The organism is Streptomyces sp. NPDC003032 (assembly GCF_053591415.1).
This window is the reverse complement of record NZ_JBSFTT010000039.1, coordinates 1-56,533: the sequence shown is the minus strand read 5'-3', so window position 1 is coordinate 56,533 and position 56,533 is coordinate 1. Positions and strand designations below refer to the sequence as shown.

48 protein-coding genes and 14 pseudogenes (1 of these 62 cut by a window edge) are annotated in these 56,533 nt (G+C 68.4%); 32 read left to right on the top strand and 30 right to left on the bottom strand.

The window, feature by feature from the left end; all coding sequences use genetic code 11:
* Positions 1-148, top strand: the final stretch of a protein-coding gene (locus tag ACWDZ7_RS35805) for a 2OG-Fe dioxygenase family protein (RefSeq protein WP_451802917.1). The gene continues 644 nt to the left of window position 1, outside the view; the window shows 148 of its 792 coding nt (coding positions 645-792); its start codon lies off the left edge, out of view; the stop codon is at positions 146-148.
* 91 nt (positions 149-239) lie between these two features.
* Here the strand turns inward: ACWDZ7_RS35805 and ACWDZ7_RS35800 are convergent, their stop codons facing one another.
* Complete coding sequence (locus tag ACWDZ7_RS35800; protein ID WP_451802915.1) at positions 240-1,412, bottom strand: carboxylate-amine ligase; 1,173 nt, start codon at positions 1,410-1,412, stop codon at positions 240-242.
* A gap of 536 nt (positions 1,413-1,948) precedes the next feature.
* Between ACWDZ7_RS35800 and ACWDZ7_RS35795 the strand changes: the two genes are divergently transcribed.
* From ACWDZ7_RS35795 to ACWDZ7_RS35780, 4 genes and pseudogenes are all read left to right on the top strand, one after another.
* Positions 1,949-2,356: a hypothetical protein gene (locus ACWDZ7_RS35795; RefSeq protein WP_451802913.1), complete on the top strand. Its 408-nt coding sequence runs from the start codon at positions 1,949-1,951 to the stop codon at positions 2,354-2,356.
* A gap of 8 nt (positions 2,357-2,364) precedes the next feature.
* A complete protein-coding gene (locus tag ACWDZ7_RS35790) occupies positions 2,365-3,876 on the top strand; it encodes an FAD-dependent monooxygenase (RefSeq protein ID WP_451802912.1) in 1,512 nt (503 codons plus the stop codon).
* A 46-nt stretch (positions 3,877-3,922) separates the two neighbouring features.
* A pseudogene (locus tag ACWDZ7_RS35785) lies at positions 3,923-4,036 on the top strand (IS5/IS1182 family transposase); the annotation flags it as partial.
* A 561-nt stretch (positions 4,037-4,597) separates the two neighbouring features.
* A complete protein-coding gene (locus ACWDZ7_RS35780) occupies positions 4,598-5,374 on the top strand; it encodes a Rid family hydrolase (RefSeq protein WP_451802911.1) in 777 nt (258 codons plus the stop codon).
* 161 nt (positions 5,375-5,535) lie between these two features.
* Here ACWDZ7_RS35780 and ACWDZ7_RS35775 read toward each other — a convergent pair whose 3' ends face one another.
* Complete coding sequence (locus ACWDZ7_RS35775; RefSeq protein ID WP_451802909.1) at positions 5,536-6,264, bottom strand: cysteine hydrolase family protein; 729 nt, start codon at positions 6,262-6,264, stop codon at positions 5,536-5,538.
* Positions 6,264-6,848, bottom strand: coding sequence for an isochorismatase family protein (locus ACWDZ7_RS35770; RefSeq protein ID WP_451802907.1), 585 nt, complete (start codon positions 6,846-6,848; stop codon positions 6,264-6,266). Before ACWDZ7_RS35770 ends, ACWDZ7_RS35775 begins: the two co-directional genes overlap by 1 nt.
* Positions 6,849-7,023: 175 nt before the next feature.
* On the opposite strand from ACWDZ7_RS35770, the gene ACWDZ7_RS35765 reads away from it, so the two are divergent.
* From ACWDZ7_RS35765 to ACWDZ7_RS35735, 7 genes and pseudogenes are all read left to right on the top strand, one after another.
* Positions 7,024-8,022 carry a GlxA family transcriptional regulator gene (locus ACWDZ7_RS35765; protein WP_451802905.1) on the top strand — a complete coding sequence of 333 codons (999 nt, stop codon included), beginning with the start codon at positions 7,024-7,026 and terminating at the stop codon, positions 8,020-8,022.
* Positions 8,023-8,890: 868 nt separating this feature from the next.
* A pseudogene (locus tag ACWDZ7_RS35760) lies at positions 8,891-9,191 on the top strand (IS630 family transposase); the annotation flags it as partial.
* Between the two features lie 744 nt (positions 9,192-9,935).
* Positions 9,936-10,973, top strand: a complete 1,038-nt coding sequence (locus tag ACWDZ7_RS35755; RefSeq protein ID WP_451802923.1) for a cupin-like domain-containing protein — start codon at positions 9,936-9,938, stop codon at positions 10,971-10,973.
* 12 nt (positions 10,974-10,985) lie between these two features.
* On the top strand, positions 10,986-11,579 hold the full coding sequence (locus tag ACWDZ7_RS35750) for a hypothetical protein (protein ID WP_451802903.1): 594 nt from the start codon (positions 10,986-10,988) through the stop codon (positions 11,577-11,579).
* 29 nt (positions 11,580-11,608) lie between these two features.
* Positions 11,609-12,340, top strand: a complete 732-nt coding sequence (locus ACWDZ7_RS35745) for an SDR family NAD(P)-dependent oxidoreductase (RefSeq protein WP_451802901.1) — start codon at positions 11,609-11,611, stop codon at positions 12,338-12,340.
* Between the two features lie 60 nt (positions 12,341-12,400).
* Complete coding sequence (locus ACWDZ7_RS35740; protein ID WP_451802899.1) at positions 12,401-13,522, top strand: amidinotransferase; 1,122 nt, start codon at positions 12,401-12,403, stop codon at positions 13,520-13,522.
* Positions 13,515-14,561, top strand: a complete 1,047-nt coding sequence (locus ACWDZ7_RS35735; protein WP_451802898.1) for a zinc-dependent alcohol dehydrogenase — start codon at positions 13,515-13,517, stop codon at positions 14,559-14,561. Before ACWDZ7_RS35740 ends, ACWDZ7_RS35735 begins: the two co-directional genes overlap by 8 nt.
* A gap of 202 nt (positions 14,562-14,763) precedes the next feature.
* On the opposite strand, the gene ACWDZ7_RS35730 is transcribed toward ACWDZ7_RS35735, so the two are convergent.
* Complete coding sequence (locus ACWDZ7_RS35730; protein WP_451802896.1) at positions 14,764-14,922, bottom strand: hypothetical protein; 159 nt, start codon at positions 14,920-14,922, stop codon at positions 14,764-14,766.
* Positions 14,922-15,059, bottom strand: coding sequence for a hypothetical protein (locus tag ACWDZ7_RS35725; RefSeq protein WP_451802894.1), 138 nt, complete (start codon positions 15,057-15,059; stop codon positions 14,922-14,924). The genes ACWDZ7_RS35730 and ACWDZ7_RS35725 overlap by 1 nt, the downstream gene beginning before the upstream one ends.
* A gap of 164 nt (positions 15,060-15,223) precedes the next feature.
* On the opposite strand from ACWDZ7_RS35725, the pseudogene ACWDZ7_RS35720 reads away from it, so the two are divergent.
* The 4 genes and pseudogenes from ACWDZ7_RS35720 to ACWDZ7_RS35705 form a co-directional block, all read left to right on the top strand.
* A pseudogene (locus ACWDZ7_RS35720) lies at positions 15,224-15,379 on the top strand (IS5/IS1182 family transposase); the annotation flags it as partial.
* A gap of 667 nt (positions 15,380-16,046) precedes the next feature.
* A complete protein-coding gene (locus ACWDZ7_RS35715; protein WP_451802892.1) occupies positions 16,047-17,378 on the top strand; it encodes a cytochrome P450 in 1,332 nt (443 codons plus the stop codon).
* 648 nt (positions 17,379-18,026) lie between these two features.
* Positions 18,027-18,410 (top strand): annotated as a pseudogene (locus ACWDZ7_RS35710) (FAD-dependent monooxygenase); the annotation flags it as partial.
* Positions 18,411-18,678: 268 nt separating this feature from the next.
* Positions 18,679-19,101 (top strand): hypothetical protein, encoded by a 423-nt coding sequence (locus ACWDZ7_RS35705; RefSeq protein WP_451802927.1) that lies wholly within the window; start codon positions 18,679-18,681, stop codon positions 19,099-19,101.
* Here ACWDZ7_RS35705 and ACWDZ7_RS35700 read toward each other — a convergent pair.
* Complete coding sequence (locus ACWDZ7_RS35700) at positions 19,058-20,047, bottom strand: alpha/beta fold hydrolase (RefSeq protein ID WP_451802890.1); 990 nt, start codon at positions 20,045-20,047, stop codon at positions 19,058-19,060. The two genes, ACWDZ7_RS35705 and ACWDZ7_RS35700, sit on opposite strands and share 44 nt — an antisense overlap.
* Before the next feature lie 141 nt (positions 20,048-20,188).
* Between ACWDZ7_RS35700 and ACWDZ7_RS35695 the strand changes: the two genes are divergently transcribed.
* On the top strand, positions 20,189-20,839 hold the full coding sequence (locus ACWDZ7_RS35695; protein WP_451802888.1) for a helix-turn-helix domain-containing protein: 651 nt from the start codon (positions 20,189-20,191) through the stop codon (positions 20,837-20,839).
* A gap of 417 nt (positions 20,840-21,256) precedes the next feature.
* Here ACWDZ7_RS35695 and ACWDZ7_RS35690 read toward each other — a convergent pair whose 3' ends face one another.
* The 4 genes from ACWDZ7_RS35690 to ACWDZ7_RS35675 form a co-directional block, all read right to left on the bottom strand.
* On the bottom strand, positions 21,257-22,171 hold the full coding sequence (locus tag ACWDZ7_RS35690) for a DUF6734 family protein (protein ID WP_451802886.1): 915 nt from the start codon (positions 22,169-22,171) through the stop codon (positions 21,257-21,259).
* 70 nt (positions 22,172-22,241) lie between these two features.
* Positions 22,242-23,144 (bottom strand): hypothetical protein, encoded by a 903-nt coding sequence (locus ACWDZ7_RS35685; protein WP_451802885.1) that lies wholly within the window; start codon positions 23,142-23,144, stop codon positions 22,242-22,244.
* A gap of 6 nt (positions 23,145-23,150) precedes the next feature.
* The gene (locus ACWDZ7_RS35680) at positions 23,151-23,681 is read right to left on the bottom strand and encodes a hypothetical protein (RefSeq protein ID WP_451802884.1); all 531 of its coding nucleotides are present in this window, start codon (positions 23,679-23,681) and stop codon (positions 23,151-23,153) included.
* Positions 23,682-23,759: 78 nt separating this feature from the next.
* Positions 23,760-25,649: a twitch domain-containing radical SAM protein gene (locus ACWDZ7_RS35675; protein WP_451802882.1), complete on the bottom strand. Its 1,890-nt coding sequence runs from the start codon at positions 25,647-25,649 to the stop codon at positions 23,760-23,762.
* Between the two features lie 563 nt (positions 25,650-26,212).
* On the opposite strand from ACWDZ7_RS35675, the pseudogene ACWDZ7_RS35670 reads away from it, so the two are divergent.
* A pseudogene (locus tag ACWDZ7_RS35670) lies at positions 26,213-26,396 on the top strand (transposase); the annotation flags it as partial.
* Between the two features lie 63 nt (positions 26,397-26,459).
* Here ACWDZ7_RS35670 and ACWDZ7_RS35665 read toward each other — a convergent pair.
* Entirely contained in the window at positions 26,460-26,906 is a 447-nt protein-coding gene (locus tag ACWDZ7_RS35665) for a thiamine pyrophosphate-dependent enzyme (protein WP_451802880.1), read from the bottom strand.
* 569 nt (positions 26,907-27,475) lie between these two features.
* Here ACWDZ7_RS35665 and ACWDZ7_RS35660 point away from each other — a divergent pair.
* The 3 genes from ACWDZ7_RS35660 (at position 27,476) to ACWDZ7_RS35650 (ending at position 29,120) form a co-directional block, all read left to right on the top strand.
* The gene (locus ACWDZ7_RS35660) at positions 27,476-27,829 is read left to right on the top strand and encodes a hypothetical protein (protein ID WP_451802878.1); all 354 of its coding nucleotides are present in this window, start codon (positions 27,476-27,478) and stop codon (positions 27,827-27,829) included.
* Entirely contained in the window at positions 27,826-27,951 is a 126-nt protein-coding gene (locus tag ACWDZ7_RS35655) for a hypothetical protein (protein WP_451802876.1), read from the top strand. The genes ACWDZ7_RS35660 and ACWDZ7_RS35655 overlap by 4 nt, the downstream gene beginning before the upstream one ends.
* 218 nt (positions 27,952-28,169) lie before the next feature.
* Positions 28,170-29,120, top strand: a complete 951-nt coding sequence (locus ACWDZ7_RS35650) for a hypothetical protein (RefSeq protein ID WP_451802874.1) — start codon at positions 28,170-28,172, stop codon at positions 29,118-29,120.
* 258 nt (positions 29,121-29,378) lie between these two features.
* Here ACWDZ7_RS35650 and ACWDZ7_RS35645 read toward each other — a convergent pair whose 3' ends face one another.
* Complete coding sequence (locus tag ACWDZ7_RS35645; RefSeq protein WP_451802873.1) at positions 29,379-30,254, bottom strand: NAD(P)-dependent oxidoreductase; 876 nt, start codon at positions 30,252-30,254, stop codon at positions 29,379-29,381.
* A gap of 120 nt (positions 30,255-30,374) precedes the next feature.
* Between ACWDZ7_RS35645 and ACWDZ7_RS35640 the strand changes: the two are divergent.
* Positions 30,375-30,795 (top strand): annotated as a pseudogene (locus ACWDZ7_RS35640) (winged helix-turn-helix transcriptional regulator).
* Here ACWDZ7_RS35640 and ACWDZ7_RS35635 read toward each other — a convergent pair.
* The gene (locus ACWDZ7_RS35635) at positions 30,786-31,430 is read right to left on the bottom strand and encodes a gamma carbonic anhydrase family protein (RefSeq protein ID WP_451802871.1); all 645 of its coding nucleotides are present in this window, start codon (positions 31,428-31,430) and stop codon (positions 30,786-30,788) included. The pseudogene ACWDZ7_RS35640 and the gene ACWDZ7_RS35635 sit on opposite strands and share 10 nt — an antisense overlap.
* A 592-nt stretch (positions 31,431-32,022) precedes the next feature.
* The gene (locus ACWDZ7_RS35630; RefSeq protein WP_451802869.1) at positions 32,023-32,250 is read right to left on the bottom strand and encodes a hypothetical protein; all 228 of its coding nucleotides are present in this window, start codon (positions 32,248-32,250) and stop codon (positions 32,023-32,025) included.
* A 909-nt stretch (positions 32,251-33,159) separates the two neighbouring features.
* Between ACWDZ7_RS35630 and ACWDZ7_RS35625 the strand changes: the two genes are divergently transcribed.
* The 4 genes and pseudogenes from ACWDZ7_RS35625 (at position 33,160) to ACWDZ7_RS35610 (ending at position 36,844) form a co-directional block, all read left to right on the top strand.
* Complete coding sequence (locus tag ACWDZ7_RS35625) at positions 33,160-33,957, top strand: GAF and ANTAR domain-containing protein (protein ID WP_451802867.1); 798 nt, start codon at positions 33,160-33,162, stop codon at positions 33,955-33,957.
* A 6-nt stretch (positions 33,958-33,963) separates the two neighbouring features.
* Positions 33,964-34,293: pseudogene (locus tag ACWDZ7_RS35620) on the top strand (recombinase family protein); the annotation flags it as partial.
* Positions 34,294-35,132: 839 nt separating this feature from the next.
* Positions 35,133-35,699: a hypothetical protein gene (locus ACWDZ7_RS35615; protein WP_451802865.1), complete on the top strand. Its 567-nt coding sequence runs from the start codon at positions 35,133-35,135 to the stop codon at positions 35,697-35,699.
* A 287-nt stretch (positions 35,700-35,986) separates the two neighbouring features.
* A complete protein-coding gene (locus ACWDZ7_RS35610) occupies positions 35,987-36,844 on the top strand; it encodes a choice-of-anchor K domain-containing protein (protein ID WP_451802863.1) in 858 nt (285 codons plus the stop codon).
* Here the strand turns inward: ACWDZ7_RS35610 and ACWDZ7_RS35605 are convergent.
* The 3 genes and pseudogenes from ACWDZ7_RS35605 to ACWDZ7_RS35595 all read right to left on the bottom strand — a co-directional run bounded on the left by ACWDZ7_RS35605 (position 36,820) and on the right by ACWDZ7_RS35595 (position 39,306).
* A pseudogene (locus ACWDZ7_RS35605) lies at positions 36,820-37,208 on the bottom strand (endo-1,4-beta-xylanase). The gene ACWDZ7_RS35610 and the pseudogene ACWDZ7_RS35605 sit on opposite strands and share 25 nt — an antisense overlap.
* 43 nt (positions 37,209-37,251) lie before the next feature.
* Positions 37,252-37,431: pseudogene (locus ACWDZ7_RS35600) on the bottom strand (endo-1,4-beta-xylanase); the annotation flags it as partial.
* A 972-nt stretch (positions 37,432-38,403) separates the two neighbouring features.
* Positions 38,404-39,306 carry a LysR family transcriptional regulator gene (locus tag ACWDZ7_RS35595; protein WP_451802861.1) on the bottom strand — a complete coding sequence of 301 codons (903 nt, stop codon included), beginning with the start codon at positions 39,304-39,306 and terminating at the stop codon, positions 38,404-38,406.
* A gap of 197 nt (positions 39,307-39,503) precedes the next feature.
* Between ACWDZ7_RS35595 and ACWDZ7_RS35590 the strand changes: the two genes are divergently transcribed.
* Positions 39,504-39,809 (top strand): DUF1330 domain-containing protein, encoded by a 306-nt coding sequence (locus ACWDZ7_RS35590; protein ID WP_451802859.1) that lies wholly within the window; start codon positions 39,504-39,506, stop codon positions 39,807-39,809.
* A 232-nt stretch (positions 39,810-40,041) separates the two neighbouring features.
* Here ACWDZ7_RS35590 and ACWDZ7_RS35585 read toward each other — a convergent pair.
* From ACWDZ7_RS35585 to ACWDZ7_RS35575, 3 genes and pseudogenes are all read right to left on the bottom strand, one after another.
* A pseudogene (locus ACWDZ7_RS35585) lies at positions 40,042-40,565 on the bottom strand (ATP-binding protein); the annotation flags it as partial.
* Between the two features lie 152 nt (positions 40,566-40,717).
* Positions 40,718-40,885: pseudogene (locus tag ACWDZ7_RS35580) on the bottom strand (helix-turn-helix domain-containing protein); the annotation flags it as partial.
* Between the two features lie 74 nt (positions 40,886-40,959).
* The gene (locus ACWDZ7_RS35575) at positions 40,960-41,790 is read right to left on the bottom strand and encodes a phytanoyl-CoA dioxygenase family protein (RefSeq protein WP_451802857.1); all 831 of its coding nucleotides are present in this window, start codon (positions 41,788-41,790) and stop codon (positions 40,960-40,962) included.
* A gap of 119 nt (positions 41,791-41,909) precedes the next feature.
* Between ACWDZ7_RS35575 and ACWDZ7_RS35570 the strand changes: the two genes are divergently transcribed.
* Both ACWDZ7_RS35570 and ACWDZ7_RS35565 read left to right on the top strand, forming a co-directional pair.
* The gene (locus tag ACWDZ7_RS35570; protein WP_451802921.1) at positions 41,910-42,776 is read left to right on the top strand and encodes an AraC family transcriptional regulator; all 867 of its coding nucleotides are present in this window, start codon (positions 41,910-41,912) and stop codon (positions 42,774-42,776) included.
* Positions 42,777-42,938: 162 nt separating this feature from the next.
* Positions 42,939-43,086, top strand: a pseudogene (locus ACWDZ7_RS35565) (IS110 family transposase); the annotation flags it as partial.
* Between the two features lie 452 nt (positions 43,087-43,538).
* Here the strand turns inward: ACWDZ7_RS35565 and ACWDZ7_RS35560 are convergent.
* Together ACWDZ7_RS35560 and ACWDZ7_RS35555 are read right to left on the bottom strand one after the other, a co-directional pair.
* On the bottom strand, positions 43,539-44,636 hold the full coding sequence (locus tag ACWDZ7_RS35560; RefSeq protein ID WP_451802856.1) for a glycosyltransferase: 1,098 nt from the start codon (positions 44,634-44,636) through the stop codon (positions 43,539-43,541).
* A gap of 7 nt (positions 44,637-44,643) precedes the next feature.
* Positions 44,644-45,759, bottom strand: coding sequence for a hypothetical protein (locus ACWDZ7_RS35555; protein WP_451802854.1), 1,116 nt, complete (start codon positions 45,757-45,759; stop codon positions 44,644-44,646).
* 629 nt (positions 45,760-46,388) lie between these two features.
* Between ACWDZ7_RS35555 and ACWDZ7_RS35550 the strand changes: the two genes are divergently transcribed.
* Positions 46,389-48,692 carry a hypothetical protein gene (locus ACWDZ7_RS35550; RefSeq protein ID WP_451802853.1) on the top strand — a complete coding sequence of 768 codons (2,304 nt, stop codon included), beginning with the start codon at positions 46,389-46,391 and terminating at the stop codon, positions 48,690-48,692.
* Positions 48,693-49,196: 504 nt separating this feature from the next.
* Here ACWDZ7_RS35550 and ACWDZ7_RS35545 read toward each other — a convergent pair.
* Together ACWDZ7_RS35545 and ACWDZ7_RS35540 are read right to left on the bottom strand one after the other, a co-directional pair.
* Positions 49,197-49,844 (bottom strand): response regulator transcription factor, encoded by a 648-nt coding sequence (locus ACWDZ7_RS35545; RefSeq protein ID WP_451802851.1) that lies wholly within the window; start codon positions 49,842-49,844, stop codon positions 49,197-49,199.
* The gene (locus tag ACWDZ7_RS35540; protein ID WP_451802849.1) at positions 49,832-51,088 is read right to left on the bottom strand and encodes a sensor histidine kinase; all 1,257 of its coding nucleotides are present in this window, start codon (positions 51,086-51,088) and stop codon (positions 49,832-49,834) included. Before ACWDZ7_RS35540 ends, ACWDZ7_RS35545 begins: the two co-directional genes overlap by 13 nt.
* 151 nt (positions 51,089-51,239) lie before the next feature.
* On the opposite strand from ACWDZ7_RS35540, the gene ACWDZ7_RS35535 reads away from it, so the two are divergent.
* Positions 51,240-51,776 (top strand): hypothetical protein, encoded by a 537-nt coding sequence (locus tag ACWDZ7_RS35535; protein ID WP_451802847.1) that lies wholly within the window; start codon positions 51,240-51,242, stop codon positions 51,774-51,776.
* A 16-nt stretch (positions 51,777-51,792) separates the two neighbouring features.
* Here ACWDZ7_RS35535 and ACWDZ7_RS35530 read toward each other — a convergent pair.
* The 6 genes and pseudogenes from ACWDZ7_RS35530 to ACWDZ7_RS35505 form a co-directional block, all read right to left on the bottom strand.
* Positions 51,793-51,972, bottom strand: a pseudogene (locus ACWDZ7_RS35530) (hypothetical protein); the annotation flags it as partial.
* Positions 51,973-52,530: 558 nt separating this feature from the next.
* Complete coding sequence (locus tag ACWDZ7_RS35525) at positions 52,531-53,283, bottom strand: phosphotransferase family protein (RefSeq protein WP_451802846.1); 753 nt, start codon at positions 53,281-53,283, stop codon at positions 52,531-52,533.
* Between the two features lie 269 nt (positions 53,284-53,552).
* Positions 53,553-54,290, bottom strand: a complete 738-nt coding sequence (locus ACWDZ7_RS35520; RefSeq protein WP_451802845.1) for a VOC family protein — start codon at positions 54,288-54,290, stop codon at positions 53,553-53,555.
* A 281-nt stretch (positions 54,291-54,571) separates the two neighbouring features.
* Positions 54,572-54,780: pseudogene (locus ACWDZ7_RS35515) on the bottom strand (IS5/IS1182 family transposase); the annotation flags it as partial.
* A 298-nt stretch (positions 54,781-55,078) separates the two neighbouring features.
* Positions 55,079-55,576, bottom strand: a complete 498-nt coding sequence (locus tag ACWDZ7_RS35510) for a peptidylprolyl isomerase (RefSeq protein WP_451802843.1) — start codon at positions 55,574-55,576, stop codon at positions 55,079-55,081.
* A 5-nt stretch (positions 55,577-55,581) separates the two neighbouring features.
* Positions 55,582-55,971: a hypothetical protein gene (locus ACWDZ7_RS35505; protein ID WP_451802841.1), complete on the bottom strand. Its 390-nt coding sequence runs from the start codon at positions 55,969-55,971 to the stop codon at positions 55,582-55,584.
* Between the two features lie 147 nt (positions 55,972-56,118).
* Between ACWDZ7_RS35505 and ACWDZ7_RS35500 the strand changes: the two genes are divergently transcribed.
* On the top strand, positions 56,119-56,394 hold the full coding sequence (locus ACWDZ7_RS35500) for a DUF7713 domain-containing protein (protein WP_451802839.1): 276 nt from the start codon (positions 56,119-56,121) through the stop codon (positions 56,392-56,394).
* Positions 56,395-56,533: the final 139 nt, after the last annotated feature.

Below are 56,533 nucleotides of genomic sequence, written 5' to 3'. Positions count from 1 at the left end.
GATCGCGGCCACCACGCTCAGCCAACCCGGCACCCTGCTGCTGAGCGACGACCGGGCGACCTGGCACGCCGTCTCGCCGGTCCGCCCGCAGGACACCGGCCGGCCCGGCCACCGCGACGTCCTGGTGACAACGCTCACCGCCCGCTGACCCGTGCCTCGGGCACCACGCTCACCGCCCGCTGACCCGTGCCTCGGGCACCACGCTCACCGCCCGCTGACCCGCGCCTCGGGCACCACGCTCACCGCCCGCTGACCGCACCCCGGGCACCACGCCCGCGGGCGGTGGCCAGCACGAGCCGGTCCACCACCGCCTGCGGCCCGGCCCCGTCCGCCGCCCAGGCCCGCTGCCGGGCGGCTCCGTCACCGAGGCTGGAGAGCCGATCGAACAGAGCCACGACCTCGTCCAGATCCCCGGCGTCCTCCAACGCCGGCCGCAGGAAAGCCAACAACTCCTCGGCCAGGGCTGCCACGGGCCGGTAACCGCCGGTGACCGGATCGAAGCCCTTGTCGCTCCACCCGTCGCGGGCGGCCCGCCAGCACGCGGCCCGCAGCACCTCCCCCTCCCAGACAGGTCCCGGGTCACCGCACTGCGCCCGGGCGGCGGCGGTGACGGTGAGCGCGCGCAGCAGAACGGCAACTGCGACGGTGTCGTCGAGATCCTGCAGTACGTCCATGGCGCGGATCTCCAGAGTGGGCAACCGCGGGTTGGGCCGCAGGTCCCAGAACGGCGTGCCCGCATCCAGCATCGCCTCGGTATCCGCGATGGTCACGGCCAGCCGCTCGTGCTCCTGCAACGACGCCGCATAGGGCGGGGGACCCAGGCAGGGGAAACGGCTGCGGATGACCGACCGCCAGCTGGCGTAGCCGGTATCACGGCCGCGGTCGAACGGCGAGTTGGCGCTCAGCGCGATGAGCAGCGGCAGCCAGGGCCGCAGGTGGTTGGCTGTCAGGACCGCGAGCTCGCGGTCGGGCAGGTGGACGTGGACATGGAGGGCGCTGATGGCGAAGTCGTCCATCATGCTCCGGTACTGCGTCTGTCCCGCCTGGTAGCGCGGATGGTCGGCCACCAGCACCGGCCCCGCCTCCTGGATCACCGCCGTACCCGACGCACACAGACCAGCCCCCTCGGCACGGGCCGCCGCGACCAGCGCTCCGCGCACCCGCTCCAGATCCCCGCGCAGCTCACCCGCAGACCGGCACGGCGACGTGCGCCCTTCGACCTGGCACAGGGCGAATTCCTTCGTCACCAGATCACCCACTTCTTCGGCGGCGCGCTCGGCGACCGCCGGCCCGGCCGGGACGAGTAAGCGGGTGTGCGGGTCGACGAGGAAGAACTCCTCTTCCACCCCAATCGTCGGTACGCCAACGGACGGATCACAAGGCGGTGGGGATGCGTTCACGTCGTCCAGCATCGCGACAAAACGGTGCTGCGGGGCCCGCCACGCGCAAATAGGCAGCCATGCAGGCTCATCCGCACCTCTCGCCGGATGATCAGTCGGGGGCTGTCCGCATCCCGAGTCCGTTTTCCCTACTGACCGTGGGCAGGGCAGCTTCTCTTACACGATGCGCCAGGTCTTCCCCGAGGAGATCTGCCAGGCCTGACCGGACCACGGATCCGAGGACCTCGCCGGACGCGGGGTTCGACCTCCGTGGAGCGGAGTTGCTGTTCCGGGTGCCGACCGAACGACAGGAGAAGAACAGCGTCGCGATCACGTCCTATATCGGGCTGTCATCGGCCTGCCGAACCGAACCTGGACCAAGACTGCGATGTACGGTCCGTGACGATGCTGCCGGGGTATAGCTGGGTACCGAAGCGGTGGCGCACCCCGGACAGGGGATACCTCCTCGCGAGGCGGGCGCGCGCAAGGCGGAACGGGCGGCATCCGGCGCGGCGCCGGCCAGGACGGCGGAGGGCACGTCACATCCGGCACGGAGGGACAGGGCAGTGATGACGAGGACGGTACGTGAGCGGATCGGAACAGTAGTGACTCTCGCCGGCGTGGCCGCCGCGGGGGTGTCGGTGCGGCACACTGCCGAACACGTGTGGGACGACACCTACCAGGTGCCGCAGGCCCGGCTGGGTGCGGGCCATGTCCAGTACCACATGGCCCGCGAGGCGCTCATCACCACGGCGGCCCTGGGCGCGCTGGTCACCGGGGTGCTGGCAGGACCGGACAGAGACCCGGCCCTGTGGCGGGCCATGGCGGTGGTCTGCGCCGGCCACTGCCTGGCCATGTGGAGTGCTGGAGTGGTCACCGGCCGGCAGGTACCCAACCGGCGGGCGGTGCGGACGCACATGGTGTCCACGGCGGGTCTGATCACCGGCGTGGCCCTGCTGCGTCCCCGCGAGCGGTGAGCTGACCGGTGCCGCAGGTGATCGTCGCCGGGGCTGGTCCGGTCGGACTGCTGACGGCCGCGCTGCTGGACGCGGCCGGCGTGCCGGTGGAGGTGTTCGAGCGCGGCGCCGGACCGAGCCGCGATGCGAAAGCGATCACCGTGCATCCGCGCACCCTGGAGGTGCTCACCGTGCTGCGCGCCACCGGCGGACAGCGGATCGCCGACATCCTGCGGTCCTACGGAACGCCCCTGCCGCATGCGCACTTCGCCGCGCTGCCGCAGACGCTCGACTACTCCCACCTCGACACCCCTTACCCGTTCGTGCTGATGGTGCCGCAGACCCGCACGGAACAGGTGCTCGCCGACCACCTCGACCACCGCGGCGTGCGCGTCCACCACAGCACGCCGGTGACCGCTCTCGAGCAGGACACCACGGCGGTACGGGTGAACGCGGGCGGCACGGCGCATGAAGCCCGGTACCTGATCGGCGCGGACGGCGCCCATAGCCTCGTGCGCCGCCAGGCGGGCATCACCTTCCCGGGCTCCGCGCCCAGTGCGGTCCCGTTCGTCGCCGACGTGGTCCTGGCCGAACCCCAGGCCACCGCAACCCACTACTGGAACCGGCAGACCGGCCTGCTCAGCGTGCTGCCGATACCGGACGGCCTCAACCGCGTCTTCGGCGTCGAGGCCACCGACACACAGCTGACACCCCAGCAAGCCCGTGACCGGCACAGACAACCGCTCACCCTCCCTGCCCTGCGGGACACCATCCGCCGGATCACCGGCCATTGGCCCGACATCCGTCACGCGCACTGGCTGTCGCGCACCACCGACGACAACCGGCACGCCGACCGATACCGGACCGGCCGGATCCTGCTGGCCGGTGACGCAGCCCACGTCCATTTGCCGGCCGGTGGACAGGGCCTCAACGTCGGCCTCCAGGACGCCGCCAACCTGGCCTGGAAACTGGCCGCCGAACTCCAGGGCTGGGCCCGCCCCTCACTGGTCGACGGCGCCCACAGCTACACCGGCGAACGCCGGCCCGTGGCCGAACGGCTCGCCACCGACACCCTCGCCCAGGGCGCCCTGATGCACACCTTCACCCACGGCGGCGAAGCACTGCGCGCGATGTTCTGCGGCCTCCTGGCACAGGACACGCCCGCCCGTGAGCACCTGGCGGGCTGGCTCTCGGGTCTGGCCGTGGCCTACGGCACCGCTGAGCACGCCGAAGCCACCAGTCACCCGCTGACCGGCACCAGAGCACCCGATCTGGCTGTGCGGGAGGGCTCACTGCTGCGCACGCTGCGCCCCGACCGGTATCTGCTGGCCGACTTCACCTCGGCTGCGGAGTTTTCCACGCTTGCCGGACCACGCGTCCACGTGACTTCCGCCCGGCCCCGGCCGGGGGCCTGGTCCGGTCTTGCCGCGGCACTGATCCGTCCCGACGGATACGTCGCTCATGCTGCTGACGCGGACACAGAACCGGAAGTCACGGCCTCGGCCGTCACCACATGGACCAGCCCTCACCACACCGCTTGAGCAACAAGACCATGTGCCATGTGGTGAGGCGGTCGTTGCCCCCGGTATGGGGCGGGGAACATGGAGTTGGATCGTTCCGGACGGGTAGTGGGAGATCGCGGAGCCGCTGATCCCGCCGTCGAGGGCGCGGCCTCAGGGCGACGGGACGCAGGGCACGCCTCCAGGCGCCGCCAGCAGGTCATACCCGAGCCGACGCCCAACTTCGGGGGTGGTTACCCCTGTTGGATACCGGTGTGCAAGACGAACAAGATCGCACACAACGCTTGCCGGTCGTTGTGGCCATGGCGACCACGGACGGTATGACCAACCACACCGCGCCCCACTTGGCGCAGACCTCCGGGGGCGCGCATGGGCACCTTCGCCCGGTAGGCAGTCGGGTGCGGATCTTCTGACATGGATCAGTGCGGACCGTCCCTGCTCCGTCGTTCCCCGCTCGTCACCGCTCACAACGTCCATGCCGCTCACCCTGCCAGAAATAGCGGACTCATCCTGTCCTCCATAGGTGCCAGGGTGACATCCATGGAAAGAACCGAACTCGACCTGAACCGGACGCTGCGCGAGCAGCTTGAGTTCCACTGGAACCACCAGCTCCGAGCCCGACTGGCGGGTCTCACCGACAACGAGTACTTCTGGTCACTGGTACCCAACGCCTGGAGCGTGCGGCCGCGCGGCAGCTCCACGGCACCGATCGAGCTGGGTGCCGGGGACTTCACGATGGACTATGCCTCCCCCCCCGCCGGTCCCCGCGGCCTTCACCACGATCGCCTGGCGGCTCGGTCACGTCATCACCGGCGTGCTCGCCGCGCGCAACGCGGCCCACTTCGGCGCGCCGGCGGCGTCGTACGAGACCTGGGAGTACGCCGACAGCGCGGCCACCGCACTCGACCAGCTGGAGGCCCAGCTCGACGTCTGGCTGGCCGGGGTGCGCGGCCTCGGCGACGCCGGGCTCCGGGTCCCGGTCGGCGAGAAGGAGCCCTTCCCCGAGATGCCCATGGCCGACCTGGTCCTGCACATCCACCGCGAGCTGATCCACCACCTGTCCGAGGTCTGCCTGCTGCGCGACCTCTACCTGCACACAAAACCGGGCACCTCCCGGGAGGGACTGATGACCGCGAGGACGACACACCTCGACCCTGACGGACTCCACCACAACCCTGCCTTCACCCAGGGCGTGATCACCCCAGCCGCTCGCACGCTCCACGTCGGTGGCCAACTCGGCACCGACCGCACGGGAAACCTGCTCGACGGCATGGAGGCACAGACCACTCAGGCGATGCGTAACGTGCTGACTGTCCTTGCTGCGGCGGGCACCGGTCCCGAGCACGTTGCCAAACTCAACATCTACCTCGTCAACGGGGCCGACGCACAGGTGGGCTACGCAGCGGCACGGTCAGCGTGGGGCGACCAACGCACAGCCATCACGGTCGTTTCCACCGCAGGGCACGCCCGCCCGGGCGCGCTCGTCGAGATCGACGCAGTAGCGATCATTCCCGAATAGGGCGTGCCCAGGAGGACCGTCCGATCGGCGTCGGGCAGGTTCGGCACCTTGTTCGCCAGGTAGGGGGCGATCACGGAGGGTGTGGGGGCGCGGTTGTCGCGCCCATCGGCGGGGGAAGGAGCTCCAGTTCCTTCCCCCGCCGAAGCCAGGCGGCGGGAGCGCTACTTGATATCGCGCTGCTGGGGGACCACGACGCCGAAGCGGTCCTGGATCGTGGCAAGCGCGGACTCGTGGACCTGCTTGGCGGGGATACCGTTGGGGTTGCCCTTGACCGGCAGCGGCCGGGTCGCGGAGGCGTCGCCCACCACGGTCGGGTGGTAACCGTTGTAGACGGCTCCCTCGGTGGTGAACAGGGTGCACATGTGGGTCATGAAACCGGCGATGATGACGTTCTCGCGGCCGGTCTTCTTGAGCTCCGCGTTGAGGTTCGTGTCGTGGAAGCCGTTGGGGACGGCCTTTTCGACAACGCTTTCACCCTTGGCCGGCTTGAGTTCCGGAATGATCTGTCCGGCCTTCGACTTGAGGTCGTAGCCCTTCTCGACGATGTGGATGACCGGCGTGTGAGCCTTGCGGGCCCGTTCCAGCAGGTTCTTGGTGTTGTCCACCGACTCACGCCAGCCGTCGAGTTCCATCGGGCCGCCGGTGTAGACGTTCTGGTAGTCGACGAGGACCAGCGTGGCGTTGGACAGCTTCGCCGGCGTCTCGTCGAGCTTCATGATCTGGCGCAGCGTCGTGGTGTCCTTCGCGACGTTCTGCTCGGAGGACGGTGACGGCTTCTTGTCGTTCTGGTCGGTGCGGGCGGCGGCGTCGGTGTCTCCGCCACAGGCCGTCACGGTGGCCGCGAGAAGGGCGGCGGCACCCAGGGCGACAAGCGAACGCGGCGGCTTCATCAGACGATCTCTTTCTGGGAGGCGGTGACGACCCCGTACAGGTCGGCGATGGTGGCGAGAGCGCCCTGGTGCACCTGGTCGGCGGGGACGTCGGTGCCCGCGACGGGCAGTGAGCGGGTGGCGGTGGCGTCGGCGGCGACCGTGGGGCGGTTGCCGTTCAGGAACGCGCCCTGCGCCGTGAACGCGACACACATGTGGGTCATCCACCCCGCGATGACGACGTCCTGGCCCTCCTTGATGTGACTCGCCAGGTCGGTGCCGACGAACGCGTTCGGGACCTGCTTGACGACGACCGGCTCCCCCTCGAGAGGGGCGACCTCCGGGTGGATCTGGCCGATCTCCGCCCGGATGTCGTACGGAGTTCCCTCCCCGCCGTCGTTGATGACATGCACGATCTTCGTGCCGGCAGCGCGGGCCCGGGCAAGCAGCTGCGCGGCGGCGTCGAGGGACTGTTCCCAGCCGTCGAGCTCCATCACGCCCTGGGTGTAGGTGTTCTGGAAGTCGATCAGGATGAGCGTCGACTCGGCCAGCTTCGCGGGCGCCTGGACGAAGCCGTTCAGCTCGCGCAGCGTGGTCCTGGACATGGGTGTACCGCCTTTGCATCGCGTAGAAGAGATCACAGCCCGACGTCGGACCTTGTCGGTCCGGGAGGCCGTGTCCACAACGCTATGAGTCCGCAGCGGTGTCAACAATGACGTCTAACATGCAGAAACCGACCTACGGTCGGGTGGCCCAGCGGCAGCGACACCAGGGGGAAGCGTGACGGAAACCGCGAAACGGCTCGTCGTGATTGTGATCTTCGAGGGCGTGGACCTGCTCGACATCACCGGGCCGCCGGAGGTGTTCGCGCTGGCCCGCCGGGAAACGGCGGACGCGGCCGGCTACCACGTGGTCCTCGCCGCCGGGACCATGGACCCGGTCACCACCGGCGCCGGTGTTCGTGTCCTGCCCGACCTCACCTTCGATGAGGCTGCCGAGCGCAGCATCAACACCCTCATCGTGCCGGGGGCCGTGGAGATCGACGACGACGGGCGCGTCCACCCCCTCGTCGATCCCGCACTGGTCGATTGGGTGAAGGTGCTCGCGGCGCGGACGCGCCGGATCACCTCGGTGTGCGTCGGGGCGCATCTGCTCGCCGCCGCCGGGCTGCTCGACGGCAAGCGGGCCACCACGCACTGGTCGACCGCACCCCAACTGGCCTCCGACCACCCGGAGGTGGAGGTCGACGCCGACCCGATCTTCATCCGCGAGGGCAATGTGTGGACCGGCGCCGGGATCAGCGCCTGTCTCGACCTCTCCCTCGCCCTGATCGCCGACGACCTCGGCGAGGCCGTCGCGCTGCGCGTGGCCCGCCAACTGGTGATGTACCTCAAACGCTCCAGCGGCCAGAGCCAGTTCAGCGTCCCGCTGGAGCAAGTCTCCACCACCCGGCGCATCGAGGAGCTGCGCCACCACATCCTGCGGCACATCTCCGAGCCGCTCACCATCGAGGACCTCGCCGCGTACGCCCATGTCAGTGACCGACATCTGACCCGCCTGTTCAAGAACGAACTGGGCACGACCCCGCACGCGTACGTCGAATCGGTGCGCGTCGAGAAGGCCCGCCACGAGCTGGAGTCCTCCGACGCCACGCTCGACCGCATCGCATCCCTCTGCGGCTTCGGAACGACCGACACCCTCGTACGGGCCTTCCGCCGCCGTCTGAACACGACGCCGACGGAGTACCGGCGCAGGTTCCGGGTGCCTCACGTGCCCTGACGAACGTTGCCCTCTGTGAGGCGTGTTCGATCCCGGGTCAGGTCCGCGCAAGTTGAGGGCGGCCTCGATGGCGGCGGTCCGGTAGCCGGCGTCCACCCACGTCTTGCGTATCTGCGGCTGGGCATCTGCGGTTGGGCATCGGCGATGCGGGTGAGCAGGTGGTGGCCGTCGGCCGCGGCACCGGACACGCTCGCGGCGGTGATCAGCACGGTCAGCAGCAGGCCCAGGGTGTCGCAGTCGAGGTGGCGCTTGCGGCCGTCATCCTGAGCCGGCGCGGCTTGCGGCCTGCGGTCCTGGGGGCGATGTGTAGTGGGCGGTGCCCTCAACGCAGTCGTCACCAGGGCCCGATGACGGCGGAAATTTCTTCTTCGGTGCGTCGCCAGTGGAGAGGCGTCGGATACCGGTTGCCGGTCGGGAACCAGTCGCACCGTGGGGCGGTGGCCCCCCGGGAGGCATCCGCGTCAGCTCGGCGTCGGCTTCCCTCTTGTCCCAGCACCACCATCAGCGCGAGCGTCCCCAGCGTCCCCGGCTCTCCGCGGTAGCTCTCGGACGCGCGGTGAACGGCCCGACCGGTGGACCGGAGATGCAGTGCACTGGCTGGTCGCGGTTGAGGAGGATCGCGATGGCCAGGGCGGCTCGGCCGTCGGCCACTCTCGTTGATCGCGACGCGGTGATGGTGGGTCTTGCCTGCGTCGATGCCGGCCCAGATCGCGGCCATATGGTGCCCCCGTGCGGTGGGTGCTGGTGCCTCCCGACGGACGACCTCGCTGTCGATCTCCTACGTGGCGATCATTCGCAGTTCTACTAATTTCCTCGGAGTGTTGTCGGGGAGGGTGACGGGTGGTGATCCCTGCGGTAGGCCGGTGGTATGCGGTCTGCGCAGGGTGGCGGGCTGACCGCCGAAAGGCAGCAAGCGCGTGAACGGATCCCGTGAACGGATCCTGTTCGAGGTCGGCGAGCAGTTCGCGCGGGGTGGGAAGAACGCGGCGATCGCGAAGGGACTGTGGGTGAGCGAGCGGTCGGGGGAACGCTGGCGGCGGGCCTGGTGCCGGGGTGGGACGGCGGCGCTGGCGTCCGCCGGGCTGCCGAAGCTGCCCAGGCTGACCGATGACCGGTTCGCCGACTTGGAGAAGGACAGAGCCCGGTCAGAGTTCGCTCGCTGGGCCCTCGGCGACTATTTCGCAATCGGGGGATCGGACAATGTCCTCTTCCTGGCTCCGACATCCGAAGAAGACGTCTTCACCTTCCGGATATTCGAGCACGTCGGCAGCGAGGCACTCTCCTGCGGCAACGGGTTGCTGAGGGCCGGGCACTCCCTCTTTCTCCGTACCGGGAATCCATGGAGCCTCCTCACGGAATTGCCTTCCGGGCATTCGCGCCGCGTCCGATTGAGCGCCGGAGAGGAACCAGGGCGGATACGCGTCGGCATGGGGCCCCGCGCGCCGTCCCCGCAGAACCGCACCGCCGCACCGGACGTGCACCGATACGGCCGGCCGGAAAGCGTCAAGCTGGACATTCCGCCGCCTTCTCACGCCCCGTGGCCGGCGGGCGACCCCGCCAAGAGATGTGGACCGGCCACCTCGTCTTCACCGGCGAGCCCCACCTCGTATTCATCTGCGGCCGCGGCTCACCCGCCTGGGAAGAACTCCTTTTCCCACCCGAGCGCACCGACGAAAGCGTGGCGCTGCTCGATTACCTCGGCCGCGTCATCAACCTCCGCCACAAGGGCCGTTTCCCCCACGGAGTCCACGTCAACGTCGTCAGCATTGATGGCCCATCACTGCGATACCGCACCCCGGAACGTGCCATCGACAAGACCGGGGCGGCCTCGAACTCGAAGACAGACCCGCCCTGGTCTGCTCCGGCACCGTGCCAGAACGGCAGTCACCAGAGTACTGGCAGGAGAACGCACTGTGACGAGAACCACTACCAACTTCACCACACCGGCAGTAAGCACCGAGATCGGACAGACCGAATTGACCGGCGACGGATACACCGATCCCGCGCAGACCCTGCGCCAGGCCGGGCTGGACGTCCGGTCCCTGCCTCTGGCGGCCGACGACAGCGCTCAGGGCCTGCGGCGAGCCGTCGGACAACGCGAGGTCCCGCTCCTGTTTCACCATCTGACCGACAGCTGGCCCGCGCGGCGAACCTGGCAGCCCGAAGCCCTACGCCGCTCTCACGGTGAGCGGGAGGTGACGGCACTGATGGATCTGCCTGGGGACGGAGTGCTGTACCCCCGGGACCAGCATGCTTACGAGCGCACGCTGCCTCTGCACCGGTTCATCGACGCGATGACGTCGGCCGACGGGACATCCCCGTGCTACCTGGCGTACCAGCGGGCGGCGGAGTTCTTCGACACACGCGACTGTGACTTCGCCGGCCTGCTCGGATCCCGCCAGGAGCAAGGCAGTGACACCCGGGTGTGGATCGGCTCCCGGGGGACCCGGTCCATGCTGCACTCCGACTTGAAGGACAACCTCTTCTGCCAGGTGTCGGGCCACAAGACGGTGACCTTGCTGTCATGGAAGGACAGCAAGGCCGCCTACCCCTTCTACGACAACCTGGTCAACAGTCAGGTGGACGTGGTCCATCCGGATGTGGCGCGTTTCCCCCTGCTGTCCCACGTCTCCTTCTACAGCGGCACCGTCGGTCCCGGCGACATCGTGTACATACCACGCGGCTGGTGGCACGACATCCGGGCACGCACCGCCTCCGTCTCGGTCAACCACTGGTTCGGCCCCGCGCAGAGCCTGAGCGAATACCTGGCGCTCCTCGTACGCCTCGGTCCCCCCTACTGGCGGCGCACCGCCTCGGACTTTGTCCGGCACGGCCTGCTCGGGCGCCGGGAGGAGACCCGGTTCTTCTTCTCCCCGCCCTCCACGGGCCGTCGGCTCTATCAGGCGCTGCGCACCAGGAATTTCAACCACGACAACGACCCCTCCACCTGAGGAGCGCCATCGATGACCACCAACGTCCCGGGCTTCTCCCTGCCTCCCGCACGGTTGCCCGACGTGGAGCGGAAGTTTGCGCAACGTCTCACCGGCTTCCTGCTATATCTGGCCAACGAGGGCGTGATGACGGTCGACGGCGAGCACGTCACCCTCTGTTCCAAGGCGCGTGCGTACGCCGAGTTCCGCAGTTGGTACACGTTCCTGGTCGGCGGCTGCGCCACCACTGCCGGGCAGGCGGGCCAAGCCCTCCGCCGCGGCTCGGCTCTCAGTACGCGTAACGGACGTGATGTCGGCGTGGGTAGCTGCGAGACAGCCCGCTACGACGGCATGCCGATGACCGAGACGCTGCTGGCCGACGCCGGCGTGGAACCACGCACCATCCTGGACCCGGGCTGCGGCGATGCCCTGTACCTGATCGACAGGTGCCGGCGGATACCCGGCGCCACGGCCTGGGGCGCCGAGCCCGACCCGGCGGCGTCCAAGCAGGCACAGGCCCGCGTGGAGGCCGAGGGACTGGCGGACCGTGAGGGCGTGCGCCAAACCCAGGCGCTGCCGCTGCCATCGGAACGGGACCAGCTCGCGGCCACCAACTGGTTCGACTGATGACGACGACATGTGAAGAGCCCAGAAGGGTGCTCGTCACGGGCGGGGCATCCGGTATCGGCGAGGCGATCGCGGCCGCGTTCCTCCGGCAGGGCGCTCGCGTCGCCGTCCTCGACCGGGACCCCGAGGCCCTGGAGCGTTCACCCGCAGGACGCGACGGTGCCGGTGGCCTGTTGCTCGCAGCGGATGTCGCGGACCCCGCGGCTGTGGAGGATGCCTTCTCCCGGATCGACAAGGACTGGGGTGGGCTCGACGTGCTGTGCAACAACGCCGGCATCAGCATCCGTCAGCGCTTCCTCGATACCACGCTCGACAACTGGAACCGGACACTGGCCGTCAACCTCACCGGCGCCTTCCTGGTCGCCCAGCACGCGGCACGCCTCATGAGCCGAACCGGCGGCGTCATCGTCCACACCGCGTCGGTCAGCGGCATGGTCGGCATGCCCCATTACGCCGCCTACAACGTGACCAAGGCCGGCCTGATCGAACTGACCAAGACCATGGCACTGGAACTCGCCCCGCGCATCCGGGTCAACGCGGTCTGCCCGGGCTACGTCCTGACCCCCATGCAACACGCCGAGTACACCGAGGCCATGCTCAGCGAGTGCGCGTCGGACATCCCCCTGCGCCGTCTCGGGGCCCCGCAGGAAATCGCCGCGCTCGTCTCCTATCTGGCCTCCCCGGAAGCCGCGTTCGTCACAGGGCAGAGCTTCGTCATCGACGGCGGCGAAAGCGCGGGCGGCCTGGCCAGCGGGGTCTGACCCGTCGACCGCGAGACCGGCCATCCATCCCAGTTCACCCGACCTCCACAAGGTGGATACATGCTTCATAACGTTGCGACCGGCCGTTCCGCTGACTCCCGCCGCCCCGAAACCAATCCGGTGCACTCCTTCACCGAGTGGGACCCACTCGAAGAGGTGGTCGTGGGCCGTCTGGATGGTGCCGTTTTTCCCACCTGGCAGTCCTCCATGACGGACACGATGCCCCAGAGCACATGGGACGCCTTCAGTACACAGGGCGGTTCTGCCTTCCCGCACGAACACCTGAAAGCGGCCCAGGAGGAACTGGACAACCTGTGCGAGGTCCTCGCCCGTGAGGGTATCCGCGTACGCCGCCCGGAGGACGCCCCACACGGGCAGCCGTTCGCGACGCCCAACTGGTCCACGTCGGGCGGCCTGTACGCGGGCATGCCGCGGGACTGCCTCATGGTGGTCGGCGACGCCATCATCGAGGCACCGATGTCATGGCGGTGCCGGTACTTCGAAACGGATGCCTTCCGCGGGCTGATCAAGGACTACTTCCAGCGTGGCGCCCAGTGGCTCCCCGGCCCCCGGCCGCAGTTGACCGACGAGCTGTACCGTGACCAGCCCACCGACGGTCCCGGCGGCTGGGCAGTCACCGAGTTCGAGCCGGTCTTCGACGCCGCCGACTTCATGCGCTTCGGCCGAGACCTGGTCGTCCAGCGCAGCCACGTCACGAATGCGTTCGGCATCGAATGGGTACGCCGCGCCCTCGGCAACCGGTTCCGGGTCCACGAGATCGAGGTCAACGACCCGCACGCGATGCACATCGATGCCACCCTCGCACCGCTCGCCCCCGGCAAGCTCCTGGTCAACCCCGACCGCTACGTGCACAACCCGCTGTTCGAGGGATGGGACATCCTGCCCGCGCCCGGCCCCACCCTGCCCTCCGACTGGCCCATGTACTTCTGCAGCCCCTGGGTGAGCATGAACGTGCTCTCCATCAGCCCGGACACCGTGGTGGTCGAAAGCCACGAGGAACCACTCATCAAGGCCCTCACCCAGTGGGGCTTCCGCTGCCTGCCTGTCGACTTCCGCCATGTCTACAGCTTCGGCGGCTCCTTCCACTGCGTCACACTCGACGTGGCCCGCTCAGGAGCCAACGGCACCTACCTCGCAGCAGGGGACGGCGCCGATGCCTGACCTGATGAACACCGTACGGATCACCGGCCCACGCCAGGCCACCCTCACCGTCAAACCCATGCCGCGCATCGACCGGGACTACGTGCTGCTCCGTGTCATGGCAGCCCCCATGTGCAACGAGTACGTCGCCTACACCGAAGGGATCTACCTGGAGCGCAACCGGCCCGACTCCCTCGGACACGAGATGGCCGGCGAAGTGGTGCAGGCACCGCCCGGGGCCCCGGTACAGGCGGGGGACCGGGTAGTGGCCCTGTGCGGCTACCCCTGCGGACGCTGCGAGCCGTGCCACCGTGGCTACTACTCGCACTGCGCTCGGACGGAGGACCCGCTGGAGGTGTGCGGCAGCGAGTCCGGGGAGTGCGGCTTCGCGCAGTACGCCGTGAAGCCCGCCTGGATGCTGGAGCCCATCCCCGACGGCCTGTCCTACGAACACGCCGCCATGGCCTGCTGTGGCCTCGGCCCCACCTTCGGTGCCATGGAGCGTCTGGGCGTCACGGCCGGCAGCACCGTCCTGATCACTGGCCTAGGGGCGGTCGGTCTCGGCGGTGTCATCAACGCCAAGGCACGCGGAGCGCGCGTGATCGCCGCCGTCCGTAGCCCCTACCGGGCCGGACTCGCCCCGAAACTTGGATGCGACCGCGTGGTCGGCGCCTCCGTGGACGAGGTGATGGAGGCCACGGAGGGCCGCGGAGCGGACCACGTCATCGAGTGTTCGGGTCAGAGCGTCTACCACCGGCTCGCCGTGGACTCGGTGGCCCGCCTCGGCAAGGTGGCCTTCCTCGCCGAGCCCGGCCGCCTGGACCTCAGCGTGGACGAAGACCTGGTCCAGCGTGGAGTGACCCTGCTGGGCACCCTGGACATCAACCGCAACGACGCCCGCCGGCTGCTGACCCTCATCGAATCCGTCCGCGCCCAACTGGACTGCTACATCACGCATCGGCTGCCGCTGGAACGCGTTGCCGAGGCGTTTCAGGCACAGGCGGCGTTCGAGACCGGCAAGGTGATCCTGTTCCCGCACGGTATGAAGGAGGCCAGATGACCGGCACACCGCGCCCCGCCTTGCTGCTGGGCGGCGCCGCCGGACCGGCCCCCTCCCGGGAGATCCGGAACCACCTGCGCAGACGGATGCGGCCCGGACGGCACGGTGGCAGACCGCCTGCTTTCGGCCGGGAGGCGTACAATCAGCCCTGGCCGGGCTCCACGTCGCAGGTACCTTTCTCTGAAGTCCACCGGGTGATCCGCTAGCTCAGGTGATGCTGGGCCCAATCGGAGACGCCACTCAGCCGGACGGCGGCTTTGACGGGGTCACCGGTTCGGGTGGGCTGCCCCACCTCGAAGTCATGGCCGGTCAAGCCGCTCTCGTCCTCGACGATGCGAGCGATGCGATAGGCCAGCTCCATCATTCGCTCCGTTGCGCGTCGGTAAGTCGGAGCAGCGGCAGGTCGGCATCGGGATCGAAGCCAGCGTTGAGGCGGTCAAGCGTTTCCTGAAGTGTCAGGCCCGGCTGCACCCGAACGAGCATGATGTCGTAGGTCACCGGGAGAATCTATGCAACTTTCCGCTGCTGGGCGACAGCATTAACCCTGCCTCCAGAACTGACCCGCTCGTGATAAACCAAACGAAGTTCGCAGTGTTGTTCCCGCACCTGGACGAACGACAGCGGCGGCTGTTGAGGGCCGCGGAGGCCCGAGGGAGGGCGCCATCGAAGCCGACACCCGCCTGATCGTCGTGGCCGGCCGGCCCTTGCCGGGCAATCGGCATGACTCCCGCGGCGGGAAGGAGTCCGGGGCCAAGGCCGCCGTCGGTAACACCATGAACATCGCCGACATCGGCTACCAAGGCACCGGACTGGTTATCAGGCCGGAAACTCTTCTCCCTTGCGGAGGCGGCGCGGGTCAAGGAACTGCGACGCAGTGTCGACCTGTCGCTCCGTATTGGCCCATGAGCATGATCCTCATGGAACGCCCAGGGGCCGACGAGCCACCCCAACCACGACGACCATGATGCACCCACCTCACCCCTGCGTCGGTGGGGTGTAGTGAGCGAGCCATGCGGCCTGCCAGCGTGGTTCGGCCGGAACCTGGACGCATGGTCGAAACACGATCGAGACCGGGGTATCTCGGAGGTAATCGATCGCTACGAAAAATCCTGATCATGCACGTCGGCCAGCATGGCCTCTTCGACGGGCACCAGCAGGAGTTCAACATCTTGGTCCGCGCCTTTGACGGGGAGCAGAACCGGCTCGTGGTCCACGGACGGGTCTGACGCGGGCGGCAGTGGCTGTGTCCCTCTCCAGGGGTGTCGTTTCGATGTTCGTGTGCGTGAATGTCACAGGGCGCCTACGGAACCCGTGACATCAGGTGTTCAGACCGTGCCACCAGCCTGTAGGGCGTGGCTCAGCCTCCGGCCCTCGCAGCTGTCTCCATCGCTGGTAGGGGTGAACCACGTCGGCCGGCAGCTTCGTTCGTTTGCTGGCGGGCATCGCCGTGTTGACAGCGTTGCCCTGATGCGGGGAGGGATACAGATGAAGGCAGAAGCTGGCCGTGACAATGCCAATGGCTGGGAAACGGCGGGGGACCGCACCGGTGGAGCCGGCGCGGCGCGGCCCGCGGTGGACGACGGTGCCGAGGAGGCGGGCTCGTCACGGTTGTGCCCCCTTGCGGAGCCTCAGGCCCCTGGCGAGGCGGTGCAGGAGCTGCCGTTGCCGCCGCCGGGTTCGGTGGGACCGCCCGCGGAGTACCGGCGTCTGCGTGCCGAGTGCCCGGCGGTACGGGTACGGCTCCCGGTCGATGCACCCGGCTGGTTCGTCACCCGTTACGCCGACGTACGGGGCCTGCTGGCCGACGGTCGGCTGATCCGGCCCCCCGTGGACGCCTGGCCCACCAGCCCCACCGTCGACCAGGCCCCTCGGCTCATCACCATGATGGAGCTCGACGGACCGCGCCACCAAGCGCTGCGCGCCGTGGTCTCCGACGCGTTCAGCCTGCGCGCGATCCGCGAACGCCGACCGGTCATCCGGCATCAGGCCGACCGGATCCTGGACGACTTCGAGCGCGGTGGCCAGCCCGGAGACCTGGTCACCGGCTTCGCGGAACTGTTCCCCCTGCTCGTGGTGTGCGAACTGACCGGCCTTCCTTACGAGGACCGGCACGACTTCCTCGCCCCCGCCGACGCCGCGCTGGGCGCGCTGATCTCGCAGGAGGAATGGCATGAGGTGGCCCAGTGGCTGCGCGGCTACCTCACCGAGCTGATCGAACGCAAACGCCGGGCACCCGGCGAGGACCTGTTCACCGACCTCGTGCGACGGCGTGACGCCGGCGAGCTGAGCACCGACGACGTGGTCGTCCTCGGACTCTCCGTCCTCGTGGCTGGTTACCGCACCAGCACGATGTTCCTGGCCAACGCCATCCACCAGCTGCTGCTGCGCCCGGCCGACCTCGCCGCGCTGCGCGCCGACCGCGGCCTGCTGCCCGGGGCGGTCGAAGAACTGCTGCGCTTTTTGCCGGTGCTGAACGGCCCTGTGATCCTGCTGGCCACTGAGGACATCGTGCTGCACGGCACGACTATCCGGGCCGGCGAGGCCGTCGTCCCCGTCATCGCCTCGGCCAACCTCGACGACTCGGTCTTTCCTCACGCCGCCGAACTGGACCTGCATCGCCAGCAGAACCCGCACCTGGCCTTCGGACGCGGTACCCACAACTGCTTCGGCGCCCATCTGGCCCGCGCCGAACTGGAGATCGGCCTGGAGGCGCTGCTGGACCGCTTCCCCCGGCTGCGGCTCGCCGACGGCGCCCACGTCCGCTGGGACGACGATTCTCCGGTCAAGTCGCCCCTCACCCTGCCCGTCCAGTGGTAACCGCGTCAGACGCACAGCCGACGCGGCACACCACCGCGGTGCACGCCACATCCGCTCGACCCGCTCGACCCGCTCGATCCGGTCAGCAGCCGCCCGGACCGCTTGGGACGACACACGACACACCGCTGTGGTCACCGGCGGATCGCGACGTACGGAACGACCCTCGACTGCGCCTTCCCCATCGAGCCCAGCAGCAGCCCTCGAAACGGCTCCCGCACTGAGATACAAAGCCACCCGGGGTACTGCCCGCCAGCCTTACGCCGCCGCCGGCTCCAGCCCATAGGCGGCCAGCGCGGTGAGCTTGTCGCGCCTGCTCTTCCCGCGGCGTTGTTCGGCCCCGACTTCCTGCTGGAGGTGGAAGTGACTGCCGCGGTCATTCCGTAGATATCGCAGACGGAGCCCCGGCCGCTCAGTCGGCGGGGTCCTCTCTGATCCTTTCCTCGTCCTCGGTCACCTTCGTGCGAGGATCGCGGACAGGCCGAACTCGAAGCGCTCGCCAAATGACTCCGCGTCGAGATGACCGAGGGCGCGATGGAGGGCAGGGTAGGCCGTCTCGGAGACCGCGTTCGTCAGACGGCTGTTCGGGGACTGGTGGGTCGCCGCATGTTCTTCCTGGGTGAGGCCGAGGGCGAGGTAGACGATCGTCCACGTGGTCCAGGCGGCCTCACGCTCGTCCAGAACGCCGTCCAGCAACGCGGTCACCACGCCGCCCACCAGCACTTCCCGGCAGGTGGCGTCGGGATGAACGCCGGCATCCAGGACGCGCACAACCTCGGCTGGAAACTCGCCGCCACCCTCCGCGGCTGGGCCCCTGACCACCTGCTTGACACCTACCACACCGAGCGCCACCCCATAGGCGCCCAGCTGATGGAACACAGCCGCGCCCAGACCGCCTTGATGACCGGCTTCACCCCCGAAGGCCTGGACCTGCGCTCCCTGTTCAGCGGGATGATCGCCACCCAGCCGGCACTCAACAAGGCTCTGTCCGAACGTCTCACCGCGCTCGCCGTCAGCTATCCCACGTCGGACCCACCCACCGCACTGCGGCCCGCTGATCGCTCCCGCGGATCGGGGCCTCTGGCATACGAGTTCGAGGTCTGGTTCAAGCGCAACGCAGTAGGCGGTCCGATCACCGCCCGTGCGCCGGACGACATGCAGCTGGTTCAGTGCAGCTCAGCGCTGGCAACATGCCGGGCGACCGCGTCGCCGCCGGGACGCGCATACCGCTCCAGTGAGCGGACGGAGACAGGATGGGAGCGGGCCACGGGCCAAACGGGCTGCTTCAGCCGGTGCCGGTGTCTTGCGCTGCCGCCCGGGCCCGGGTGCCGGCGAGCCGGTAGGGCTCGGTTCCGGTCTCGACCACCAACTCCCCGCCGACTGGACGACGTACCGTCACCACCGCTCGCCGACCTCGTCCAATCCTCACCTGCTGGTCAGCCAGAAGGGCGCGGTCGACCCCGACCACCCGGCCGTCAGCATCGGCACTCTGAGCGGAGTCCTTCCCCGCGGGCTGACGCTGAGCGGCCTGAGGCAAGACCGCATCCTCAACGAAGCAGCCGAAAGCGCCGACCCGCTCACGCTGATGCGGCTGTTCGGCATCACCGAGCAGACCGCCATGCGCTACGTCACCGCCGCCCACTCCGAACGAACCGCCAAGCTGCCCAGGAAGCCTGCCTGGTTCAGCCCTGGAGGCCTGCGAGCCAGTCGGTCAGTAGGCGGTTGACCTCGTCGGGGCGCTCCTGCTGGATCCAGTGGCCGCAGGCGTCCAGGAGGTGGGAGGCCGACAGGCCGGGGAGGGTGGTGGGGTAGGCGTCGATGGCGTCGGACATCCAGGTGGTGGAGGCGTCCAGGGCTCCGCCGATGAACAGGGAGGACTGCTCGATCGGGGCTCCGCGGTGCGGGGCGAGGTCTTCCCAGTCTCGGTCCATGTTGCGGTAGCGGTTGAGTGCGCCGGTGATCCCTGTGCGCTCGAACTCCCCGGCGTAGACGTCGAGGTCGTCCTCGCTCAGCCAGGCCGGGAGGACCCCCGTGGGGAAGCGGTCACGCAGCCGGCCGCCGGCGCGGGCGACGAAGTGCGGGTCGGGCTCGCCCTGGGCGGGCATGGTGTCGCCGGACAGGGCCGCGTAGAAGCCCGCGAGCCAGCCCCGGACGTCGGGCTCGATCTCGGCCTCGGCGCGGCCGGGCTTCTGGAAGTAGGAGACGTAGAACTCCTGCTCCGGGCCGCCGATCTGGCCGAAGACGTCGGTCGGGCGCGGGCCGCCGGGCGGCGCGTAGGGGACGCTCAGCAGGGCGACGGCGCGGAAGACCTCGGGGTGGAGCAGGGCGGAGGCGGCGGCGATGTTGGAGCCCCAGTCGTGGCCGACGACCACCGCGTTCTCCTCGCCGAGGGCGCGCACGACGGCGACGTTGTCCTCCACCAGGTCGAGCATCCGGTAGGCGTCGGTCGCGGCGGGCTTGGAGGAGCGGCCGTAGCCGCGCACGTCGATCGCCACCGCCCGGTGGCCGGCCGCGGCGAGGGCCGGGAGCTGACGCCGCCAGGAGTACCAGGACTCGGGGAAGCCGTGCACGAGCAGGACCAGCGGGCCGGTGCCCTGCTCGACCAGGTGCAGGCGCCCGGCCGGGGCCTCGACGGTGCGGTGGCGGAGCTCGGCGGTCGGCTCGGGCTGCATGGGCTTCTCCTCGGTTCGCGGGCGGACGCGGCTGTCCATCGATCATGCGGCGCGGCACCCGCCCGACGCGATCAGCCTTGCCCATTTGGCAAACTTGCAGGACAGAGCGGTGGAGCGGCACGGCAAGAAGGAGCGGGAAAGGTGGCAGTCGACGACTTGGACGGCACACTGGCCGCGATGGGGCCCCGGTTGCGGGCCGCGCGCGAGCACCACGGCGCGACGCTCGCCGGTGTCAGCTCCGCGACCGGCATCTCGACCAGCACGCTGTCCCGGATCGAGACCGGCCGGCGCAAGCCCACCCTGGAGGTGCTGCTGCAACTGTCGAAGGAATACGGCGTCTCCCTGGACGAGCTGGCCGGCACCGCGCTCGCCCCCGCGGCCGAGCCGCGGGGGCAGGCGCCGCTGACCTTCGGGGATGACAAGGTGGTACTGCCATTGACCCGGTACGTCGGCGGCCTGCACGCCCACAAGCACGTCCTGCCCGCTGTCGAGGGCCCGCCCGCACGGCCGCGGCAGGTCTCCCACGAGGGCTACGAGTGGCTGTGCGTCCTGTACGGGCGGCTGTGGCTCGCGCTCGGCGACCAAGACCTCGTCCTGACTGCCGGGGACGTTGCCGAGTTCGACACCCGCACCCCGCATGGGGTGGTGAACGCCGGCTCCGGCGGGCCTGTTGAGTACCTGATTATGTTCGGGCCCCAGGGCGAGCGCCTACGGCTGCACACCCCTCCGGCCGTTGACCGCGGGAACCGCCGGCCGAACCGCGCCCAGGCTGGCCGCGAAGCGCCGCCGTAGGATCCGGAACCCGTTCCGACCAGACAGTGAAACCGCGACTTGCGCGCAGGTTCGCGGTCAAGGGCCGCCCAGATTCCCGGAACTCGCGCGCTACCGACCCGACGGCGCAGACAATCGTCGCCGCTTGGCCGATGACGATACGAGGGGCCTGAATCATCGGTATCCAAGGGGCATGCAGCATCGCAGGCACGCTTGTCACGTCGTTCCGTGCTGAGTGGGCGGCACTGGGGCCAGGCCGTACGGTGTGGTTGATAGTTGGGGCGGACGTCTACGTCCTCCATGACGGGGGCTCGCTCTTCCTCGCAGCGCTACGCAACGACGGCAAGGCGTACAACGAGGCCCGGGGAACCGCTGGTCGCACGAGCCCGGATCCCCGGTCGCCGACCGCGCCACCCTCGCCATCTGGTGGCCCCGGTGCTACGGGTGCGGCAGGCCGTCAGCCGTTCGAAAGTGTTCCCGCAGGAGCTCGGACCTCGCGAGTACCTTCGCGACTTCCGGGTAGTCCCGTCGCACTCTGTGGGCGTACCGTGCGCAGAGTTCGCTTCTCTTCCTCGGGTTGTTGTGCAGGAGTGACTTTGCGTTCCACAGGTGGGTGAATGTCTTGTTCTTACGTCCCGACCACAGCTCGCCCCCCGTGTAGTCACGTAGGAACGAACCGATACGCACACCGCTCGCCTTCGCGCACATAGGCAGCAGCCGCTGCTCCGCGAAGATCGGGTGTGCAGGCACCGACCCGTCGGGCTCCGACCGGACCGGGTTGCCCGCCATGAACGACAGCGCCCGGTCGGCGTATTCGGCCTTGAACGCGTCTTTGGTGAAGACAAGCAGCGCGGCGCTGCAAGGAGCGACTGACCAGTCGAGGCCGCTCCAGTCGAACCCGGGTGGTGCGACGAGGCGGTCCCGGCCGACGTAAGCGGCGAAGCCGAGTGACTCCTCGTGCAGGCTCATCACTTCCGCGGTGACCAGCTGCCGGATGCCGTCCCAGACGATGAGGTCGATGTCCATGACGCAGCACGGCGCTGCCTCCTGCCGCAGAGCCACGATCTTCCCGAAGGACCAGAAGACGCCGACGTTGATCGTCTGAGACGCCGACTCCAGGAGACGGGCATCGACCCCGCCGTCCCAGAGGTCCAGAAGTCCGAGCCGGTCGTAGAACTCCTGGCCCGGAGGGTCCGTATAGAGCCGGATCACTCCGTTGTGTCGACGCCACTCCAGAGCTGACACGACCGTCGTGAGGACCTCGAAGTCTTCCTGACGGTATGGGGAGCCGTTGGCTCGCGAGACGTAGTAATTCGTGGCCGGCCGGGTGGAAACGACGTGGATCGCCTTCACAGTCGCCCCCTCCCATGGCGCCCCGGCCCACGGTCCCACGCACGGCCATGGCCGGCGGACGGCGGCTCCCTCACGACAGGTACCGCCGGATGCTGGGCATGTGACGCAGCATTCCCACGAGTTCGGGGTAGTCGCGGCGGATCCGGGCCACGCACCGCCGACAGAATGACTCCCGGCAGTCCGGGTCGCTCTTGAGCTCGTCCTTGTAGGCCCAGACGTGGGTGACCAGTCGGTTCCTCGCACCGTCGGCCATCGTCTCGCTGTTGAGCTCGGGCCTGGGCCAGTCCAGGAAGTACGCCGGTCGCACGCCCAGTCTCAGCGCGCACATCGGCAGCAGCCGCTGGGCCACGAACACGTCGTGGACCGGCAGACGGCTCTCGGCTTCCCGCCGGATCGGGTTCCCCAGGATGAACTCCATCGCCTTGGCATGGAACATCTCGGTGAGCCGGTCAGCCGCGTAGTAGGTCAGCGAGGCGTTGCACGGGACCGCCTCCCAGTCCCACTCCTCCCAGACGTAACCGGTGGGCGTACTCAGCTCGCACCGGGCTCGGTACACACCGTGGTGCAGGGGCTCCTGGTGCAGTGCCATGAACTCCGAGGTGATCAGAGTGCCGATCGCTCCCCAGACGACAAGGTCCGTGTCCAGCGAGACGAAGGGTGCCGCCTCTGCCCGGAGGGCCGCGACGCGTCCGGCCGTCCAGAACACGTCGTGGTTGATGGAGGCGGGCAGCGACTCCAGCACGTCCGTGTCGATTCCGCCCTCCCACAGCTCCGTCATCCCAAGGCGCCGGTAGTACGCCTCCCCGACACGGTCGGTGTACAGCTTGATCGGGCCGTTGAAGCGGCGCCAGGCGGCCGCCGAGAGGATGGTCGTGAGGAGTTCGAAGTCCTCCACCTCGTAGCCGTCGGGGCCCTTCAGCCGCCCCAGGTACGGCACGGACGGCACGGTGGAGTTGACGTGGATGGCCTTCATCCGGCGTCAGAGCTGCGGGCGGCCGGTGAGCCGGTTGACGACCTCCGCCAACTGGGCGAAGGCAGGGCGGACGCTCGGGGAAGCCATCGAGGCGCGCAACACGAACGGGACCTGCCCCCGGTCGATCCTCATCGCCACCTCATCGCCCTCCGGGGGATCCTCGTCTTCGAGGGGGAACCACAACGTGATCCGGGCGTTCGCCGACGTGATGGCGACCGAACCGACGAGCGAGTCCGGCACGTACCGTTCGTCCGCGTTCGGCGGGAGCTCCATCAGGGACTCGACGTTCAAGTTCCGTGCCAGGGCCGCCAGTTCCTCGGGGCGAACCGCCTCCGAGAACCGTTCGTCGACGTCCCGCAGTTCGTCCACATGGGTTACCGCGGCCTCACCCCTGGAAGGGACCGAAGCCCGGAAATCGACCCGCTGTCCCGGGCAGCCGCCGGAGATGTGCAGGTCGATCGTCACGTCGTCGGCGGCGGAAGCGCCCTCTTGATCGCCCGTCGGGCCGTCGGCCAGCCGTGCGACCGCGGCCCTCATACGCTCGACGTCGGGCCGCGTAAAGGATTCGATGGTTACCCTCATGTCGTCCTCGCCCTCGTCATGAAGCGGTCCGGCCTAGATGAGATCCAGGCCGATCGAGAAGGCCTCGGCCGTGAGTGGCGCCGAGACACATATCCGGTTGACGTGGCGCTGCAGCGCCGGTCCGATGTTGTTGTCCATGACCGTTCCCGTGTTGACGGGGTTGCGGTTCGGGCAGCGGGCATCGGAGTACTCGTCCGGATTGCCGAGCATGTGGCCGAACTCGTGTGCGGCGACGTCGCCGCTGTCGGCCGTGTCCCACAGCGTCATATCGCTCTGGGCGGGGCCTTGGCGCACCCGGACGACGTGGTGAGGGCTGGAGGTCACCCACTGCACGTCAAAAGTGATGACGGAGTTGCCGTAGGGCCCGGTGCAGACGAAGCGGTTGCTCCACTTGTTCTCGATGCCGGTCTCCCACGTCGTTCGCAGCGTCGCCATCTGGGCGGCGGTGATCCCCGCGTCGGGGTTGAGCTGGATCCGTACCGTGACAGCGGTGCAGTTCTGGAAGTACGCGGCGGTCCAACCGAAACTGCACTCGGACACCCGGAATCCGCGCTGGCCGATGTACGGGCAGGGGCCCGCGAGGGCATGGGGGCCCTCGGCGGGCTCGGGGGCATTGTGCGACACGACGACTCCCTTCGCCGCCACCTCATCGGGAACGGCAGGCTGGGAAGCGGATGAGGGGGAGGGCCCCGATCGGAGCGGCTCCGAGGAGCCGGACGCGCCGGCCACGAGGTAATCGCTGTACTCCGGCAGTGGATCGACGCCGTAGAACGCGTCGGTCCTCCGGGTCAGGTCCAGGAACTCGGCGAAGAGACGCGGGGAGTAGGGAACCGAGTCGATCCGGTGGAGGACGTTTCGCGCGTACGCCCGCGCGTTGTCCGCCTTGAAGTCGAACGCGTCCGACGGCGTCGTCCCACCCGCCGCGCCCAGCCCGCGCAGAAAGCCCTCGATACGCTCGCGCGCCAGCTGCCGGAGCTCGGGCGGGAGCGTGGAGATCCGGTGGACGGCCGGCACCGTGGCGATGTAGCTGGAAATCGAGTCGGCGTCGGCGAACTTCCCCGACAGGACCATCGTGTAGTACGCGGGCAGGTCGAACAGGTTGAGGTTGGTGATCGTGTTGTGCAGGTTGACGGTCGTGTTGGGCAGTGCCTTGACCTCGGTGAAGTGGCGGAAAACATCGTCGAAGTCGCTGTGCATGCGCACGTATTCGGTCGTCCGCCGAGTGCCGTCCAGGCTGATGTTGAAATGAACCCGCTCGAATCGCGAAAGGTGCGGGCGGATGTCGACCTTTCCTGAGGTCAGCGTGGAACCGTTCGAGATGATCTCCACGGACACATCGTTCGACAACTCGTTCAGCACGTCCAGGAAACGGGGCTCGTTGATGGGGTTGCCGCCGTGGAACGTGACGATACGGATGGGGTTCGCCCGAATGAAGCTGATGACCTTGTCGATGTCATTGCGCCGGTACCCGACCGACTCCACGCCCAGCATTCGGTGGCGGTCGGAACTCAGCCGTGTGCTGAGCTTGTCGAAGCACATCCGGCAGCTGTAGGTGCAGAGGTTGCTGAGGGCGATCAACAGATACTGGGTCCGACTGACGTCGCCGGTCGTCTCGTCGTAGGCCTCTGCGACATCCCGCCAGTCGAATTTCTCCTGGTAGTAGTTGTGGACGGTCGGCTGGCGCGTTGCCTCGTCCAGGCATGCCCGGCAGCCCTCCGGCACCTCACCGCGCAGGAACTGCCGGCGGGCGATACGCATCTTCTCACTGTTGACCAGCCCGGACACGTCGTCGACCAAGCCCAGGCGACCGGCCTGCGGCCCCTTGTCCTCGCAGCAGATGATTGACTCGCCATCGGCCCAGATGGCCAGCGAGACGAAGGGGGCGATGCAGAGCGGAGTCCTGTTCTCGGGCTTCTGACTCATCACGGCTCCCGGCGGGTAGCAGATGAAGAACGTCAGCGGTCGGCCGGAGAAACCGAACCAGCCTCGGCGTAGGGCATTCTCTCGGAGGAATCTGAGAGTCCGCCATGGCGAATAAGTCCCACAGATGAAGACCAGCCATATCGCGCGCCACAATGGCGAGCGGACTTCGCTACCTCACTCGCGGGCAGCGCCTGGGAGATGACTGTTCTCGCGCGGGGAACAGGAGTGCTATTACGTCGAACAACGCGGCCAGGATCACTCCCAGCACGCACCGCGTCAGCGGGCGAGGCTCGTGGGTCCCAGCCTCGTGCGGTACGCAATGGCGCCTCACCCAGTTCATCTGTCAGAGGCATGGGCGGGCGGCAGCCGTACCCGAGTGATCTGTCGGACGAGGCGTGGGAGCTGATCCGGCCGTTCATCACGTCCTGGAAGGGACAGCACCGTTCGGTCGGCGGTCACGAGGGCCGGTACGAGGTGCGGGAGATCGACGCGATCCTGTACTGGGAACTGTCTTCAGTTGTGATCAAGTCTGGGCTCGGGTGCCGGTCTGGTAGGAGTGTGTGGTGACGCGTGAGCAACTCACCGTCAGCGCGGGAGAGTTCATTGGGTCGTTCCCGCCGGTCGGCAGGTTCGGCCCGTGTGTCCCGAGCGGCTGCGCGAGCAGTTCGAGGGAGTGATCTGGCGGTTCCGCACCGGCAGCCGGTGGCGGGAGATGCCGAGCGGCGGTTCGGCGCCTGGCAGACCGTCAGGTGAAAACCAGACGGCCGCCCTGAAAGGTCACGAGCTCTCCATCGAGCACCAGGTCCTCCTTCATTCGTGTGGCGGCCGCCGCCTACGGCAGCGCACTGAGGTGCGTCTAGGCCTTGGGTGCGATGCCGCTGGCCCGGAGCAGCGAAAGACCCCGGGTCGCCCAACGCGCCCCGGGGGACACAGCCAGGACCGGCGCCCCCTGGGCGTATCCCGGTGGATGACGGCTGGGGTTGGGCCTGCGGGAAAGGCATGGGCGGGCAGGGTCAGCTCAGCGGGGGATTGAATGCGGTGGCCCTCTGCGCCCATGGCGTTGGCGAGGGCGGCGAAGTCCGGGGCCGGGTAGCCGGCGTGGCCGGGGGCCAAGTTTTTGCGGTGCAGGTCCTGGCGTTCTTGCCCGAATCCCTGATCGTTGAGGATGACCACGCTCAGTGGCAGTCCGCTCTCGGATCCGCGACTCGACGCACACTGGTTCCTGTCGAAACGTCGGAATCCGCGCCTGGTGAGCACTGGCCGCGTCGGTCGTGGGTGAGCAAAGCTGCCCCACGGCTGACGCGGTCAGCGTTGCGTTGAACGGCAGGGCAAAAGTCAATGTCATGGCGGCGGTCGACTCGTCCCATCCCCAGCGGGTGACGATCGCCAGCAACGACGGCGGGGGGATGCAGTGAGTCGCGACGGTGCCGATGGGCGACAAGCAATTGTGAGTCTTGAAGCGATAACGATGAGTGACCTCTGCCTGCCTGGCGGCGGGGAACTTGCCGTGGGATGTTCGCATAGGGGCGTACGCCCGTAGCGCGTCTCATCCCGGGTGCGCCGCTGACAATTCGCCGCTGCACCATTAACGTCCAGGTGTGCAGTCGGCTGGGGCCGTTCGGCCCCGCGATGTGGGAATCGAGAGGGCCGACGGCTCGGGGGGCGGTACACCGCTGCCATGACGCCGGGGGAGTCATAAATGGCAAGCAGTGTCGAGATCAAGTCTGTAAGAGCGGGGCCATGAAGGCGACCTGATGGGGCCCGCGGCTGGGCAGTGAAGCATCGCGCCGCTCGGGTGACTGGGGCGTCGTGACGGGGGAGGGGCCGTGTCCGTCGATGATTACCTGAACAAGACTGAGGACGAACTATACGCGCTGCTGGGCACATCACTGCTTGGCGATACTCTCGGAGCTGGCCCGAGCGATCCCGACCTTCCGCGCCGGTTCGGCCAGGAATGGTTCCACGGGCAGCTGGATGACCTGCGCAACAGGATCTGCGGGCACGAACGGCTCAAGGCGGCGGTGGGCACCAGCCACTCGGACCGGGTGATCGATTCCTATGCGCTGTGCGAGATTCTCGGCGACTTCGGCGGGGACCCGACGAAGGCTGCGTTGGTGGCCGTCCTGGTGGCCCGAATTGGGGTCGGTGCCTTGTGCTCTGGCCACACGCCGCTGCCATGACCGGTGAGTCGATGGCAGAGAAGGCCGGACGCCACTTTGTCCCGGTAGGCAAGGAGAGCTATTCCTCCTACCTGCGCAAGAACATGGCCGACATCGGCGCGCTGAGCGGCGATCAGAGATAGCGGCTGCCGTTTCCCGAGCTATTCGGCGAGTCCTTGCCTCAGGTACTCGAGGCTGCTGCTGTGGATCTCGCCTCTGCCTTCACCGCGCTCGGGCGGGGAGAACGGCTCTCCCAGCTCGTGGTGACAGCCACCAGCAGCCAGTGGGTCTCAGCCCACTATGCTCCGCAAGAGGATGAATCCGGTCTGGTGGTGGTCTCGGACTCGGTGTCGCCACCGTCGTGATCACCCAGCAAGACCGACGGGATGAGGATGGCTTCCAGTATCACGACGCGGCCGACTTGTTCTTGCTGCTGACGATCCGGTTTCTTCTCGGCCACGAAATGGCCCATCATGCGCTCGCCCACCAAGCCGAATGCTCCCAGTCGCCGGAACAGGAGTCCCAAGCCGATTTTCTGGCTCTCCAAGCCGTACACCTCGTGAACGCAGACGTGATGACTGAGCATGCGTCCGATATTCCCTTTGTGCGCAAACAATGGCTGGAAGAATGCGGCGAGTTCTATGGTTTGGTGAGCGCCGTCATCGGGATGCTGGCCGTGCAATCGCAGGAAGAAGCCCTGATGGTCAGGCGGGGCAGAACACACCGCCCCGCACGTGAGCGGGCCGCCCGACTCATCGAGCTGTCCTTGAGCGACGCCCGGATCCACGATCACGAACGAGCTTTGGGCCACCGCGATGCAAGTTTCCGCAAGCGGATGGATTCGGAGCGCTACGGTTTGGAACTTCTGACGCGCAGCCTTGCAGAGGCGACGGACAGGGCGGCAGACTTCGGCGCGAGTCCCGTCGGCTTCAACTGGACGGGCCTGACCACCGCGCAGGTCGTCGCGCCGAGCGAGGGCCATTTGCGGGAGGTGGCACGGCTCGATGGACAGCTGCGCCACCCCGACGAGTCACTCGCCACCGCCCTGTCCCGCAGCCCGCTGCACGATGGTGCCCTCCACGCGCTGGCCGGGGACACACGCCGGGCGATGCAGGCGTGGAAAGTACCCGATGCCACGATCCGCACCACGCATGATGAGACCACCGCTCTGGCGTTTTACACCCTCGTCCACTTCATCCGGACCGCCAGTAAAGCGTACGGCCTTTCAGGAGATGACCTCCGCGAACTTCCGGTCATCGCCGCGACTTTGGTGGCCCGACGATTGTCCCGTGTGAGTGATGGAGGTGCCTGAACTCGCGGTGGGCAGCGGGCGTGGGAGTCCGTAAGAAGATCGTCAGTGTGCCATTGAGGGGGCCCCTCCACTCTCCGCGGCTCTGCTCTGGGCCCCGTACCGCCATACCCAGGACGGTAAAGCGCACACGCCCCGTCCGCGGAGACCGGCCGATGCCGTCATCACCCTACGCAGCCTCATTCGCCGCGCCTGGACCACCCACCGCTGGGACGACCGGCCGATCAGGCGACCATGACCCACGCCCGTCCGCGCGAGTTCTCAGCCCGGTTGCTTGATGCTCTCGATGATTCGGGCGAAGCCTTCCTCCCCATGCCCTGCGTCAATCTGGCGTTGGATGAGTCGCTGGACCATGGTGACTACCTCAGTGCTGATGCCCTGGTCGGAACTGGCGGCCAGGAGGTCACTGAGATTGGAGAACTGGAGACTCTGCTGCCCTTCGACGGTGTAATCTCCGCCGTCGATGACTGCGGCGAATCCTTGGAAGGCGCCGGTCATGGCGGTCAGCCAAGGTGTGGCCTCAGCAGCGAACTCGCCCGCCGTCACACCGGCTGGCGAGACCATGGCGGCGCCGTGCATGAATCCGGCGAACATGACGTACATACCCGCGAGTAGAGCGAGGTCGTACAGGGACGCCAGCCCGGCATCCTCACCGAAGTAGGTACTGGTTCCCCACAGGTCGAGCAGCGGCTTGTACTGATCGAAAACATCGGCTGATCCGCTGTAGAGGATCGATGCCCCAGGCCGGCCGATCATGTGCGGTACGGCCATGATGCCGCCGTCCAGATACGCGACTCCCGCTTGGGCGGCCCAATCGGCCAGCTCCCGTGACTGAGCAGGTGACGTCGTCGTCACGTTGACCAGGGTTCGTCCGGTCAGCTCATCGGAGAGCGGATCGAGCACCTCACGGACCGACGCGTGGTCCAGCAGGCATGCGATCACCAGTCGGCTGGCCCGGACCGCGTCACCGGCCGTGCCGGCGGCCTTGGCGCCCTGCGCAACGAGGTCGTCCGCCTTCCCCGGTGAGCGGTTCCAGCATGTGGTCGCGTAGCCGGCCTTCACCAGGGCGCCCGCGAGAGCGCTGCCCATCGCCCCCAGCCCGAGAACACTCACCTGGACGCTGTTGTCAGTTGTCATTTTTGGCGCTCCCCCTCGTGTTGGTCCCTCGGTGCGATCTTCTCCGTAGCCAGTAGAGTTGACCAGTACGGACTAATTAGTGGGGTACTCACCTGTGAGTAAGCACCCCTTGGAGGGCGGATAACAACTGCAGCGCGACGTGGTCCCTATTTCCGTGCCATCGACGCGACGAGGGACGTAATCGCCGGGAAGTGGAAGGCGCTCACCCTCTGGGAGCTGCACCATCACAGGACCCGCCGGTTCGCCGAAGCTTCGCCGCGGTCTGCCTGGTGTCAGCGAGGAGATGTTGATTCAACATCTGCGGGCGATGGAAGAAGATGGGCTGGTGCATCGTGAGGTGTACCGCGAGGTGCCGCCGAAGGTCGAGTACTCCTTGACGGAGCACGGCGTCTCGCTCAACGCGGCCCTGGCCTCTTTGGGAAAATGGGGCATCGAACGCATGCGGCGGATCGGGGAAGAAAAGGTCTCCGGCGACGTTGGCGCGACAGTTCGGCGAGAGGAGCGGAGTTCGAGGCCGCCACGGGGGCGGGCTCAGATCTGACGGTCGTTCCGATGGCGGCCAAGGGCACGACCGAAGCGCTCCGATATGCCCGGCATCAGGCTTTCGCCGTCAGCCGGCCGGTCCAGGCCGAAGACGTAGCCAGGGAAATCCAGTTCCTTCTGCACAGCCCAGATCGCCTCGTGATCCTGGGGCGGAAGGATCCGCGCCGGGTCGCCCACGGCTACCCAGCCGATCGGCACCATCGAGTCGGCGGGCAGCACCGTGCGCAGGTGCACGATGCCGTTGATGCGTACCTCCGAACGCGTCCCGATGTGCGCACCGTTGAACACCCGGCTTCCCGTTGCCAGGAATACCTCGTCCTCCACCGAGCATCCGGTCAGGTACGAGGTGGGGCCGACCAGGACCTGCCGCCCCAGGCTCAGCGGATCGCGGCGTGTTCCGCGCAGGACCGCGTTCTCCATCACGATGCAGCCCTCGCCCAGTTCCACCGGGCCGCCTTCGGCGGTGAGCACGGCGCCGAACAGCACCCGGCACCCTGCTCCCACCCGCACGTCTCCGCTCAATGTCGCGGTCGGCGCGATATAGGCCGTGGGATGCACGGTCGGCGAACAGCCCTCGTGATCGATCAACATGTCCGCGATCATGCCGTAGCCGGGGCCGTTTACGCGCGTCATTCCACCAGGTAAGACCGTAGGCGATCGCACCGGTGTGCAGAAGCCGGAGCCCGTCGTCCAGCTGCATGGGCGCTTCGGTTCAGCACCGAGAATCCCCAAATCTGATGGTCCTTCCCCGGCCGGTTGCCTCGGGTGCTGGCCCGCACTGTCCGGGTCAAGTTCCCGTGGGGGACCGTCGGTTCGCCCCGAGCACCACTCAGAATTCTCGAACTCGCGGAGGTTGGAGTTGGAGCGCCAGTACGGCGAGCTGGCCATGGACGCGACATAGGAGTCGGAGCCGCCACCGCCGACGGTCCGCGCGATCGGCTGCCCGGAGTGCGGGGCCGACCGCGACCTGCTGCCACTGGCCGCTGGAACGACCCGGCCCCCCTGCTCTGCCCGAACGGCCATGAGCGAGTCGGAGAGTTCACCGCAGACGAACTCACCTTCATGCAGCGGCTCATCCAGGCGGCCACGCCGGAAGGGCAGCCGGTTCACGGCTAGGGCTGCCGCCGGAGGCTGCCATCGTGACGCCTACGCGCCTCGCGGGTCTGGCGACTTCGCCTGCACCGCGCTGGTGGTCCGAATTGAGGCGCCGCCGCCGTTCGCACCGCTACTGCTGGTCAATCACTTCCCGGATTTCCAGATCGACCACGAGCGCGAGCGGGAACTGCAGGCTGTGGTCGCCGTCCGATTCCTGGCTCAGCGGCCCGAACCGCACATGGTGCTGGCTGGCGACATGGACGCCGACCCGGACGCGGCCAGCATGCGCTTCTGGCGCGGGCTGCAATCCCTCGAGGGCATCAGCACGTGCTTCCGCGACGCCTTGGGTGAGGCTCACCCCGGCCAGCCGGCACCGGTGACCTATACGCCGGACAACGGCCTGATGGAGGACTGGTGGTCAGTCACCACCGTTTCTTGCAGGGCGACAAGATCCGGCCGCAGCCGCGTAAGCCCATCGGCCGGCACCTCCCGCCGGGCCGGCCAGTCACCTCGGATCCCCCACACACTGAGCGTCACCACACGCATACCTCCGAGGTGCCCCGGAGCACGCACGTGATGCGGTGCAGATCATGATCGGTTATGCCAGGAGGACGCGTTGTCGGAGCCGACCGTTTCACCCCCGCGGCCCGAATCGAAGGGCCTACAACCGCCAGGGCGGCAAGAAGATCGCCGAGGAGATCGCCAAGGCCCTCGACGGGACCGGCCTCCGTCTCGTCGCAATGCGCAGGACGGCCATCTCGCTGCGCGAGCCCCGGACCGGCGGGGCGTCCGCCAGCGGGAACTCGTTCATCAGGCGATGGGCGATGGGCGACGCCCATCCAGTTCACGCTGGGATGGGTGCCGCTGCGATCGACGTACTGGAGGTGCTCCATACCGGCAGCGCACGAAGCGGGGGAAGATGATGGCAGCTCCAGCAGAGGCTGAGTCCCACCATGTTGCGGACGCAACGAGCGCTTCGCAGCCACCTCGGGGAGCCGCTTCCACCTCTCAGACGGTCCATCTCGCGCCACTCCGGCCGCAACCCTGCCAAGTTCGTGGGCGAGGAAGCTGGTGCGACCGGCTTTTGCGCGGGTGCTGTCGGGGGCCGTACCGTCGGTTGCGCCACGGCGAGGACGTGCGATTCTTGGGCCCGTGTGCGAATACCCAGTGGCGTCGGGTCGGAGAAGGCGGGTTCATGAGTGAGGGCACGGGTGGCCCGGGTGAGGTTCGGGCTGTCGCGGGCGATGAGCAGCGGCGGCTGTCCGCTGTGCGGCGCTATGACATTCTCGATACGCCGCCGGATGGGGCGTTTGACCGTGTGGCGGCGCTGGCCGCGCGGTGCGTGGGCGTGTCGATGGCCACGGTGACGATCGTGGATGAGGACCGGATCTGGTTCAAAGCAGCCCAGGGCCTGGAGGGCGTGAGCCAGACCCACATCGGCCGGGACCCGGGCCTGTGCGCGTCGGCGATTTTGCAGGACGAGCCGTACGTGCTGCCCGACACGCTGAAGAACGCGCAGGCGGTCACCAACCCATTGGTGCGGGGAGAGCTGGGGTTGCGGTTCTATGCGGCCGCGCCGATCATCACCCACGACGGCTACCGCCTGGGCACCGTCAACGTCCTGGACACCTCCCCAGGCGAACTCACCGCCGACCAGAGGGTCACTCTGCAGGATCTGGCCGCCGTGGTGGCCGACGAGCTGGAGCTGCGGTTGTCGGGAATCCGTACCGTGCGCCTGGAACACGAGCTACGCCGCAGCCAGGAGAACCAGCTCAAGACAGCCATGGAATCACACGCCGTCATCGACCAGGCCATCGGTGCGCTGATGCTGGTCCACCGCTGCGAAGCCGACACCGCCTGGGGCATCCTCAAGCGGCTGTCCCAGAACACCAACACCAAACTCCGCGACATCGCCGAGACTCTCATCCAGCTCGTGAGCGGCACACCGCCGACGGAGCTGGACGCTGGTCTGCGCAAGACCGTCCAGCAGACCCTCATCCCGGCCCAGGGGGCCCGCGTCACTGACCGGCAGCGTTGCCCGGACGCCGCGATCTGCGGCGAGTGAGAAGCTATGGCCTGGCGGGCCACGGCCCGCACCGCCTTGGGCGGGTACCGATGGCGGCACGTTGCGCGGTGCTGCACGTGGACCCCTCCGGCGGGCAGCACCGCGCAACAGGCTCGTCAAACGTCAGGTGGGGCGGCGCCGACGGCTGACATTTCCCAACCCGCCGGCGCCTTCGTCCCGCATGTGTCCGGCCTGCGCATGCGTGGCGTCGGTTTCGCCTCGCTGCACGAGACGCTCGACACGACGACGCCTTGGGGACGCCTGGTCTTCCATGTCTTCGCGGCCCTTGCGCAGTTCATTCGCGAACTCATTGTTCAGGGCACCAATGAGGGTCTGGACGCCGAGGCGGACGTATTGCGGCCCACAAGTGAGAGCGAGGGCCACATGACCGACTTACCGCGCGACAGCACGGCTATCCGGCATCAGGCTGGGCTGCACTTCGGCTGGTGGAACGACGCTGGTTCTCTACTTGGCCCCTCAGCCGAGCCCAAATATCTGCGTCCGGCCCTCACTCTGCCGGCCTGCCAGGCCGTCGGCGGCGATGCCGTCGCCGCCGCCCGGCAGCGTGGGCACGATGTTCTTCGCGGGCAACGAGAGGCATCGGCCTACGGCCCTCTCCGTCAACGGCGCAGGACCTTCCGCACCCAGCCACGAGATGTGTGGTGGCTGACCGTGATGAATGATGAATCTCGGCGCTATTTCCTATATGCCGAGGATGCCGGAGGCACCCCCCGGCTGCCGGATCGCGAACCTGTGGTTGAGACACGGATGCCCAAAGCCCCGGGCGGGGAGGGTGTACGCGAGGGTGGCCCTCGCCTGTCGGTGAGGGCCACCGTCTGGTTCCGCCGCCCTGCTCCTCCAGCAGTACCCGAAGTGGACCGGCCCGCAGCTCAAGGCCGCGCTGACCGGTTCCGCCAAGTTCAGCCCCACGCTCAACACCCATCAGCAGGGGGCGGGCCGCGTCGACCTGACGCGCGCCGTCACCGCGTCCGTCGTCCCCGAGCCGGGCACGGTCGCCTTCGGCGCGCAGGCCTGGCCGCACACCGACGACAAGCCGGTCACCAAGACCGTCACCTACGCCAACCTCGGCACCAAGCCGGTCACCCTCACCCGGCGTCGTCGGCCCCGACCTCGATGCCGATCACGGGCAGGGCGCGCGCCGCGCGGGCAACGCCATGGACGCGTACGTCCAGCTCTTCAGTGACGGCGCGGGGCACACGGGCAGCTCCGTGACGAACGGCGGCTTCACCCGGCTGGAGTCGGGCGGCCGCATCCTCGCCGAGGGCGGCCCCGGCGCGGTCAACGCCGAACTCCCGGCCGCCTCCGCCTCCTACCGCCTGACCATGGAGGCCACGCCCGACGAGGAGCCCACCGCACTGCCGCTGTCCACCGTCCGCGTCGCGCCGAAACTGGCGCTGAACGGCACGGCCCCGGCAGGCAGCACGCTCAAGGTGCCGCTGAAGGTGGCCGGTGCGGCGGCCCACCGGCAGGATCGCCACCCTGACCGTCAAGGTTTCCTACGACGGGGGCAGCACATGGAAGTCGGCGCCCGTAACGGCCGACAGCAGAGGTGCGCGCACGGCGAGTGCGAAGCACCCGGCGACGGCCAAGGCCGTCTCATGCCGCGTGTACCTGAAGGACACGTCGGGCAACACCGTGACCGAGAAGACCACGAGCGCGTACCGGCTCGCCCCGTGACGCGGTCTTCCACATCCATGACAGGCCCAGCGGCCACGTCATGAGGCCGGGCCACGGGAACACTTCCCGTGGCCCGGCCCCTCTTGTACGCCGTTCCCGACCGAAGCCGCGAGGCGCAGGACCTCTCCCTGTCCTGCCATGCCATGCCATGCCATGCAAGATGGAGCACCCCGTGACGTGGCGAATAACCTATGCCTGCATAACCAGCCATTTATCCCAACTGAGACTGCAAGGCATGTATTTACCTTCCTAGGGCGAACTCCGGGGACTACCTTCACCCCACCCGGTCGAGCGGCCGGGTAATGGTTGATCACGGAGAGGGGATGGACGCATGTCCAAGGTCGACACGTCTGGCACCTGGACCGCCATCAGCATCAACCCGCCCAACCTCGAAGGTCTCACCTCCGACAACGTCAAGTGGGGAGTGCCCGCAGGCGGGGGCAAGAGTGGCTATCTGTTCGCCGGCGCGACGGTGGATGTCCTGCTGGACGGCACGGAATTCACGCTGGGCACCTTCACCCACCAGAACTTCCCGATCCAGGGGATGCCGCAGAACCAGTTCGAGGTCGACCTCGCGGCCCGCGTCGTGTTCGAGGACCAAGTGCCGCACGACTTCAGCTTCCGCTTTCAGCACAACGAGACACCCAACGTCGGGCCCAACCCCGAGGACATCGTCGACCTGCCCACCCGGGTCTCCCCGGAGACCGTGACCATCGACAACACCGAGTACGCCGTCGTGATCACCGGTTTCAAACAGGGCGGCCAGATCGTCACCAGGTTCATCAGCCCCGAGAACGCCGCCAACAGCGCCGACCTGGTTGCCGTGCTGGCCCGCACCGGACGGCCGGACGTGCACATCACCACCGTCCGCTCCAAGGGCGAGGTCAAACGCACCCAGGCCGACGAGTACGTAGAGGTCGTCAACAGGGGCACCGCGCCCGCCGATGTCTCCGGCTGGGTCCTGGGCGCCGACGACGCGGGACAGGACTTCACCTTCCCGGCCGGCACCGTCCTCCTGCCCGGCCAGCGCATCCGCGTCTACACCAACCAGGTCCACGCCGCATGGGGCGGCTACACGTACGGCAGCGGGCGTCCCATATGGAACGACCGCGGCGACGCAGCCAGACTCCGCGACACCGACGGCACCCTCGTATCCGAGTATGCCTACGGCTCCGCCGCCACCCCCTGACCCAGCCCTCCTCCCGACGCGGCCGTCGGCACAAGGTGGTCTACGGCGACTGATCCGCAACGCGCCCACGACGTGGTCGCCGTGAGCGCGTTGCGGATGGCTGCGTAGGCGGGCTTGTGCCGGAGGTTCTCGTCCCAGGGCAGGGCCGTGCCCTCGCCGGGGAAGACGGATGGGATCCATGAGTAGCGGTCGGAGTAGCCCCACACCGTGATGCCGCCACAGCAGCGCACGGCGAGCAAGCGCTGGTCACCCGGCCGTACCGGTCGGCCTGCTGGGCCAGCTCCGTCGCGTCGGAGGGCAGGATCATGCGGATGTCGAGCTCGGTGATGGCGACATCGACGCCGAGGTCGGCGAACCGCAGCACGTTCTGCCGCAGCTGGTACGGGAGTCCGTACCGCAAGCACCAAGTGAGCCTGCATGCCGAAGCCGTCGAGGGGCGCGCCGGCTGCCTTGAGCTGCTTCATGAGGATGTAGTACGCGTCCGACTTCGCGCCCGTGGCCTCGACGTTGTAGTCGTTGAGATAGAACTTGACGTTTGGGTCGGCGGCGCGGACCCAGCGCAGGGCGTCGGCGATGTAGCCAGGGCCGAGAACAGCGGATCGTGACCGTCCTCGATCAGGTGGGTGATGTGGGACCTGCGTAGCGAGTGAAACTCCAGCGCGGGGTCCAGACCGACGGCGTCCCGGTAGGCAGCGGAGCGGGAGTCCAGCCGCTGGACCCCGACCCGCGGGCCTCGCTCAGACGGCCAGAGGGCCCGGCCGGTCGAATGCCGCATCCCAGGCCGCACCTCCCGGCCCTCCGGATTGCGTCCGAAGTCGGTGAGACCAGCATTCGGGTCCCGTTGCGTCGCAGACCGTACGCGTACGCGACCTTGAACAAGGCGGTGTCCCGGAAGGCCGGCAGCCCTTTCGGTCCTTGCCGCGAACGCGCAGCACCTCCCGCGGCGTTTCAGTCGTAGCCCACCTGGACTGGGTGAGTACCGAAGTGCCGCAGGCACTCGTCGCTCCAGCCGCAGGCCGGGTTGGTCAGGAAGTCGCAGAACTGCCTTGCTGGTCTTGGTAGGTGCGCAGGGTGGAGCGGACGCAGCCGTGCACGGACCGCAGATCGGCCGCCACTCGTCGACCTGCTGCGGCGCCCACTGCCACGGCATCGCACCGGCATGCCGGATGAACGCCTGGATCCTACCGACGCCAATTGCATCGGATGCGAATAGGCGACCCCCATCCTGGAGGTTGGCCTGGGACTGTCTGGAGTCGCATCTGATGCGAAATTCTCGCGTCGATGCGATGGACGGAGAGAGAGTGGTGGCGGATGGGTGGGGGCAGAGCAATGGAACAGTGGTTGGCCTTAAGCATTGACCGACGTCATGGACGCCGTTGACGGCGGGCGTTCCCGCCGGTTACCCGTGCTTGTCCGGTGCGGCGTCGGCGAAGGCGCGGTATCCGCCGAGATCTCGGGCTGGGCGAGGACGTCGCCGCGGTGTACGACTCAAAGTCCGCCGGGCGCAAGGTCTTCGGCCTCGCCACGGCAGGCATCCGTCTCGCTTGACCTCTTGCGTGTCAGTCCGGCAGCCAGTGCAGCTCGTGCGCCAGGGTTTTGGCGACGGCACGGACGCGGCGGTGTAGCGGCGACTGCTCGAGTGGGAGGACCAGGTGGATCGTCAGGCTGGGCGCGCCTCGCAGCGGTCGCCAGGTGAGACCGGCCGGTTGTGCCGTGGCCGCGGCTTCTCCGGCCGGGGCGAGGGTGACCCCGTCGCGCAGGTCGCGCTGAGACATGTCGAAAGAGACTGCGGGCGTGTGGAATCGGGGGTGTGGTCGGGTGTCTCGGAAAAGTGCGGACAGCTGATCGTGGATCACTGGGTTGGCCGCACGGTCCGGGAGTCGCAGCGGATACGCGGCCGCGTCGGCGATCTCGATCTCCTGGTGTTCGGCCAGCGGATGGTGCTGCGCCAGCTGGACCCCGACGCGCGCACGCCGCAGCAGGAACCGGCGCACGCCACGGCCCGGCTGTTCACCGCGGGTGATCCCGGCATCGATGCGGCCGTCGGCGACCGCGGGGGAGATCTCTGGTGTCGCCATCGGGACCGCGCCGACCTCGAGTCCGCTGTTGCCGCGAAGCAGCCTGTCCACCAGGGCCGGTGCCGTCTCGGCCCCGGCGCTGAGGCTGTATCCGATGAGCAGTGTGCCCAGTTCACCGGCCGCCGCGCTCCGGGCGGTGTCCCATGCCCGGTCCAGCGCCGCCAGCGCGGGCGGCGCGGACTCCGCCAAAGCCGCACCGGCCGTGGTCAATACGACGCTACGCGTGTTGCGGACCAGCAGGGCCGTACCGAGTTCCGCCTCCAATCGGCGCATCCGGGCGCTGAGTGCGGGCTGTGCGATACCGATCCGTGCGGCCGCGCGGGTGAAGTTCAACTCCTGCGCCAGCACCAGGAAGTACCGCAGGCTCACCGTATCCGGCGCCACGTGCCCTCCCTGCCGATTGATAACGATCCGTTCTGAGTCTATCCCGTACCGGTCTTTCCCTCGACCGCACATCAAGCCCTAACCTGCGCATATGACGATTCAGACGTCTCAACTGACTGCAGTACCCGTCGCCGGGATCGATCGATCCGAGTGTCAATTCGAAGTCGGACGTGTCCGCCCCAACACAGGAGGTTTCCATGGCTAAGGGCTACTGGGTCAGTGTCTACCCCGCCGTTTCCGACCCTGAGGGGCTGACTGCCTACGACAAGCTGGCCGGTCCGGCTGTCCAGGCTGGGGGCGGGCGCACCCTGTCCCGGATCCCGTCCCGTGGCGGTCGAGTCGTCGCCCACGAGGCCGGAATCACGCAACGCGTCGTTCTGATCGAGTTCGACAGCTTTGAACAGGCCGTCGCGGCATACGAGAGCGAGGCATACCAGAAGGCGCTGGTGGCTCTCCCCGACGGCGTCGAGCGCGACTTCCGCATCATCGACGGCATCGACTGACCGGCGGGCCCAGCCATCGCTGAGCATCCGTAAGCCGGCCGCCCTAGCCACACCACAGGCGCCACCCTCACCCGAAAGGTCGGGCAGTGTGTCACACACTGAACACCGTCGGGCAGACCACCCGGGTCTGCCCGACAGGCCGTCTCCGGAGAGATCCCGCACAACTTGCCAGCCCATAGCGAGAAGGCTGAGTTCGGGTCGCTGTCGGGAGGGTCTCCCGCGTGGCGGCCGGTCAGCTGGCTTCGGCGCGCTCGGCCACCGCCTTCGTGTGGGCGAGCCGGTACGACTCGGTGCCCCAGTCTGGATGATCGCGCCGTTGAAGGTCAGCCGGTCGACGATGGCCGCGCAGAGCCGCGGATCCGTGAACGTCTTCGTCCACCCATCTGGGAAAAATGACTCGTTGGAAGCCATCGCGACGCTGTTCTTCTCTTCCCGCTCCGTCAGCACCTGGAACAGCAACTCGGCTTCGGCTCCCCGCCGGTCGAGTTCCAGGTAGCCGAGCTCGTCAATACAGGGGAGATCGACTCGCCCGTAGCGGGTGATGGTCTTCGACAGCTGCTTCTCGTCGGCGGCCTCGACCAGTTCGTTGACCATCTTCGTGGCCAGCACGTAGCGGACGCGGTAGCCGAGCATGGCGGCCTCGGTGCCCAGCGCGATCAGCAGGTGGGACTTGCCGGTGCCGGAGTCGCCGATCAGGCAGAGCGGCTCGCCCTTCTTGACCCAGTCGCAGGTGGCCAGTGTGTGGAGGGCAGCCGCAGCAGTCGGTATGCCTGGTCGATCGAGGCGGTGGCGAGAGGTCGGGTGTCACGCAAGGACACGTTGTGCGTCCGCTGCAAGGACCGCTGCGACAGCCCCAGTAGATGGGCGCGAGTCACCGCGAAACGACTCCCGAAGTCACCGCTGCAACCACGCCAGCTGGCGTGCCAGGCATACGCGGACTTCCGCGAGACCCGCAGCCGCCGGGCGACCTGTGCTGGAGGCACTCCTTGCGCGAACAACCCGTCGGCCTCGGACCGCACCTGCTCCCTTTGGTTCCGCTGCTTCGCGGTCAAGCCGCCCCCATCGGGGTACCGCATGCCACCGGACTGCACCCATCACCGAGATCACTGTCACCCCAACCCGAAAACCTCAGTAGTGGCGGATGAGCACTCTATTTGGCGGAGCCGAGCATGTGGTTGGCGGGACCGGCCTCCTCCCCGTCGGGACCGGAGGTGGCCTGTCCCAGGCCCCGGCGAATCGCGATCTCCACGGGTGAGTACACGCCGTCGGCCCGCTCCAGTTCGTACGGCGCGGCTGGCATCAGCGGCGGCTGTGCCATGAAGCGCGGCCGCGCCCCGTGGTGCGGCTGTGCCGCGTGCATCAGGAACGGATGGCACAGGAAGACGTCACCCGGGGAACCGGTGGCGAGGGCGAGCGGCCGGTGGGCGGATGCCGCTACGAGGTCTGGCGCGATGGCCAGGCCGTTCGCGCCCTCCTCCCCGTACGGCTCCAGCACCTTCGGCACGTCGAGGTGGGAGCCGACCCGGATTCGAGTCGGGGCGTCCTCTTCCCTCACCTCGCTGAACAGAAATAGCATCAGCAGGGCCCGGCCGCGTGAGCGGAGATTGGTGAAGGGCCAGGTTTCGCCCTCCACCGCATAGCTGCCCTCGATGTGCCAGCCCGCGTCGTCGGGCTCCTCCTCGTGCGGGAAGCGCAGCGGGAAAGTGCCGAGCGAGTAGCGTGGCTCCCAGCGCCCGGCGCCGACCAGCAGGTCGTACGCCCGGTGCAGGGCAGGGGAGTTGGGTGCGGCGGCGAACGGCCCCTGTGCCATGCCGCCGACCCAGTGCACGGGCTGCGTCCACGTCTCCGGCTCGTCCGGGTCGCAGCCCGTCTCCCGCCACAGCAGCCGCGTGCAGCTTGCGGCCACGCGGGGCGCGACGGCGCCCTCCAGCTTGACGAAGCCGTCGCGGAGGAAGCGGGATACCAAGGTCGTGTCGTCCATGCCTCCATCGTGCGGCGCTGCCCGTCCCGGCTACCCGACACTTGCCGCACCGCTTTTCTCGGGTGTGGCGTGCGGGGCCGCGCCTGGTTGAATTGATGGTCGGGATCTTGGAGGCGAGCGTGCTGGAGCGGCTCAATCAGGCCATGGAGCGCATCGAGGGGCAGCTCGACAGCTCCGTCGACGTAGGTGAGCTGGCGCGGGTCGCTGTCACCTCGGAGTACCACCTGCGGCGGATGTTCTCGGCGCTCGCGGGGATGCCGCTGTCGGAGTACATCAGGCGTCGGCGGCTGACCGTCGCGGGCGCGGAGGTGCTGGCCGGTGAGCGGACGCTGCTGGAGATCGCGGTGCGGTACGGATACGGCTCGGGAGAGGCATTCGCGCGGGCGTTCCGCGCGGTGCACGGCGTCGGGCCCGGCGAGGCGCGGCGCACCGGCGCGGCGCTCAGCTCCCAGCCCCGCATGACCTTCCGCCTCATCGTCGACGGGGGCAGCAGCATGCGCTACCGCGTCGTGCACAAGCCGGAATTCAGCGTCGTCGGGGCGAAGGATCGGGTGCCGCTCGTGCACTCGGGGCCGAACCGGGCGATCATCGATTTCGTCCGCGGGATCGGCGACCAGGCAAGGGAGCTGCTGGAGAAGCTGTCCGACCAGGAGCCGCACGGCATCCTCGCGGTCTGCGACGACCTCGATCCCAGCCGGGCGGAGGGCACCGACCTCGACTACTACCACGGCGTCGTCACCTCGGCGTCCGCGCCGGACGGCATGGCCACGCTGCCCGTGCCGGCCGGGACATGGGCCGTCTTCACAACCTCGGGGTCGGTGCCGGAGGCGATCCAGGCGCTGTGGCGGGATGTGTTCACGGAGTGGTTCCCGTCGAACCCGTACCGGAGCCGCCCCGGGCCGGAAATCCTTCGTACGCGGATGTCGGCGGACGGCAGCGAGGCCGATGCCGAGCTGTGGCTGCCGGTGGAACGGGAGTTCTATTGATTCTGGAATCCTCCCTGGCCCTGCTCGCCGGGGGCGGCGTGCTGGTCCCGGCGAGCAGGCGGACGGCCGCCCGGCTCACCAACCAGCACGCTCAGCTCCGCCAAGTACAGCGCACATCGGGTCCTGGTGCCGTCGGCGACCGTGGGCCGGGACCCGGATGGTGTGGGGGCCTATGCCGGTCCCGCCCCGGCCACGCGGTCCTCCGGGAGCTCGGTCCACGGTGAACCCGCACCCGGGGGCGGAAACCGGCAGGGCAAACACGCGAGGTTCCTGTCCGCGTTCGCGGCTCTGAACGATCCCGCCTCCGCTGCCTGCCAGTGCAGAACCCCCGGGGTGAAGACCCATTTTGCAGAGATCCTCCCTCGCCGAAGGCGCGGGAACGGCAAACGCAGCGCCGCTCACGGCACAGGCAACCCATGACGTGGGCGCCGCGCAAGCCCGCCCGGAGGGCGCGTCGCCATTCCGGGCCGGGGAGAAACACGCCGTCGGCGCGGCAAGCCCGGAGACCCCACCACGTACGGCGAAGCCCCGCGTCGCGGCACCAGCTTCGTCACGGACACCCCGGCCATGAGCAACGTCGTCGCGGCCACCACCGTGGCAAGCGCCTGGAACCCGTCCCTGCGCGTCGCGAGCGCCGACGCCCCGCCGACCCCGAGCACGCCGGCCACCGGCATTCCTCCGTACACGGATCTCCTTTCACTCGCTCCGAAGACGGACCACCGCCCGACCGCCCCGGCCCCGGCCCGGTCGGCAAGAGGGAATTCACGTCGCACACCAACGCTCTTCGCGGCGCCTGGCCATGTCCCACAGGGACCGCACATACACGGCGTGCTGGAACATGTCGTAGGCGAGTTCAATGGCGAGCGTGCCCGCGAGCAGTTGGCCCCGCCACCCCGCACCCCGTGCCGTCACGACCTTCTCCGCGACGAATATCAGGCCGATCGCGAGCCAGAAGCGCGAGAATTGGGGCCTTCCCCGGACGAGCATCCACGCGGTGAAGACCAGATAGAGGCTGAGGAAAATTACCGAGAGGCCCATGAACGCCTGACGGACGATATAGGGGGCCGTGACCCGGGTCCAGCCGTAGTCGCGTAAATTCTCCAGCGCTCCGCGCTGCCAGCGCAGCCGCTGGTGCCAGAGTTTCGGCAACGTCGTCATGATTTCGGTGACCACGCCGCAGCCCGGCGGCGAGACCGTGCGATATCCGAGCGTCCGCACCGCCTTGGTGATCTCGTCGTCCTCGGTGAGCGAGGCGAGGGAGTAATAGGACGTGCCGCCGCCGAGGCGCCCGGCGCGCCTGGCCCGTTCGATCTCTCGCAGCGTGGCCACCCGGAAGAGCGTGGCCGTGCCCGTGAGCACGTCCGCGCGATAGTCGCGCCGCGCTATCGCGCGGGCGTAGCGGTGGAATTCGATACGCTGGAGCGCGCCCAGGAGACCGCCACCGCCCTCCCCGTAGAAGATTCCGCCGACCGCGCCGACCGTGGGGTCCATAGCGTCGATGGCGCTGGCGAGGAAGGTCGGCCACAGCGTGGTGTCGGCGTCCTGGACGAGCACCAGGTCTTCGTCGGCGAGCCCGGGCAGGGCCCGGCCGAGGGCTTGGTTGAGCGCGCCGGCTTTCTTGTGCCGGTTGCCCTCGGAGGCGATGACCTCCGCGCCGGCCCGGCGGGCGATGTCGGCGGTCGCGTCGGTGCAGTTGTCGGCGACCACGACGATCCGGTCCGGGGCGCGCCGCTGCCGGCGCAGCGCCGCGATGGACGCGGCGATGCGCTCGGCCTCGTTGTGCGCGGGGATCAGGGCCACCATCCGGGGCCGGCGCGTTCCGTGGGAGCGGCGGCCGATGAAGAGCCTGGTGCGTCGCATCGTTCGATCAGGCGCCGGTGTGCGGCCGGATCGTGACCGTGGCGTGCCCGGTGGCGAAGACGGGGGCGCCGATCTCAACGGCCACGGTCACCGGTCCCGTGGGGGCGTCGTGGTCCACGCCCATCGCCGGGTAGACGGACGCCCACTTGCCGGGGGCGAGTTCCAGCGGGAGCGCCTCGCAGGTCAGCGTGCGGTTGCCGTTGCTGAGGACGGCCGGCACCACGGTCTCCTCCGGGTCGTCGTCCTGGCGGGTCATGACGAGGCGCTCCTCCAGGAAGTAGAGGCCCTCGGGGGCGGTGAAGACGGCCGGGTGCGTGCCGATGCGGCGGCTGCCGCGGTTGGTGAGGGCGAGCACCGCGGGGTACTGCCAGATCTGTCCCTGGGTGACGGTCGCCTGGTCGGGCTTGCGCTGCTCGACGGTGAGCAGGGAGCTGCCGCCGCCGGAGCCCTCCAGCCGGACGTGGGCGAGCAGCATGCCGCTGTGGCCGTCGGAGTCGGCCCCCAGGTCGGGGTGGAGCCCGGACCGTCCGGGGTTGGCGAAGCGCACGGTCACGTGCTGGTGTCCCTCCGGCACCCGGAAGGCGAGCCGCCGCTTGTGCCAGGCGGGGTCGTTGACGCGCTCGTCGCTGTGGGAGGCGGTGCCGCCCTTGCCGGAGTAGTACTGGATGCAGTCCTCGCGCAGCAGGGTGCGGCCGTCGGTCTCGACCTCGACCCGCAGATACGTGGGCCGCTCGATGCCGTGTCCGGGCCAGAGGTTGTAGCCGTGGTAGAAGGACAGCTCGTACGCCTGGCCGCCGGTGGCCTGGACGGTCTGCTCGATGAAGCCGAGCGTGCCGGGCCCGTTGATGTCGATGACGTTCTCGGTACTGGCGAAGGGGTGCTGCGCGTCGTCCGGGAAGTGCCCGTCGGCGGCGCCGTTGATCAGGTCGACGGCGTCCTGGGCCTCGGCGGGGTGCTCCACCTTCCCGTGGCCGGTGTACACGCCACAGGTCCAGCCGCCCAGGCCGAGGAATTGATCACCGTTGAAGCGGCCGGCCGCCTTGATGCCGTGGTTCCCGGTCTGCCAGTCGCTCCCCTCCTTGAAGGTGTACTCGGAGAAGCTGCCGTTCTTGATGAGATTCATGACCGTCCTCGTTCGTCGGTGATCCGTGTTCATCGGCCCGCGCCGGACGTATGGGCTCATGGCGCCGTGACGGGCCGCCCGCTCCCAGGAATTGATTAATATCTGAATCAGTCAACCGGTGGTCCCTGCCATGGAATACGGGCGGTGAGGCATCGTCAACACCCCACGGGCCAGGCCATATCGGTTTGGCTGCCCAGCAGCGGTCTACCTCGGATTACCGCGAACACGCAAGTCAGGCCTTCCGCGCTGTGTGCCGAGTCGGCGCGAGGGTGGAGATCGGGCCGCTGGGAAAAGGGTTGTTGTGTCGATTTTCCGTAACACCGGACGGGTGTCAAGACCCCCGGAAACCCGCTCCCGTACGGGCCGTGCTGGGTGGTGACGGGTCGATTTCCAGCCGCCCGTCGCGCACCGCGTATTGTCCGAAGAGAGAGGTAATTCTCGCCGTCCGGCATGGGTAGGCTCGCTCGTGCCCGCCGGATCGGCAATTGCGTCTCTCCGCGACCAGGCATGCGCTTCGCATGGGTCCGGCTGCCGAAGCATCACGAATTCGCGCACACTTCAATTACTTCCGACCGAGGCGGTGTGCCGCGTGCGGCGGCATTCCCCGTGCGGACAGGAGAACATCAGCGATGACCACGAACAGCAAAGCCACCACCCAGGCGGCGTCGTTCCCGGACGGCACGATCATCACCGCAGCGGGCAACGGCCAGGCGGGCTTCGTCGCCGACGGCGGACCGGCGGTCGGCACCAAGCTGCACTACCCCTACGGCGTGGCGGGTGACCGCTCCGGCAACGTCTACATCGCCGACACCCACAACCACCGGGTCCGCAGGATCACCCCCGAGGGTGCCATCACCACTGTGGCCGGGAACGGCGACGCCGGCTTCGTCTCCGACGGCGGGCCCGCCGTGGCCACCCGTCTCCACTACCCCACCGATGTGGCGGTGGACGGCGCCGGCAACCTCTACATCGCCGACCGGCACAACCACCGCATCCGCAAGGTGACCGCCGACGGCAACATCACGACCGTGGCCGGAAACGGCAACGCCGGTTTCGTCTCCGACGGGGGACCGGCCGTCGCCACCCCGCTCAACTACCCCTGGTCGGTGACGGTCGACGAGGCGGGCAACCTCTTCATCGGCGACACCAACAACCACCGCATCCGCAAGGTCGACACCCGAGGCACCATCACCACCGTCGCGGGCACGGGCCAGGCCGGGTACGTCTCCGACGGCGGCCCCGCCGTGGCCACCAAGCTCTACTATCCGTACGGCGTGGCCGTGGACGGCGCGGGCACTCTCTACATCGCGGACCGCTACAACCACCGGGTCCGCAAGGTGACCCCCAACGGCAACATCACCACCGTCGCCGGAAACGGCAACGCCGGCTACGTCGCCGACGGCGGCCCCGCGGTCGCCACCTCGCTCCACTACCCGATCGGCGTGGCCCTGGACTCCGCGGGCAACCTCTACATCGGGGACACCAACAACCACCGCGTCCGCAAGGTCAGCACGAACGGCACCGTCACGACCGTCGCGGGCACCGGCACCGCCGGCTATGTCGCGGACGGCGGACCCGCGGTGGGCACGCACCTGTACCACCCTCACGGGGTCGCGGTGGACCGCTCCGGCAGCCTGTTCATCGCGGATGGCTACAACCATCGCGTCCGCCGGGTCTACGGCGTGGCCACCGTGGTGCCTCCGACACCTCCCGTGGCCGACCTGTACGGCAAGGTCGTGGCGCCCGCCTCGGTGCCACGCGGACAGGAGTTCGACCTCGGCGCCCAGGTCCGCAGCCGGGGCCCCGCCATGGTCGACGGCGACCTCGTCACCGTGGTGCTGAACCTGCCGTACGAGCTGGTCGGCGCCGTCGGTCCGGACGCCGGGGAGCGGCGGCTCGCCCGCACCTTCGCCGGCGCCCAACTGGCCCCCTTCGGCGCCTCCCTGGACGGCGTCTTCCGGGTGGTGGCGCCCGCGTCCACGCAGCCGGGGACCTACGAGGCGACACTGGAGATCCAGTACGGCGGCGACCTCAACCTCAAGGACAACACCTTCACGCTGCCGATCACGGTCACCGTGCCCGCGCCGATCGCCGACGAGACCGCGCTGACGGTCTTCCAGGAGGTCGTGCCCGAGAGCGCCCCCGGCCAGACCAGCCGCTGCAATCTGCGCTTCCTCGCGCCCACCGGGCAGCCGGTCAACCCCGGCGTGATCATCCAGCGCTACACCGCGCCCACCGGCTTCGTCTTCACCGGCCAGCCCGTCTTCGCCTACCACGGCACGGTGGAGGGAGTGGTCTCCGGAGCCCTCGACCACGAGGTGTACGACTCCGGCCGCACGCTGGTCATTCGCGGCAACCCGCATCTGAACACCACCGCGAGCGACACCGGCAGCCTGGTCTACACGCTCCCGATGCGCGCCACCCAGGACGCGACGGCCGGGCTCAAGAGCGACGGTTCGGCCAGCGTCGGCCGGCACGCGCCGATCCAGCTCGTGGGCAGGGTCATCGGGTCGAGCACCGGCCTGTCCGCCCGCGTGGTCCAGTCCCGCCCGGAGAACGCCACCGTACGGCCGGGACAGCAGTGGGTGTACCCGGCGGTGTTCACCATCACCAACACCGGCACCCGCACGATCGGCACCCAGCGGCTGGTGCTCACCGCCCCCGAGGGCCTGCGCTTCACCCAGGACCAGTTGGCGATTTCCCGGGAGGGCGAGAGCCGGGAGATCGTCAGCCCGGCCGAGCGCTCCAACGGCAACCGCACGCTGACCTGCCGCGAGGTGGCGTTCGACCTCGCCCGCGGCAAGTGGGCCGTCCTCTACCCGGAGATGGAGGTCGACGAGGGCGCCGAGCCGGGCACCGTACGGGTCGGTCTCGAACTCGGCAGCCCCGCGATCGCCTCGGGCCTCGCCACGCTCACCGTCGAGGACCGCTAGCCGCCTCCGGGCGGTTTGCGCGATGCCCGCGTCGGCCGACGAGTTGAAGGCCGCGCGGGCAGCCGACCGGGAGCTGACCCGGGCCCTTAACCAGCGACCATGACGCTATGGCACTCGTCCAAGGACTGCGGCTGCCCGCGGCAACTGCCGCGGGCAGCCGTCCCCCTACTGTCCCGGCAGCTTTACCGGTATCCGGCCAGGGCACCGAGAGGGGGAGGTGACACGCGGCGGTGGCCGGGGCAGGGTACTGCCCGCGTTTCTTGCCGGTGCGGATCATCAGCGTGCGGGCGGTCTCCTGGCCTTCGAGGACGGCACCGTGGCCGGCCGGGTCGTGCTTCCGGCGAGGGGGCCGGTCAGGAACTCCAGCTCGATCTCGGCGTCCCGCAGTTCCGCGGCGGCCTTCAGCCCGTGAAAGAACGAACCGGCCTGCGGCGATGCCGTCAGCGTCCGGTGTCGAAACGGGGACCACTGATGAAACGCCGACTGCGGTGGAGCCGAGGGGCGTCAGGGGTTGTTCAGGTAGGTGAGGACGGCGAGGACGCGGCGGTTGTTGGTGTCGTCATCGGTGATGCCGAGTTTGCCGAACATGGAGGTCGTGTATTTGCTGATGGCGCTTTCGCTGAGGAAGAGCCGCTGGCCGATGGCCTGATTGGACAATCCTTCGGCCATGAGGCCGAGCACGGAGTGTTCGCGTTCGGTGAGCTGTTCGAGTCGCCGGTTCGAGGACCCGCTGGACAGCAACTTGGCGATGACGGCTGGGTCCATGGCGGTCCCGCCACCGGCGACGCGTTCCAGGGCATCGATGAACTGATCGGCGTCGAAGACGCTCTCTTTGAGGAAATAGCCGATGCCACCGGCGCCGTCGGCCAGGAGTTCGCGGGCGTACAGCTGCTCGACGTACTGGGAAAGGATGAGGACCGGCAGTCCGGGCAGTTCACTGCGGGCGGCAAGAGCAGCGCGCAGGCCCTCATCCGACTGGGTCGGCGGCATCCGGACGTCGATGACGGCGACGTCCGGCCGCCACGTCAGCAGTGCCTCGAGCGTCTCGGGTCCGGTGGCCGCCGTCGCCACCACCTGGTGCCCGCACGCCTCGATGAGGCGGACCATTCCGTCACGCAGGAGGTAGAGGTCTTCGGCTACTACGATTCGCATGGCACCATCATCCTCACCCGGGTCGGGCCCCCTGCCGGGCTGGTGATCTCCAGGGTGCCGTCGAAGACCGCGAGCCGGCGACGCAGCCCCGCAAGTCCGCCGTCGGCTCGCACGCCGGCTCCGCCGCGGCCGTCGTCTTCGACATCGATGACGATGCCGGTGTCGTCATGGGTGATGGAGATCCGGCCTCGTGTCGCACGGGCGTGCTTGACAGCGTTGGTCAGCAGTTCGGCGATGGCGAAGTACAGGGCGGACTCGATCGGCGGGTCCAGGCGGAGCCGAAGGTCGGCGCTGACAGCCGCTTCGAGCGGGCTGTCCAGGGCAAGAGCGCGGACGGCATCGACGAGCCCGCGGTCGTTCAGCACGGCAGGGTTGATTCCCTGGACCAGTTCGCGCAGCTCGGTCAGTGAAGCGGTGGCACCGGCCCGCGCTTCCCTCATCACCTTCTTGGCCTGGTCAGGGTCGGTTTCCATCAACTTCTCCGCAGTCGCCAAAGAGAGCCCGAGCCCGACCAGGCGGGCCTGCGCCCCGTCGTGCAGGTCCCGCTCGATCCGGCGGATCTCGGCGGCCTGAGCGACCGTCGCGTCCGCGCGCTGGGCGGTCAGTTCGTCCACCCGGTCCGCCAACGCCATAGCGGGTGACGGGCGTAGGAAGCGGACGGCCACTGGCTCGACACACCGCCAGGCATACGGGGCACCAGCGAGGGCCACCACCAGGCCCAGCGCCCCGACGACGCGAGCGGCGGACTCCGGCCGGCCGAGCCCGAGGACCGCCACGGCCACCCCGGCCGGCGGGAGGGACGCGACCACGCCCGCGGTGAGCGGCGCGATCGCCGTGAACCTCAGATCGCGCCAGTTGGCGGGATCCCTCCACCGGACGCGCCACTTTTGATCCAAGAGGGCGTCGCGGCGGCTGCGCTCGTAACTGAAGCCGTTCCACCAGTACCCGGTGGACATCCGCGTCACCGGCCCGGCCTCCCGGTATCCGGCGGGGATGACGGTGGCCGTCCACTTCGCGACGAGGAAGCGGACCATCCGGCAGACCGGGCGGGACAGGAGGAGCGTGCCCCCGCACACCAACACGATCGGCGCGACCCACGACCACGGGTTTCCCGCCCCCCACCAGATCCCCAGCGCCACGGCGGCTGCCCACAAGGCCGGGACCAGCATGCTGATGGCCGCCACGACGCACGCCCGTACGAACCCCACGCCGGCGCGCGTCGGCCACGAACCCAGCTGTCTCATGTTTCTTCCTTCGCTTTCCGTTCGGTGCTTCCACTGTGCACCGTGTGGAGCCCGCTACCGCCCTGGTCAGCCGGGGAGTAGGGCTATCCCCACCCACCCGTGCGTCCAGACGGATACCGCGTCGACCGAGCGCTTCGTAGCGTCGGTGAGCATGGAATCCAACATCCACATCCGCACCCTGCCCTCGGCCGCCCACCACGACCATCCCCATACCCGACGAGCCTTCGACACGGCGAAGAGAAGCATCAAGGTTTACGGCGCACTCAGTGCCGTCGCCCTCCTGGCGGTCATCGTGGTGTCGAGCAGCGGTCACATGGTGAACACGTTCATGTGGGTCCGGGCCGTCCTGTTGCCTGTAGCCGCTGTGCTGATCTACCGGATGACCGTCTCCGCTTCCCGGGGATCCCGACGGGCCTTCGAGCGCGTGAGTGCCCTCGCCGTGATCATGCCGATCGCGATCATCGGTGTCGACCTGATCCCGGGTGTGTGCCCGCCGTGGTACGCGGTGATGCAGGTCGTCTGCATGCTGCCCATCATCCAAGTCGCGTTCATCATCCGTGGCTCCGCACTGCGCGCCGCGGCCGTCGCTCGGTCGGGCTCCGCATCCAGGTGCAGCTGCCCCGTGACGGAAAGCAGGTGCAGGGCCTCCACCACCCGCGCTCAACGACAGCCGCAGCCCAGGTTGTAGGTACGGCCGCCGAGCACGGCAGGCGCGGCGGCCGCAACCCGTCGCGCGGGACGGAGGCGGTGAAGCTGTAGCGGCCCAGGACGTTGAGGGTGCGGTGCTCGAGTGGGAACAGCCGGGCCACGTCCTCGTCACGGATCTCGTGCCCCTCGGCGCGGAGTTGGGCGACCCGGTAAGCCTGGTGGATGGCGCCCTTCTTGTGGTCCCCAGGGTCGGCCCAGCCCAGCTCTTGCTTGATCTGTTTTCATCTGGGCACGATCCAGGGAGACCGGCCGTTCTGGGGTGGACCTCCAGAGAGGTCCCGTACTCGTCGCGGCGCACCGTCACCGTGAACCTGTCCGTCTCCAAGGGCGTCGCGCGGCCGACCGCGCGGCTCCGGATCGTCCAAGGCATACACCACGCAGCTCCAGGAGGTGGCTCACCCTTCCACAGACCTTGTTGCGGTCCCCGATGTGCACCGGATCGCGTGACCCGTCGCCGCGGAACGTGTGCCGGGGAGAGCGGTAACGATCACCGCGAACCGCAATCCGGGCATGGCGGCACTCCGCGCACATCGCACGCATGGGGCTGCGCGGCATCGCCCCCGGGCGGGCGCTACGGCGCGGCTTATGGACTTCCGGGAGTGGCGGTGTGCCAGTTCTCGTTGCGGCATCACCTGATCGCCGAGGCGCACGGCATCCGGGAAGGAGCGATCGCGCTGCTGCATTGGTTCCGCCGCCCGCGCATCCGCTGGGAGATCCGCGACGACATCCACGCCTCACATGCGGGATCTCAGCACGTCGACCTCGCAACCCGGCGCGAACGCGTCGAAGCCGTGCTCGACCAGCCAGCGAACCGCCAGCAGGCTTCGCAACGACCACCACGCGTGGATTACGTCGATGTCGATGTCGATGTCGGTGCCGTAGCCGGTGATGACGTCGTCGAGGTGCTCCTCGTGTCCGAGCGTGAAGGTGGCGAGGTCGTACAGGGCGTCACCCTGGCCCGCCTCGGACCAGTCGATGATGCCCGTGACCTCGTCGCCGTCGACGAAGACGTGCGCGATCTGCAGGTCGCCGTGCGTGAACGCCGGAGTCCACGGCCGGAGAGCGGCCTCGGCGACCTGGCGGTTGCGGGTGACCAGGTCGGCGGGCAGGAGGCCGTTCGTCACGAGCGACTCGCACTCGTCGTCGAGTTCCGCCGCCAGCGCGACGATGCTCCGGCCTGCCCGGCCGGGCCGGGGCGGCAGCGGCGCGTCGTGCAGCTTCCGGATGGCGGCGCCCACCGCGGCCCACGCAGCCGGCGCCCCGGTCGACGGCCCGCCGAGGCGCCCGAGCGTCGTCCCCGGGAGTGCGGCGATCGCGAGCACGGGCGGCTTGCGCCACAGGATCTCCGGGGTCGGGACCGGTGCGAGGGACATCGTCTCGACCTCGACGTCGATGCGCGCCTGATCGGCGTCCACCTTCAGGAACACGTCGCCGACGCGCAGGGTCACGCGCTCGGAATGGGCGACGACGACTTCGACCTCATCCATGGGCGTCCAGTATCCCGTGGATGATCGCCGACGTCGCCGGGTTTCTCACGTGCGATTACGCGGCTGACCGCGTCCCCCCTATCTCGCGGCCTCATGCATGGCACCGACCTCCCACCAGCTCAAAGCCCACCACTTTTGTAGCGACGATCTCCCCGTACTCGCCGATGAAGGGACAGCTATGGGCGACATCGCTCCGAGGGAGTTCATCTTGATGAGGCTCGTGCGGTCTTCGCCGCTGGGCCGAAACCGGCCGGAGCCGCTGCTCAAGGTCAGCGAGGAGACAGGAGGCAGAACTCGTTGCCTTCCGGGTCGGCCAGGACCGTCCAGGAGATTGCGGACTGGTCGATACCAGGGTCGGTGGCGCCCAAGGCACGCAGTCGGGCTTCTTCTGCTTCCAGGTCCTCACCGGGGTAGGGGCAGACGTCGAGGTGGACGCGGTTCCACACGGTCTTGGTGTCGGGGGTGCGGAGGAACTCCAGGTAGGGACCGACACCTTGGGCGGAACGCATGGTCGCGTGGTCGTCGGTGACCTCGTGCAGCGTCCAGTCCATCGCCTGGCCCCAGAACCGGGCCATCCCTCGTGGGTCGGTGCAGTCGACCACCACCGCGGCGATCGGCCCGGTGTCCTGGTAGACCGGGCGGGGCTCCAGGACGCAGAACTCGTTGCCCTCCGGGTCGGCCATGACCGTCCAGGGGACGTCGCCCTGCCCCACGTCGGCGAGCGTCGCGCCGAGATCCTTCAAACGCGCGACCAGAAGCGCCTGATGGGCGGTCGAGGTGGTGGCCAGATCAACGTGCACCCGGTTCTTCACGGTTTTGGCTTCCGGGCGCGTGATGATGTCGATGCAGACGGCCGCGGGGTCGGGGTAGGCGAAACCCACGGGTTCGAGGTTGGTCACACCGGGTCCCTCGCTGTCGACACCCCAACCAAGTGCCTCCGCCCAGAACCGGCCGAGCACGGAGTCGTCCTGGGCCTTCATATTGATCTGCACGAGTCTTGTCGCCATGCGCAGATATTAGAAGCTGCCGCGATCAGACATGTGCTCGCCCTGGTACTGACCAGGGTTGCCCTCGTCGAGACTGCGCGAGTCCATGTGAACGAAGGCGAGACCCGGCCACGCCGCCCGCATCCGACCGGCCAGCGGCACGGAGCCGAACGCAATCGGATGCTGCTCAAGCCCCGCGCCCCTGACCGGCCGACTCGGCCCGCACAGGCCACGGTCGGGCAGAGATGGGTATCGGTCCGTCCGCGTTCATCCAGTTCGCCGGCGAGCGCGGCTGTCCCGGGCAGTGGAATGAGCTGGGTGACGTCGTTGCGATTGCCGCCGGACAAGGTGACGGCGAGGGGAATTCCCCATGGCATCGGTACAGGGCATCCGCGTGCCGCAGCTTGGACAAGAACATTTCCTGAAGCCGGGGCCAAACGCCAGCCTCGGTCCACTCGGCCGGGCGCCGCCAGCACGTCAACTGTCCCGGAAGGACCAATACACTGCGCGGCCGCGACGCGGTGGATGCCCAGTGCGGAGGACAGCTCGTCGACGGAGCAGGTGACAAGGGATGGCGGTGGTTCGAAGCGCCCTTGAGCCGCACTCAGTCGCGGAAGATCCCCACGGCTCGCAGCCCCGAGGCTCTGGCCGCCCTGGCCGCCGAACTCAAGCCGCCCACGCAAAACGCTCGGCTGGGATTTCCCAGCCGAGCGCCTCGCTAGGCTACTGGACCTAGCCGACTGACCAGCAGTGTTGCAACGATCTCGCGTATTCCGCCGTGAGGCGGAGGCGGGGGCTCATGCCAGGTGCTAGAGGGTGCCGGAGGCGGAGATGGCGATCTCGGCCTTGGTGGCGCCCGACTGCGAGCCGAAGCTCTCGATCTTCTTGACGAGGGCCATGCTCTCGTCGTCCGCGACCTCACCGAAGACGACGTGCTTGCCGTCGAGCCAGCTCGTGACGACCGTGGTGATGAAGAACTGCGAGCCGTTCGAGTCGGGGCCGGCGTTGGCCATCGAGAGCAGGCCCGGCTTGGTGTGCTTGAGCTGGAAGTTCTCGTCGGGGAACTTCGTGCCGTAGATGCTCTTGCCGCCAGTGCCGTTGCCGGCGGTGAAGTCACCACCCTGGAGCATGAAGTCCGGGATGACGCGGTGGAACTTCGAACCGGCGTAACCGAAGCCCTTCTCGCCGGTGGCGAGCGCCCGGAAGTTCTCCACGGTCTTCGGCACGACGTCGTCGAAGAGGTTGAACGTGATGCGGCCTGCGGGCTTGCCGCCGATGGTGATGTCGAAATAAGCCTGGATTGTCATGGCCCTCATCCTGTCATTGCCTTGCCCCCACCCGTCGACCGGACACCCCGCAGAGCCTGATGTGACCCATTTGACCAGGAAAGATGCCCCGATATGCTCAGTTTGTGGTCGAGTCGATGGCGGTGTCGCCCGTCGTGCGGGAACGCCGTCGCGGGCAGTACGCCGCTCGTCAGCCACGAGTACGTCGACCAGTCGATGTCCTCTTTCGACGGTCTGCGCACCGATGGACCCAGGCACACTTCGCTGGTGTCGGTGATCGGCTTGCCGATCTGCTCCTGGGCGATCAGGTCCCAGCAGGCGATGAGGGCACGGACCGCACGTTGGGTGGCGGTGACGGGCTCTGAGGAGGCGTCCGGGGTCGCCGCGGTGATCCGCCAGTTACCGGCGGAAGACAAGGGGCACAAGGTGGCGCGTCCATGGACGGATCACAGGGTCAGCCTGAGTGCCAGGAGCGCGGTCGAGGCCCGGCGGCGGGCGCCCACCGGGATCTCGGTACGTCTGGTCGAGGAACGGGGGGCCGCCGACGAAGGGGTCGGTTCCGGGTGCTCGGTGACCATGACGCCGACCTGAATTACCTGACGACGCGGGTACGGGCCGAGGCCGACGTGGAGATCGGCCGCCGCTGCCTGGAGCCGTACCCTCAGGGGGCGGGCTGGCGGCCGGCGGGCGAGGAAATCGCAGGCCGGTTGATCTGGGCCCCCGAGGGAGCGCCGTTCCGCGTCGTGGTCGACGGACGCACTCCGTCGTGGCACGAACTGGGCGAAGCGCTGTCCTCGTTCGAGAGCTCCCGGTTCCGGCTGACCATCGACGGCCCCTAGGCAGTGTCTTCAAATGATCACCGCTGGTGGATCATGGTGTTGTGATACGTCGTCATGAACTGTCCGATGCTGAGTGGGAGTTCGTCCGGCCGCTGCTGCCCGAGTCGTTGCGGGGGCGTAAGCGGCTGGATGACCGCAG

Coding starts and splice junctions, on each gene's coding strand:
- ACWDZ7_RS35700 (WP_451802890.1), bottom strand. CDS start 20,047: ATGCAGCCCGAGCCGACCGCCGAGCTCCGCCACCGCACCGTCGAGGCC.
- ACWDZ7_RS35520 (WP_451802845.1), bottom strand. CDS start 54,290: ATGGCGACAAGACTCGTGCAGATCAATATGAAGGCCCAGGACGACTCC.
- ACWDZ7_RS35610 (WP_451802863.1), top strand. CDS start 35,987: ATGTCCAAGGTCGACACGTCTGGCACCTGGACCGCCATCAGCATCAAC.
- ACWDZ7_RS35590 (WP_451802859.1), top strand. CDS start 39,504: ATGGCTAAGGGCTACTGGGTCAGTGTCTACCCCGCCGTTTCCGACCCT.
- ACWDZ7_RS35560 (WP_451802856.1), bottom strand. CDS start 44,636: ATGCGACGCACCAGGCTCTTCATCGGCCGCCGCTCCCACGGAACGCGC.
- ACWDZ7_RS35795 (WP_451802913.1), top strand. CDS start 1,949: ATGACGAGGACGGTACGTGAGCGGATCGGAACAGTAGTGACTCTCGCC.
- ACWDZ7_RS35730 (WP_451802896.1), bottom strand. CDS start 14,922: ATGGAGCTGGCCTATCGCATCGCTCGCATCGTCGAGGACGAGAGCGGC.
- ACWDZ7_RS35675 (WP_451802882.1), bottom strand. CDS start 25,649: ATGAGTCAGAAGCCCGAGAACAGGACTCCGCTCTGCATCGCCCCCTTC.
- ACWDZ7_RS35685 (WP_451802885.1), bottom strand. CDS start 23,144: ATGAAGGCCATCCACGTCAACTCCACCGTGCCGTCCGTGCCGTACCTG.
- ACWDZ7_RS35680 (WP_451802884.1), bottom strand. CDS start 23,681: ATGAGGGCCGCGGTCGCACGGCTGGCCGACGGCCCGACGGGCGATCAA.
- ACWDZ7_RS35615 (WP_451802865.1), top strand. CDS start 35,133: ATGGACGCGTACGTCCAGCTCTTCAGTGACGGCGCGGGGCACACGGGC.
- ACWDZ7_RS35545 (WP_451802851.1), bottom strand. CDS start 49,844: ATGCGAATCGTAGTAGCCGAAGACCTCTACCTCCTGCGTGACGGAATG.
- ACWDZ7_RS35645 (WP_451802873.1), bottom strand. CDS start 30,254: ATGACAACTGACAACAGCGTCCAGGTGAGTGTTCTCGGGCTGGGGGCG.
- ACWDZ7_RS35775 (WP_451802909.1), bottom strand. CDS start 6,264: ATGAAGCCGCCGCGTTCGCTTGTCGCCCTGGGTGCCGCCGCCCTTCTC.
- ACWDZ7_RS35770 (WP_451802907.1), bottom strand. CDS start 6,848: ATGTCCAGGACCACGCTGCGCGAGCTGAACGGCTTCGTCCAGGCGCCC.
- ACWDZ7_RS35535 (WP_451802847.1), top strand. CDS start 51,240: ATGGAATCCAACATCCACATCCGCACCCTGCCCTCGGCCGCCCACCAC.
- ACWDZ7_RS35655 (WP_451802876.1), top strand. CDS start 27,826: ATGACCGGTGAGTCGATGGCAGAGAAGGCCGGACGCCACTTTGTCCCG.
- ACWDZ7_RS35800 (WP_451802915.1), bottom strand. CDS start 1,412: ATGCTGGACGACGTGAACGCATCCCCACCGCCTTGTGATCCGTCCGTT.
- ACWDZ7_RS35635 (WP_451802871.1), bottom strand. CDS start 31,430: ATGACGCGCGTAAACGGCCCCGGCTACGGCATGATCGCGGACATGTTG.
- ACWDZ7_RS35750 (WP_451802903.1), top strand. CDS start 10,986: ATGACCACCAACGTCCCGGGCTTCTCCCTGCCTCCCGCACGGTTGCCC.
- ACWDZ7_RS35715 (WP_451802892.1), top strand. CDS start 16,047: ATGAAGGCAGAAGCTGGCCGTGACAATGCCAATGGCTGGGAAACGGCG.
- ACWDZ7_RS35510 (WP_451802843.1), bottom strand. CDS start 55,576: ATGACAATCCAGGCTTATTTCGACATCACCATCGGCGGCAAGCCCGCA.
- ACWDZ7_RS35780 (WP_451802911.1), top strand. CDS start 4,598: ATGCCTCCCCCCCCGCCGGTCCCCGCGGCCTTCACCACGATCGCCTGG.
- ACWDZ7_RS35540 (WP_451802849.1), bottom strand. CDS start 51,088: ATGAGACAGCTGGGTTCGTGGCCGACGCGCGCCGGCGTGGGGTTCGTA.
- ACWDZ7_RS35575 (WP_451802857.1), bottom strand. CDS start 41,790: ATGGACGACACGACCTTGGTATCCCGCTTCCTCCGCGACGGCTTCGTC.
- ACWDZ7_RS35525 (WP_451802846.1), bottom strand. CDS start 53,283: ATGGATGAGGTCGAAGTCGTCGTCGCCCATTCCGAGCGCGTGACCCTG.
- ACWDZ7_RS35740 (WP_451802899.1), top strand. CDS start 12,401: ATGCTTCATAACGTTGCGACCGGCCGTTCCGCTGACTCCCGCCGCCCC.
- ACWDZ7_RS35555 (WP_451802854.1), bottom strand. CDS start 45,759: ATGAATCTCATCAAGAACGGCAGCTTCTCCGAGTACACCTTCAAGGAG.
- ACWDZ7_RS35550 (WP_451802853.1), top strand. CDS start 46,389: ATGACCACGAACAGCAAAGCCACCACCCAGGCGGCGTCGTTCCCGGAC.
- ACWDZ7_RS35735 (WP_451802898.1), top strand. CDS start 13,515: ATGCCTGACCTGATGAACACCGTACGGATCACCGGCCCACGCCAGGCC.